Origin of the sequence: Castellaniella sp., from assembly GCF_047971665.1 — a bacterium.
In the GTDB taxonomy this organism is placed as follows: domain Bacteria; phylum Pseudomonadota; class Gammaproteobacteria; order Burkholderiales; family Burkholderiaceae_B; genus Castellaniella.
The window spans coordinates 55,621-107,754 of the sequence record NZ_JBKEAA010000013.1; the positions used below are offsets into that span (position 1 = coordinate 55,621).

Genomic DNA, 52,134 nt, shown 5'->3' on the forward strand with positions numbered 1-52,134 from the left:
ATCAGTACCCTCGCAATGCGTTCCGGGGCACCGGGCACATGTTCGCCACGGATGGTCTGGCCCTTGCCTGTGCCCGGCGTGCGCTCGTCTTTCTGGACCTGATCGATCCCGAGCTGCGGGGCTTCGTCTGCCTGCCGTTCATGCATGCCGAGGATCTGGCGGTTCAGGAGGCGTCCGTCGCCCTGTACACCCGCGAGGTGCCGGGCTCTCTGAGCTGGGCGATCGAGCATCGCGACATTGTGCGGCGATTCGGGCGGTTTCCGCACCGCAACCGCGCGCTCGGCCGTGCGACGACCCCCGAGGAACAGCAGTTCCTGGATGCCGGGGGATTCGCGGGCTAGGCAGTTACACTAGAGAATCTCTGATTTTCCGTGTTCTCATGCCTGATTCACATCCTGCTCCCCTGATCATCGAACCGTCCGCGGGCCCGCCCGCGCAGCTTTTCGTCGTGCTGCACGGCGAGTCCGCCGCGCCGGATCAGGTGCTGGAATTGGTGGCGGCGATTCGCCAGGCTTTTCCCCAGGCATTGATCGTCCAGCCTCACGGGCCGTTCGGCATCGGTGCAGCCCGACGCTGGATTGCGCGTGAGGCCCCGGATGCGGAAACCTATGTGGATCTGGTGGCCGAAGCAGGACTTGTTCTGGCGGGCGAGGTGCGCGCCTTGCAGCGCCGCTATGGCCTGGACGGCCAGCAGACGGCGCTGGCGGGATTTTCCGAAGGCGCCGCCGTGGCGCTGGAGGCTGTCTGCGCGCAGGCGGGGCTGGCGGGCAGGGCGCTGCTGTTTTCCACCCGCTTCGCCACGCTGCCGCTGGTTGCCCCCGCATTGACCACCCTGCATCTGCTGCACGGCGCGGCAGACCGCACGGCTCCGGTCGATCAGGCGCGTCAGGTCCATGGACACCTGGCCGACCTGGGCGGGGATGCCACATTGGACATGGCCTCGAATGTGGGCCATGAGCTCCATGATGCCTTGATCCGTCAGGCCGTCGTACGCTTGCAGACTTATCTGCCGCAGCGCAGCTGGGAGGCCGTGATGGGCTCGCCGGACCTCCGGGTCGATGAATACGATGCCGATGATGGGGCCTCGGACGAGGACGTCGGAGGCGGCGGCACCTTGCACTAGGGCCTGACGGTCGGCCGTCCTTTCTGCCGATGATCTGAGCCGTGCGCCGGCCGGCGCAGACGCGCCTACGCCGATCGGATCAGCCCGCCGCCAGACCAGCGCTGGATCAACGGCCAGAGTTCCGCCGGTGTGCTGGCAAGGGCATCGGCGCCCCAGCGGGTCGGGTCGTCGAGCGAGCAGTAGCCGTAGGCGACGGCCACGGTCGCCATGCCCGCCGCCAGACCGGCCGCGATGTCGCGCGCGTCGTCGCCAATGTAGATGCAGTGTTCGGGGGCGAAGCCGGCCTGGCGGGCGGCATGCCGCAGCGGTTCCGGATGCGGCTTGGTGTGAGGGGTGGTATCGCCGCCCACCGTCACGAGGCAGCGATCCTGCAAGCCCAGATGGCGCACGATGGGCAGCGCCAGCGATTCGATCTTGTTGGTGACGATGCCCCAGCCGTACTTGTGCTCACCCAGCTGGTCCAGCAGTTCAGGAATGCCGGGGAACAGCTTGGTATGCACCAGCATGGCCTGGGCGTAATCGTGCAGGAAACGCTGACGGACGGCCTCGTATTCATCGGACCGGTCATCCAGATCCAGGGCAGCCTTGAGCAGGCCGCGCGCGCCATGGGAGGCATACGGTCGCAAGTTCTCGTAGGGCAGGGGGGGCAGGCCCCGATACAGGCGTTGCTGGTTCGCGGCCGCGGCCAGATCCGGCGCCGTGTCGGCCAGCGTGCCGTCGAAATCGAACAGGACGAGGTGGTGCATCGTGCTCATGCCGGGCGCCGTGCGGCCATCAGGTAATTGACGCCGGTGTCCGGTGTCAGGCTGTAGCGCCGGGTCAGTGGCTGGTAGCCCATGCCGGACAGTCCGACGACCTCCAGTCCGGCAGAGCGCGCAGCGGCCGCCAGCTCGCTGGGGGTGATGAAATGTTCGTAGCTGTGTGTCCCCCGGGGCAGCATGCGCATGAGGTATTCGGCGGCGACGATCGCCAGCAGAAAGGATTTTGGATTGCGATTCAGCGTGGAAAAACACACCAGGCCGCCGGGGCGGACCAGTTGGGCGCAGGCGCTGACGACCGAGGCCGGGTCGGGTACGTGTTCCAGCAGCTCCATGCAGGTGACAAGATCGAATTGCCCCGCCTGCTGCTGCGCGTAGTCCTCGGCGCTGGCGCATTCGTATTGGACCTTGATTCCCGACTCATGACCGTGCAGGCGCGCGATCTGGAGAGATTGCTTGGCCAGGTCGATGCCGGTGACCTGGGCGTCTTCGGCGGCCATGGCCTCGGCCAGCAGGCCGCCGCCGCAGCCGACGTCCAGAGCCTGCAGGCCCTGCAGCGAACCGGCCTGGGCGCGGATCCAGTCCAGGCGCAACGGGTTGATGTCGTGCAGGGTCTTCAGTTCACCCTGGGGATCCCACCAGCTGGAGGCGAATGCGCTGAATTTGTTGAGTTCCGCCGGGTCGGCGTTGTCTGCGTGCATGGGGCGGGCTCCAGATGAAACCAGAAATGAATAGGGCTCCGTTCAACGGAGCCCTATTGTAGCCGCCGCACACGGGGTGCGGCGGCATCGGATGACCTGCAGGATTACTTGCGGGTACCGACGATTTCGATTTCCACGCGACGGTTCTGGGCGCGGCCCTGACGAGTCTTGTTGGACGCGACAGGTTGCAGTTCGCCCTTGCCTTCGGCGTAGATGCGATCGGCGGGAACACCCTTGCTGATCAGGTATTGCTTGACCGTGCTGGCGCGGCGCTCAGACAGCTTTTGGTTGTAAGCCTGGGCACCGATGGAGTCGGTATGGCCGGTTGCGATGACCGTTTCCAGGTTGATCGAACCCGCTTGTTGAGCGACTTGATCCAGCACTTGACGGCCTTCGGGCTTCAGCGTGGCTTTGTCGAAGTCAAAGAAGGTGTCGGCGTTCAGGACGACCTTGCTGGCGGTCGGAGCCACGACAGGGGCTTCGGCAACGGCACCGCAACCTTGGGCAGCAGTGGCGGGCGTCCAGAAGGCATCACGCCAGCAGTTCTGGCCACTTGCGTCTTTCCAGACATGACCGTCCACATTGGTCCAGTTGTCGGAAGCCGAGGCGGTGCCGACGGCAGCCATGGCAGCAATGGCGAGTCCAATAGCGATTTTGGAGGGTTTGTTCATGTTTCTCCTCGTTTGAGCATGATGCTTGAAAGTGACCGCAGCGAACCCCCGCCGCATATAGAAAGAACGCTTCCAGTATAGCAATGTCGAGCTGGAATACTCTGAGTTGCGCTGGGTTTCATGCGTGTTAGGCGAAATCTTAAGGCATTTCCTTCGCCGGGTTAAGCACAAATCCTTTCGTGCGCTTTATGGGCCTGTTTTATAGGGGTCGCTGGGGATTGCTGTCGGCTTTTTGCAACATTCGAGGGGTTTCAGGGGGGTATCCGGGATGTGCGTGGTCCATCGGCGTGTTCCGTCGGGGCGTCAGTCCAGGGATGTAGAGCGAATGATAGAATCACTGATTGGCCTGGGTGTCAGGTAAAACGGGTCATCCTCCTTGGCTGCGCCGGATGTGCGCAGCGGAGCGGGGTGAGGATTTGCGATCCGTCGTGCCGGGCGCCATGCGGTCCAGTCATTCAAGCCTGAAAGGTTTTTTCGGATACGTCATGGATTCTTTCGCTAAAGAGACCCTGCCCATTTCGCTCGAAGACGAAATGCGGCGCAGCTACCTGGATTACGCCATGAGCGTGATCGTGGGGCGCGCACTGCCGGATGTGCGCGACGGCCTCAAGCCCGTGCATCGGCGGGTGCTGTTCGCCATGCACGAGCTGAATAACGACTGGAACCGCGCGTATAAAAAATCAGCGCGTATCGTCGGTGACGTGATCGGTAAATATCACCCCCATGGCGATTCGGCGGTCTACGACACCATCGTGCGCATGGCGCAGGATTTCTCGCTGCGCTACATGCTGGTCGACGGCCAGGGCAATTTCGGCTCGATCGATGGCGACAATGCGGCGGCCATGCGTTATACCGAGGTCCGCCTCTCGAAGATCGCTCACGAACTGCTGGCCGACATCGACCAGGAAACCGTGGATTTCGGGCCCAATTATGACGGCAGCGAACAGGAGCCGCTGCTGCTGCCGTCGCGCCTGCCGAACCTGTTGGTCAACGGCAGCGCCGGGATCGCGGTGGGCATGGCGACCAATATCCCGCCGCACAACCTCTCCGAGGTCGTCGAGGGCTGTCTGTACTGCCTGCGCAATCCCGATTGCACTGTCGACGAATTGATCGAGCGGATCCCCGCGCCGGATTTCCCCACCGGCGGCATCATTTACGGCATGACCGGTGTGCGCGAGGGTTATCGCACCGGACGCGGGCGGGTGGTCATGCGGGCCAAGGTCCATTTCGAGGACATGGAACGCGGCAACCGCCAGGCCATCATCGTTGATGCCATTCCCTATCAGGTGAACAAGAAATCCCTCCAGGAACGCATCGCCGAGCTGGTCAACGAGAAAAAGATCGAGGGCATCTCCGACATCCGCGACGAGTCCGACAAGGACGGCATGCGTCTGGTCATCGAGCTCAAGCGCGGCGAGGTCCCCGAGGTCGTCCTGAACAACCTCTACAAGAACACCCAGCTGCAGGAAACCTTCGGCATGAACATGGTCGCGCTGGTCGATGGCCAGCCGCGCCTGCTGAACCTGAAGCAGATGGTGGAGTATTTCCTGCGGCATCGCCGGGAAGTCGTCACCCGCCGCACCATTTTCCAGCTGCGCAAGGCGCGTGAACGCGGTCATGTGCTCGAAGGCCTGGCCGTGGCGCTGGCCAACATCGATGACTTCATCGCCATCATCAAGGCGGCGCCCACCCCGCCGGTGGCGCGCCAGGCCCTGATGGACCGCAGCTGGGATTCCTCCCTGGTGCGCGAGATGCTCGAACGCGCCGACGCCAACGTCGCCTCGGGCGGGCGGGCGGCCTACCGTCCGGAAGGCCTGGATACGCATTACGGCCTGCAGGCCGACGGCGAGTACCGGCTGTCCGAGGTCCAGGCCCAGGAAATCCTCAACATGCGCCTGCAGCGCCTGACCGGACTGGAGCAGGACAAGATCGTCGGCGAATACCGCGAGATCATGGACACCATCGCCGATCTGCTCGATATCCTGGCCCGCCCGGAGCGAGTCACGGCGATCATCGGTGACGAGTTGCAGGCGATCCGTACCGAGTTTTCCAACGCCAGCAATGACCGGCGCCGCTCGGAAATCGAATACAACGCCACCGAACTCGAGACCGAGGATCTCATCACCCCCATGGACATGGTGGTGACGCTGTCGCGCAGTGGCTACATCAAGAGCCAGCCTTTGTCGGAATATCGCTCACAGAAACGCGGCGGTCGCGGCAAGCAGGCCACGGCCACCAAGGAAGACGACTGGATCGACCAGCTCTTCATCGCCAATACGCACAACTATCTGTTGTGCTTCTCGGACCGGGGTCGCGTCTACTGGCTCAAGGTCTGGGAGGTGCCCCAGGGGTCGCGCAATTCGCGGGGCCGCCCCCTCGTGAACATGTTCCCGCTGGTCGATGGCGAGACCATCACGGTAGTGCTGTCGGTCAAGGCTTTCTCCGACGACCATTACGTCTTCATGGCCACCTCGCGCGGCACGGTCAAGAAGACCCCGCTGTCGGATTTCTCCAATCCCCGCAAGGCCGGGATCATCGCGGTCGGCCTGGACGAGGGCGATTTCCTGATCGGCGCCGAACTGACCGATGGCGAGCATGACGTGATGCTGTTCTCGGATGCGGGCAAGGCGGTGCGTTTCGACGAAAACGACGTGCGCCCGATGGGCCGCACCGCGCGCGGTGTGCGCGGCATGTCGCTGGAAGAAGGCCAGACCGTCATTGCGCTGCTGGTGGCCGAAGACGAGTCCCAGAGCGTGCTGACGGCCACTGAGAACGGCTACGGCAAGCGCACGTCCATCGCCGAGTACACGCGGCATGGCCGCGGGACCAAGGGCATGATCGCCATTCAGACCTCGGCGCGCAATGGCAAGGTCGTCAGCGCCGTGCTGGTGCAGCCCGAGGACGAGATCATGCTGATCACCACCAGCGGGGTGCTGGTGCGCACGCGGGTTTCCGAGATCCGCGAGATGGGCCGCGCCACGCAGGGCGTCACGCTGATCAACGTGGACGAGGACAGCCAGCTGTCCGGCGTGCGCCGTGTCGCTGAAAGCGATGCCGACGAGACCGACGAAGACGCCGCGGCTGGCGAACAGGCTGCGGATGACGGAGCGCCGCCGGCGGATCAGCCGTCCGGCGCGCAACCCGATGCGGAGCGGGAGCCATGAGCCGCCCCTGGAACTTTGCGGCGGGCCCCTCCACGCTGCCGCTCGAGGTCCTGCAGCAGGCCGCCGCCGAAATGTGCGACTGGAACGGCAGCGGCACTTCGGTCATGGAAATGAGCCACCGCGGCAAGCACTACAGCCGCATCCGCGACGAGGCCGAGGCCGACCTGCGCGCGCTGCTTGCCGTGCCGGACGATTTCGAGGTGCTTTTCATGCAGGGCGGCGCTTCGGCGCAGAATGCCATCGTGCCGTTGAATCTGATCGGCCGTGCCGGTCTGGACAGGGCGGACTACATATTGAGTGGTCACTGGGCGCGTAAATCCTGCAACGAGGCGGCGCGGTATGGCGATATCGCCGTGGCTGCCACGGCCGAGTCAGCCATCGACATCGGCGGCCGCCGTTATGACGCCTGGTGCTGGCTGCCCGAGCAAGACCAATGGCGGGTCCGCCGCGATGCCGCCTATCTGCATCTGTGCGCCAACGAGACCATCGGCGGGGTCGAGCAGGCGGTCATGCCCGACATGGCGGCCCTGGGAGCGTCCGACGTGCCGCTGGTGGCCGACATGTCCTCCAACATCCTGACCCGGCCGATCGATTTCTCGCGGCTGGGCATGGTCTATGCCGGGGCGCAAAAGAACGCCGGCCCGGCCGGGGTGACGCTGACTTTCGTGCGCAAGGACCTGATGGGGCATGCGTTGCCGTCTTGTCCTTCCGTATTCGACTACGCCAATGTGGCCGGCGCCCAGTCCATGTTCAATACGCCACCGACCTACGCGATCTATATGGCGGGTCTGGTCTTCAAGTGGCTGTTGCGCCAGGGCGGTGTGGCCGCCATGGATGCGGCCTGCGAACAGAAGTCGCGCGCGCTGTACGATTATCTGGACCGTTCCTCGTTTTACGAGAACCGCATCGCGCCGGACAACCGCTCGCGCGTCAACGTGCCGTTCTTTTTGCGCGACGAATCCCTGAACGCCGCCTTTCTGGCAGAATCCGAGGCTGCGGGGCTGCTGGCCCTGAAGGGCCACAAGGCGGTGGGCGGTATGCGGGCTTCGCTGTACAACGCCATGCCCCTGGAAGGCGTGCGGGCCCTGATCGAGTTCCTCAAGGATTTCGAGGCCCGTCATGGCGGATGACACCCTTCAGTCCCGGCTGGACCCTCTGCGCCAGCGCATCGATGCGCTGGATACGCAGATTCTGGATCTGCTCAATCAGCGCGCCCGCGCGGCGCTCGAGGTCGGCGAGGTCAAGATGGCCTTCGATGCGGCCGGGCCGATTCTCAAGCCCGAGCGTGAGGCCCTGATCATCCGCCGTTTGCAAGCGGACAATGGCGGGCCGATCCCGGAAGAGGCGGTCGCCGCGATCTGGCGTCAGATCATCTCGACCTGTCGCAGCCTGGAAAGCGTGCTGACGGCCGCTTTCCTCGGGCCCCAGGGGTCGTTCTCCGAAGAGGCGGCCTACGAGCATTTCGGTCATGCCATCACCAGCCTGCGCTGCGAGTCCTTCGACGAGGTGTTCCGTGCCGTCGAGGCCGGGCAGGCGGATGTCGGCATGATTCCGGTGGAAAACTCCACCGAGGGCGCCGTCAATCGCAGTCTGGATTTGTTGCTGAATTCCTCCCTCAAGGTGCTGGGCGAGCGCACCATCCGCATCCATCACAATCTGCTCACCCTGACCGGCGGACTCGAGGGTGTCACCCGGGTCCTGGGCCATCCCCAGGCCCTGGCCCAGTGCCAGGCCTGGCTCAGTCGCAACCACCCGGAACTGGAACGCCTGCCGGTGGCCAGCAACGCCCAGGCCGCGCGCATGGCGGCGGAGGACCCAGCCTGCGCGGCGATAGCCGGAGAGGCGGCGGCGGCGGCCTGGGGGCTGAGCACTGTGGCCAGCGGAATTCAGGACGATCCACAGAACCAGACCCGCTTCGTGGCTGTCGGGCCGCGGGATGCCGGGCCGACCGGTCGTGACAAGACAAGCCTGGTGCTGGCCGTGCCGAACCGTGCTGGCGCCGTCTACGACATGCTGGCGCCGTTGTCGCGTCACGGCGTCTCCATGACGCGTTTCGAGTCGCGCCCCGCGCGGACGGGGCAGTGGGAATACTATTTCTACGTTGATCTGCTGGGTCATCGGGATGATGAGCCTGTCGCACTGGCTCTGGCCGAGCTGCGCCAGCAGGTCGCTTTCTTCAAGGTGCTGGGGTCCTATCCCCGGCAATGAGGAGCGTTTCCATGACAGACATTCCCGCCCCCGCCCATATCCGGGCCATCGCGCCCTATCAGGCTGGCAAGCCGATCGAGGAGCTCGCCCGCGAATACGGACTGGACCCGGCAGGCATCGTCAAGCTCGCCTCCAACGAGAATCCGCTCGGATGTTCCGGTCGGGTGCGGGCCGCGCTTGGCGAGGCCGTTGATGCCCTGCATGGTCGCTATCCGGACGCCAACGGGTTCGATCTGAAAGCGAGCCTGGCGATGCGGCATCAGGTGCCGGCCAGCTGGGTCACACTGGGCAACGGCTCCAACGATCTGCTGGAGCTCGCTTCCCTGGCGCTCCTCGATGAAGGCACGTCGGCCGTCTACGCGCAGCATGCGTTCGTGGTCTATCGTCTCAGCACGCAGGCGCGGGGGGCCCGCCACCTGATGGTTCCGGCCCGGGATTACGGTCATGACCTGGACGCCATGCTGGAGGCGATCGCGGACGATACGCGGCTGGTCTTCATCGCCAACCCGAACAATCCCACCGGTACGCATGTGCCCGGCGCGCGCGTGCGGGCCTTCCTGGAGTCCGTCCGGGAACGGCATGCGGACCGTGTGACCGTGTTGCTGGACGAGGCGTATGACGAGTACCTGGATCCCGATGAGCGGGTCGACAGTACGCGGTGGGTGCGTGAGTTTCCCAACCTGATCGTCACCCGCACCTTTTCCAAGGCCTATGGCCTGGCCGGGCTGCGGGTCGGCTACGCACTGGCGCAGCCGGCATTGACCGATCTGCTCAATCGGGTGCGACAGCCCTTCAACGTCAATATCCTGGCCCAGATCGCCGCGCGCGTCGCCCTGGACGATACGGATTTTCTGGCGCAGACCTATGCGCTGAACAAGACCGGCCGCGCGCAACTGCAGGAAGGCTTTGCCGCCCTCGGGCTGGATTACGTCCCCAGTCATACGAATTTCGTGCTGGTGCGCGTGGGCGATGCCGCCCGTGTGAACGATCAACTCCTGCGCCAGGGGGTCATAGTGCGGCCTGTCGCCGGCGACGGCCTGCCCGAACACCTGCGTGTCAGCATCGGGCTGCCCGGGGAAAACACCCGGCTGCTCGATGCCCTGAAATCCGTCTTGCAGGCATGAGCGATCCTGGGGCATCCCTTCCGCCGCCGGGCCGCCCCCAAGGCGAAGGCGCTGCCTGGGGCGCCCCGCTCGTCCCGGTGCTGGCCGTGGTCGGCACCGGACTGATCGGCGGGTCGTTTGCGGCAGCCTTGCGTCGGGTGGGGCAGGCGGGCCGGGTCCTGGGGGTCGGCCGCCATCCGGCTTCGCTGCGCCGTGCGCGCGACCTGGGTCTGATCGACGAGATCGCCGACCTGCACCAGGCGGCGGCCCAGGCCGATCTGATTTTTCTCGCGACGCCGGTGGGTGCCATGGCGCCGATCCTGCGCGACCTCGAGCCCGTCCTGCGGCCGGATACCCTGATGACCGACGCCGGCAGCACCAAGGTCGATGTGGCGCGTCTGGCGCAGGATCTCCTGGGCGACCGGCATGTGCAATTCATCCCTGGCCACCCCATTGCCGGATCGGAAATGACGGGCCCCGAGGCGGCTGATCCCATGCTGTACCACGGCCGCAAGATCGTGCTGACGCCGTTCGAGGATACGCCGGGCCTGCTGCAGCATCGCCTGATCCGGATCTGGGAGGCCTGCGGCGCGCGCATTGCGCTGATGACGCCCGAAGCGCATGACCGGGCACTGGCAGCCGTCAGTCATGTGCCGCATTTTCTGGCGGCCGCCTACATGGCGCAGATCATCCGGGCCGAGGATGCCGATACGCGACTCAGTCTGGCTGGGACCGGATTCCGGGATTTCACCCGGATTGCCGCAGGCTCGGCCGAGGTCTGGCGCGACATCTTTCTTTCCAACCGCGCCGCAGTGCTGCGCGAACTGGATGATTTCGACCAGGTGCTGCGCCAGCTGCGGGCAACGCTCGAGGGCGATGCCGACGCCGCGACACTTGAATCCCTGCTCGATCAGGCCGCACTTGCCCGCCGTTTCTGGGGCGGCAGGAGTCAGATGCAATGAACACGACCCATGCCGACGTGCGTGAATCCTCCCTGTGCCTGACACCCGCTGTATCTGCGCGCGGCACGGTGACGCTGCCGGGCTCCAAAAGCATTTCCAATCGTGTCCTGCTGCTGGCCGCGCTGGCAGGCGGAACGACCGATCTGGAAGGGCTGCTGGATTCCGACGATACGAGGGTCATGCGCGCGGCATTGCAAGCCCTGGGTCTGGATTTGCGCGAGACCGGCGCCGGTCAGGTGCGTCTGGCCGGCGCTACCGACTGGCCGCAAAAGCAGGCTGATCTGTTCCTGGGTAACGCGGGCACCGCCTTCCGGCCGCTGACGGCCGCCCTGGCGGTGATGGGCGGCGAGTACCGCCTGTCGGGCGTACCGCGCATGCATGAGCGGCCCATCGGCGATCTGGTCCAGGCGCTGCGCGGGCTGGGCTGCGAGATCGATTACGAGGGTCAGGACGGATATCCGCCGCTGCGGATCGGCCTGGGCCGCCTGGATGCGCGTCGGGCCGTGCGGGTGCGTGGCGCCGTGTCCAGCCAGTTTCTGACGGCCCTGCTGCTGGCGGCTCCGATCGCGGCGTGTCGGACCGGACATGATGTGGTCCTCGAACTGGATGGCCCGCTGATCTCCAAGCCCTACATTCTGATCACCCTGAACCTGATGGCGCGCTTTGGCGTGCATGTGCGGCGCGAGGGGTGGGCCCGGTTCATCATTCCGGCCGACGCATGCTACCAGAGTCCGGGGCGCTACCGGATTGAGGGCGATGCCTCGTCCGCCTCGTATTTCCTGGGGCTGGGCGCTCTGGCGGGCGGCCCGATCCGCATCGAGGGCGTCGGCGGTGACAGCATCCAGGGCGATGTGGCTTTCGCCGAGGTGGTCGAGGCCATGGGCGCGCAGGTCGAGCGCGAGTCCGATGCCCTGGTGGTGCGGGGCCGCGCGGTGGCCATGGGCGAGCGCTTGAAGGCCTTTGACCGGGACTTCAACCTGATTCCCGACGCCGCCATGACTGCGGCCGTGCTGGCCTTGTATGCCGATGGCCCTTGCCGGCTGCGCAATATCGCCAGCTGGCGGGTCAAGGAAACCGATCGCATCGCCGCCATGCATGCCGAGCTGTCCCGGCTGGGCGCGCGTGTGCAATCCGATGCGGACAGCCTGACCGTGCATCCCTTGCCGGCCGCCGACTGGCGTCCCGCCGAAATCCGGACGTACGACGATCATCGCATGGCGATGTGCTTTTCCCTGGCGGCGTTCGGGCCCGTGCCGGTCACCATCCTGGATCCGGGCTGCGTCAGCAAGACCTATCCCGACTATTTCACGGACTTTCGCCGCCTGCTCGAAACCGATTGAGCGGCCGGCCGTCCAGGCCCCTGAATGGCGGGCCACTCATCGAAGAAAGGAATCCTCCATGCGCGCCGAATTTTCTGGTAATGACGTCTCCTTGCGGTCTGCGCCGGTCATCACCATCGATGGCCCGACGGCCTCGGGCAAGGGAACGATCGCCCAGCGGGTGGCTCAGATCCTGGGGTGGCGCGTGCTGGACAGTGGCGCGCTCTACCGGCTGACCGCGCTGGCTGTCCTGCGGGAAGGCGGGGATGGCACCGATGAGGCGCAGGCGGCCCGCCTGGCCCGGAATCTGGATGTGCGCTTCGAGCCGGAGGCCATCTACATGGATGGCGAGGACGTCGGCCACCTGATCCGCCAGGAGGTCGTCGGCAACCTGGCTTCGCGCGTGGCCGCCTGGCCGGCGGTGCGCGAGGCGTTGATGGCGCGCCAGCGGGATTTCTGCCGCCTCCCCGGTCTGGTGGCGGATGGGCGCGACATGGGGACCGTGGTCTTTCCCGATGCGCCACTGAAAATATTTCTCGATGCGGCTGTCGAAGTGCGTGCGCAACGGCGCTATAAGCAGTTGAAGGACAAGGGTTTTTCTGCTAATCTAGCAAGTCTTTTGCAAGACCTTCGGGATCGCGATGCGCGAGACCGGGGTCGAGCGCATGCGCCGCTTGTCGCGGCGGCGGATGCCATCACCATGGATTCGTCCCGTCAGGGGATCGATGACGTGGTGCGACAAGTGTTGGACCTCTGGTCCGCACGCGGGCCTGCCTGACGAGGCGTCGCTGACGGCGCAGCCTTTGTCGGACAGGATGTTTTTCACTCCGCCGGGCATTTTGTCCGGCGTGTCATGATTGCCCCTCGGGGCGTATGGATCTATCGTTCATGTCCACCCTTACCACTGAAGCCGCCCTGGGCGGTGAAAGCTTTGCCGATCTGTTTGCTGCCAGCATCAAGGATCAGAATATGCGCTCCGGCGAGGTCATCTCCGCCGAAGTCGTGCGCGTCGACCACAATTTCGTGGTGGTCAACGCCGGCCTCAAGTCCGAGGCCTACATTCCTCTCGACGAATTCCTGAATGATCAGGGCGACCTGGAAGTGCAGGGGGGCGATTTCGTCTCCGTGGCCATTGATTCCCTGGAAAACGGCTATGGCGACACCATCCTGTCGCGTGATCGCGCCAAGCGCCTGTCGGCCTGGCTGCAGCTCGAACAGGCACTGGAGTCCGGCGAGCTTGTCAACGGCACCATCACCGGCAAGGTCAAGGGCGGTCTGACGGTCATGACCAATGGCATCCGCGCATTCCTGCCGGGTTCGCTGGTCGACCTGCGTCCCGTCAAGGACACCACCCCCTACGAAGGCAAGACCCTCGAATTCAAGGTCATCAAGCTCGATCGCAAGCGCAACAACGTCGTGCTGTCGCGCCGCGCGGTGCTCGAGGCCAGCATGGGCGAGGAACGCGAAAAGCTGCTCGAAACCCTGCACGAAGGCGCCATCGTCAAGGGCATCGTCAAGAACATCACCGACTACGGTGCGTTCGTGGACCTGGGCGGTATCGACGGTCTGCTGCACATCACCGACATGGCCTGGCGTCGTGTCCGCCACCCGTCCGAAGTGCTGCAGGTGGGTCAGGAAATCGAAGCCAAGGTTCTCAAGTTCGATCAGGAAAAATCCCGCGTCTCACTGGGCGTCAAGCAACTGGGCGAAGATCCCTGGATCGGCCTGGGCCGCCGCTACCCGCAAGGCACCCGCCTGTTCGGCAAGGTCACCAACCTGACCGACTACGGTGCGTTCGTGGAAGTCGAAGCCGGCATCGAGGGTCTGGTGCACGTCTCCGAAATGGACTGGACCAACAAGAACGTCGATCCGCGCAAGGTCGTCACCCTGGGTGAGGAAGTCGAGGTCATGGTCCTGGAAATCGACGAGGACCGTCGCCGCATCTCGCTGGGCATGAAGCAATGCCGCCCGAATCCCTGGGAGGATTTCGCTTCCAACTTCAAGCGTGGTGACAAGGTCCACGGCGCCATCAAGTCGATCACCGATTTCGGTGTGTTCGTCGGCCTGCCCGGCGGCATCGACGGTCTGGTGCACCTGTCCGACATCTCCTGGTCCGAAACCGGCGAAGAGGCAGTGCGCAACTTCAAGAAGGGCGACGAGATCGACGCCGTGGTGCTGGGTATCGACACCGAGAAGGAACGCATTTCCCTGGGCATCAAACAGCTCGAAGGCGATCCGTTCAACAATTTCGTGTCCACCTACGACAAGGGCGCCGTCCTGTCGGGTACCGTGAAATCCGTTGAACCCAAGGGCGCCGTCGTGACGCTGTCCGTGGACGTCGAAGGCTACCTGCGCGCCTCGGAAATCTCCGCTGGCCGTGTCGAGGATGCCACCACGGTGCTGCATGCCGGCGATCAGGTCGAAGCCATGATCATCAACATCGATCGCAAGGCGCGTTCGATCCAGCTGTCGATCAAGGCGCGTGACAACGCAGAAACGGCCGAAACCATTCAGCGCATGACAGAAGCCAGCGCCTCCTCGGGCACCACCAACCTGGGTGCCCTGCTGAAGGCCAAGCTCGACCAGCAGCGCGACGAGTGATGCCTGGCCTGACCAAGTCCGAGCTCATCGCCGTGCTGGCGGGCCGTTACCCTCAGTTGGCGGCCCGTGACATGGATATTGCAGTCAAGACCGTCCTGGACGCGATGGCTGATGCGCTGGCCCAGGGTCAGCGCATCGAAATCCGCGGCTTCGGCAGCTTTTCCCTTTCGCGACGTCAGCCGCGTGTGGGGCGCAATCCCAAGTCGGGTGAAAAAGTGCATGTGCCAGCCAAGCTGGTGCCGCATTTCAAGCCAGGCAAAGAACTGCGCGAGCGCGTCGACCAGGGGCCTGGCGGCACAGATGTGGATGAGCCCGCTACCGTGGCCGATCTGTATCATGCCCGGATGATGTAGCGATTCAGGCATGGACCGTTCATGAACAGTCCATGCGGGCCGCGCGATCCGGTCAATGGAACGGGTGATGCCTCGCAAGAGGCACCGCCCGTTTTTCTTGGGTTTTTTTGACCCTTCCTCTTTGCGTTTACAATAGCGCGATTGTCCTGAGGAGCTTGTCGCATGCGCTATCTGGTCTGGATTCTGCGGCTGGTGATTTTCATCATCGTGCTGCTTTTCGCCCTGAAGAACACTGCGCCGGTGGATGTCGGCTTGTTCGCAGATCGCGTGTTCAGCCAGATCCCGCTGATCGTCGTGATGCTCGCGGCTTTTGTGCTGGGCGCAATCTTCGGCTTGCTCATGGCCGCGACCTCCATGCTGCGCCGCCGGCGTGAAATCAACCGGCTGCGCCGCGAGCTTGCCCGCGCCCAGGAGGCCCTGGGCCGTCCCCAGTCCGCGTCCGCGCCGGTGATCCCCGAAACCGTGGCGCCGTTGGCGCCTTTGTGAATTCCGAGGGCGGGTCGTGGATTTTGAGCCCTGGTGGCTGATTAGCATTCCCGTGCTGTTTGGCCTGGGGTGGCTGGCCGCGCGTTTTGACTTTCGCCAGATGCTCTCGGAGACCAGGGCACTGCCGGATTCCTATTTCAAAGGGCTGAATTTCCTGCTCAATGAGCAGCCCGATCGCGCCATCGACGCCTTTGTCGAGGTGGCCAAGCTGGACCCCGAGACCACCGAACTGCATTTTGCCTTGGGCAGCCTGTTTCGCCGCCGCGGCGAAATCGAGCGCGCCATCCGTGTGCACCAGAGCCTGCTTTCGCGTGGAGATCTGCCCCTGCCGGATCGCGAGAACGCCCAATTGGCGCTGGCCCAGGATTTTCTCAAGGCCGGCATGCTGGATCGCGCCGAGCAGGGCTTCGAGGCTGTGCTGCAGACCCGTCATGTCCTGGAGGCCTTGCGCGCCCTGATCCGCATCCATGAGTCCGAGCATGACTGGGACAAGGCGATCGATACGGTCCAGCAATTGCGCGGCCGCACCGATGAGGCCATCCCGCAACTGGCGCATTACCACTGCGAGCGGGCTCAGACGCTGATGGAATCCAAGACGCCCGATTTCGAGGCGGCCGCCCTGGCGCTGGATGCCGCCGAGCATGCCGCGCGCCAGAACGGCTCCACATCGGCGTCCGAGACGCGGGTGCGCATGCTGCGCGCCCGCTGGGCGGCGCTGCACAATGACCTGGAGTCTCAGCGCGCGTATCTGCAGGATGTGCTGTCCTCCGCGCCGGAATACGCCGGCCTGGTGGCCCAGCCCTTGCTGGATAGCCACGTAGCGCTGGGTCGCGCCGCCGAAGGCCTGGCACTGCTGCGCGCGCAGTACGACCGGCTGCCGACGCTCGACCTGTTCAATGTGATTTTTCGTGCCTTGCGGGCCGCAGAGGGCGCGACGCCGGCCTGGACCTTTGCCCGTCAGGCGTTGCGCGCGCATCCTTCGCTGCTGGGCCTCGATCGGCTGCTGGAGGTCGAACTCGCCCAGAGCGATGAGATCGCCCCCGCGGATCCTCTGGTGCCCGGGGCCGATCTGGGCTTGCTGCGCAGCATGATCCACAAACATACACAGCGCCTGGATCGGTACGCCTGCACACAGTGCGGCTTCGAGGCGCGACGCTATTACTGGCAGTGTCCGGGCTGCAATACTTGGGAAACCTATCAGCCCCGCCGTCTGGAGGAAATTCGATGACCACGCACCAGAGCGCAGGCCGTGCCGGCCACGGCGAGGCTGAGCGGGGCGGTTCCCCTCTGGAGTCCAAGGCCCCCCTGAGTCGTGGCGGCGGCACGCCGGCCCGTGCGCCGGCGTCCGTCACGCCATTTCCGGCCCGTGCGGCGGCGGCCGCCCGGATTCTCGTGGTCGGAGACATCATGCTGGACCGCTACTGGTTCGGCGAAGTCGATCGTATTTCGCCCGAGGCCCCTGTGCCCGTGGTGAGGGTGGCCCGCCGGGAAGACCGCCTGGGCGGCGCCGCGAATGTGGCCCGCAACATCGTGGCGCTGGGCGCCCAGGTCGGGTTGCTGGGCGTGGTCGGCGCCGATGAGGCCGGTCATCGGATCCGCACCCTGACGCGTGATGCGGGTGTGCGCGACCATCTGGTCGAGGACGTCGAAGGCATGGACACGACGCTGAAAATGCGCGTGCTGGGGCGCCAGCAGCAGTTGCTGCGGGTCGATTTTGAACAGGGGCCGGGCGGACGGGCGTTGGACATCCTGGGCGCCTGCCTGGCGGATATCCTGGCGGATTATGATCTGCTGGTGTTGTCGGATTATGCTAAAGGTGCACTGACCCAGGTCGAGCGCATGATCGAGGTGGCCCATGCCCGCGGCATTCCGGTTCTGGTCGATCCCAAGGGGCACCGCTATCTGCGCTATCGGGGCGCCACGCTGGTGACCCCCAATCGCAGCGAAATGCAGGACGCCGTTGGCCGCTGGGATTCCGAGGACGACCTGACGCATCGCGCCCAGACCCTGCGTCAGGAGCTGGCGCTCGAGGCGCTGCTGGTCACCCGTTCCGAACAGGGCATGACCCTGTACACCGCTGAAGGCCGTCAGCACGTGGACGCCCAGGCGCATGAGGTTTTCGATGTGTCCGGTGCGGGCGACACCGTGCTGGCCACCCTGGCGGTGGCCCGGGCTGCCGGCCTGGACTGGTTCGAGGCCATGGCATGGGCCAACCGCGCCGGCGGTATTGTCGTCGGCAAGCTGGGCACTTCCATCGTCACCGCAGAGGAATTGACATCATGATCGTGGTCACCGGCGCCGCCGGTTTCATTGGCAGTAATCTGGTTCGCGGCTTGAATGCGCGTGGCATCACGGATATTTTGGCGGTCGACGACCTGACCGACGGCGACAAGTTCCGCAATCTGGTCGATCTGGAGATCGCCGATTATCAGCACAAGGACGAGTTCCGTCGTCGGGTTCTGACGGGCGAACTGCCGCGTCCCGATGCCGTCTTTCATCAAGGCGCCTGCTCCGACACGACGGAGCGCGACGGCCGTTTCATGATGGACAACAATTTCCGCGTGACGCTGGAGCTGTTCGAATACTGCCAGGCCCGTGAAGTCCCTTTTCTGTATGCGTCGTCGGCAGCCGTGTATGGGGCTGGTCCGCGCTACATCGAGGAGCCGGCCTGTGAGTCGCCGCTGAACGTCTATGGCTATTCCAAGCTGCTCTTCGATCAGGTGCTGCGCCGGCGGATGGATCGGCTCACGGCCCAGGTGGTGGGCCTTCGTTATTTCAACGTCTATGGCCCGCGCGAGCAGCACAAGGGCCGGATGGCGTCGGTGGCCTTTCACAACATGAACCAATATGCCAGCGAAGGCCATGTGCGGCTGTTCGGCGGTTGGGATGGCTATCCGGATGGCGGGCAGCAGCGCGACTTCATTTTTGTCGATGACGTGGTCAGGGTGAACCTGTATTTCCTGGATCATCCGGAGGTCTCCGGCATCTTCAATTGCGGCACCGGACGCGCCCAGCCGTTCAATGATGTGGCCCAGACCGTGGTCAACAGCCTGCGCGTGCATCAGGGGCAACTGGCCTTGCCGTTGTCGGAACTGGCGGCGGGCGGGCAACTGCGCTACATCCCGTTCCCGGATGATCTGAAGGGCCGCTACCAGAGCCATACCCAGGCAGATCTGACGCAGTTGCGCGCCGCCGGGTATACCGGCGCCTTCTGCGATGTGCAGACAGGGGTGAACGCCTACATCGGTCAATTGCTCGAGTCGGGGCGGCTGGCGGTCGACTGAGCTGGACGGCTACGCGCCGTGGCGCGCTCGCGCGTGTTTTTCCGGATGGATGTTCCGGATCAAGTATCGCGCCATTGGCCCGCCACGCCGGGCATCATGACCTGACGCTCACACCACAGGAGTCGGTCATGAATCCTTTTCTGTACGATACAGCCCGCCGCTCGCGCGGCAGCGCTGCCCATCCCCGCGCATGCCGCGATACTGTGAATGCCCGCGCCTCGGACCATGCGGCCGAGGCGCTTGATGCGCGCTCGGACGGCGCAGCGGTCCGGCGTCCGGGGCGGCCACGGCCGCACAGACTGTCGCATCTGCTGGCGACGGCGGGCATCGCCGCGCTGGCCTGGGCAGGCACCGCGGGCGCGGTGGATTTGAACACGGCCACGCTGGATCAGCTGCAAAGTGTCCGCGGCATTGGCCCCAAGACGGCCCGGATCATTATCGAAGAGCGCACACGCGCGGGACATTACCGGTCGTTTACCGATCTGTCGGACCGGGTGCGGGGGATCGGACCGCGCCGGGCCCGTTCCCTGCAAGCGGCCGGCCTGACCCTCGATGGCGGCGGGCGGCTGTCCGGACAGGGGCAGGCGGCGCGTCCGACGGCCGATCAGGTCGGGTCCATCCGGCGGGCGGGTCCGGCCAAGTCCTCGCCGACAGGCCGGCGCTGAGCCTGCTGCGGCCGCCTCCAGGCGCGCGATAGGCCGTTTTGTCATAAGCATATTCCGGCCCGGGGGCGGGGGGGCGTGACGACGGGTGGGCAGGTGTATGATTTCGTCCATGAAAAGTTATCCCACCATCGAAGACATCATTGGCGCCACCCCGCTGGTGCGCCTGCAACGGCTGCCGGGCGATGTCGGCGAGTCGCGCGGCAACGTGATTCTGGCCAAACTGGAAGGTCACAACCCGGCGGGTTCGGTCAAGGACCGCGCCGCGCTGAGCATGATCCGCCAGGCCGAGTCGCGTGGCGACATCCGTCCCGGCGATACCCTCATCGAGGCGACCAGCGGCAATACGGGCATTGCGCTGGCCATGGCCGCCGCCGTGCGCGGCTACCGCATGATCCTGATCATGCCGGACAATTCCTCGCAGGAGCGTTGCGCCGCCATGACGGCATACGGGGCCGAACTCATCCTGACGCCTGCCCAGGGCGGGGGCATGGAATACGCCCGCGATCTGGCCTTGCAGATGCAATCCGAAGGCAAGGGCAAGGTGCTGGATCAATTTTCCAATGCGGACAATCCCCGCGCCCATTACGAAACCACCGGCCCCGAAATCTGGGCGCAGACCGATGGGCGGATCACGCACTTCGTCAGCGCCATGGGCACGACCGGGACCATCATGGGTGTGGGCGCGTACTTGCGCGAGCGCAACCCGGCCGTGCGCATCATCGGGGCCCAGCCCGCAGAAGGCGCCCACATTCCTGGGATCCGCAAGTGGCCCGAGGCCTACCAACCCAGCATCTATGATCCGGCCGGTGTGGATGCTTTCGAGCCCATCACTCAGGAGCAGGCCGAAGCCATGGCCCGGCGTCTGGCCGCCGAAGAGGGCATCTTCGGCGGGATCTCCTCGGCTGGCGCCGCCGTCGCGGCCTTGCGTGTGGCAGCCACGGTGCGCGATGCCACGCTCGTCTTCATCGTGTGCGATCGGGGCGACCGCTATCTGTCGACAGGGGTCTTTGGCTGATGGCCCCGATGAACCCCCGACAAGTCCCCGAGGGGCATCGAGGGCTTTTCTCGCCGATCCCCGGTGTCCCCGGGGATGTCCGTCCCGTCAGGTGAGGGCTTCGTCCAGCTTGTTGGGATCGCCATAGCCGATGCGGTCGGCAATCTCATGCGCCAGATCGGCGACTGATGCCGCGTAGAAATAGCTGCGGTTGTAGTAGGTGATGGCAAAGAAATTGGGCGTGGCGCAGCGCATATCGTGCGTGTTGCGGGCCTCATCCTGCAGGTCGATCACCCCCAGCGCCTGGGTTTGCCAGGCTGAACCGCCGCCCGGCAGCGCGCGCAAGCCCGAGGCGCGCAGCGTATTCCAGTTGCTTTCAGGTTTCAGCCCTTCCTGGGCCAGTTGTATCGCATTGGCGGGCAGGGCCACGGGGGCAAAGACCGGCACGTTGCGCACCCAGCCGTGCGCCTGCAGATAGGCGGCGACCGAGGCGATTGCATCATCCGTATTGGAGACCAGATCGATGCGGCCGTCGCCGTCGCCGTCGACCGCGTAGCGAATCAGGCTGCCGGGCATGAATTGCGGCAAGCCGATGGCGCCTGCGAACGAGCCTTCCACGACCCGCGCATTCAGTTCTTTGCGTTGATCCAGGACGATCAGGTCGGCCAGTTGCTCGCGAAACATTGTCTGGCGTTCCGGCCGTTTGGGATCTGGGTAGCGAAAGCCCAGTGTGGCCAGGGTGTCCAGTACCCGGTGATTGCCGGTGTATTGACCATAGACGGTTTCGATGCCGATGATGGCGACGATGATCGAGGGCGGGACGCCTGTGCGGGCGCTGGCCCGGTCGATCGCGGCCCGGTGCGCCTGCCAGAATTCGACGCCTTTGCGGATTCGCACCGCATCGACGTGGCGTCGCCGATAGCTGGTCCAGGCACGGCGGATCCGGCCGGATCGCGTCGGCGGCGTCATCAGCTTGACGGCGGTCGCGTTGTAGCGCGCTTCGGCCAGGAGGGCTTCGACGTTTGCCAGGGGCAGGGCCTTGGCCTGCGCGGTTTCGCGGGCGAAGGCCCGTACTTCGGGGAGCAGGCTGCCATCGGGACCGAGAAAGTCGCCACGCGTCGGCGCAGGTTTCGCGGCAGGAGGTGTTCTGCTAGAATCAATACGATCGTTTGAAACGATCGTTTGATTTTTGGTGCCTGAAATGGTCGTGTCGGCCGGTTCGGAACCGCTGTGACTGCTGGCGCAGCCAGAAATAAAAAGCGACGCTACGGCAACTTGCAAAATACGGGTTGGTCTGAACATAATCGCCCTTATGGAGACACTCTATATTACTCATCCGGCCTGCCGTTTGCATGAAATGGGGGCCTGGCATCCGGAATCGCCTCAGCGCCTGGATGCTGTGGCCGATCAACTGGCCGCCAGCGGCCTGATGGACTTCCTGTCTCACCGCACGGCGCGTCCGGCCGAGCCTGAACATGTGCTGCGTGTGCATACGCCGGAATACCTGGCGTTCTTGCGCCAGCACGCGCCCGCGCACGGCTATTTTCCGCTGGATCCGGACACGATCATGAGTCCGGATACGCTGCAGGCCGCCTGGGCGGCGGCAGGCGCGGGCGTGACGGCGCTGGACGAGATTTTCGCGGGCCGGGCACAGACGGCATTCTGCGCCGTTCGCCCGCCGGGCCATCATGCGCGCCCCGGGCAGGCGCTGGGATTCTGCTTTTTCAACAACATCGCCGTCGCGGCTCGTCATGCGCTGGATCATTACGGTCTGTCGCGCGTGGCCATCGTGGATTTTGATGTCCATCACGGCAATGGCACCGAGGAATCCCTGGCGGGCGATGACCGGGTCATGATGTGCAGCTTCTACCAATACCCGTTGTTCCCGGATACTCGCCAGGAGAATCCGGGGCCGAACATGATCAATGTGCCTGTCGATGCCTATTCGGCCGGCGATGTGATTCGTCCCATCGTGTCGGAGCGCTGGCAGCCGGCGCTGCGTGGTTTCCGGCCCGAGCTGATCCTGGTGTCGGCGGGCTTCGATGCGCATCGCGAAGACGAGATGGGCAACCTGAAACTGGTCGAGGCGGATTACGCCTGGATCACCAAACGTCTGGTCGAGATCGCGGCCGAATCCGCCCAGGGGCGGATCGTCAGCTTTCTCGAAGGCGGTTACGACCTGTCCGCCCTGGGGCGCAGCGCTGTGGCGCATGTGCGGGCGCTGGGCGGTTACTGATGAGGCTGTGCAGGGCGCGATCCGTCGCTGCCGTGTGCGGCCATCCTGTTTTCTTTTCATTCTGGAGTATGCTCGATGAAGGTCCTGGTACCGGTCAAGCGCGTGGTTGACTACAACGTCAAGGTACGCGTCAAATCCGATCACACTGGCGTGGATATCGCCAACGTCAAGATGTCCATGAATCCGTTCGACGAAATTGCGGTCGAGGAGGCCACCCGCCTGAAGGAAAAGGGCGCTGCCGCCGAGATCGTGGCGGTGTCGTGCGGCGTGGCGCAATGCCAGGAAACGCTGCGCACGGCCATGGCGATCGGGGCCGACCGGGGCATTCTGGTGCAGACCGATGCCGAATTGCAGCCGCTGGCCGTGGCCAAGCTGCTCAAGGCCCTGGTGGACAAGGAGCAGCCCGGCCTGGTGGTTCTGGGCAAGCAGGCGATCGACGATGACGCCAATCAGACCGGCCAGATGCTGGCCGCGCTGCTGGATTGGCCGCAGGCGACCAATGCCAGCAAGGTCGAGGTTCAGGGCGATCGGGTGCAAGTGACCCGCGAAGTCGATGGCGGTCTGGAGACCCTCAGCCTGGCGCTGCCGGCCATCATCACCACCGACCTGCGTCTGAACGAGCCGCGCTACGTGACGTTGCCCAACATCATGAAAGCCAAGAAAAAACCCCTGGAAACCATGGCGCCCGACGCCCTGGGCGTGGATGTCGCGCCGCGGCTGAAGACACTCAAGGTCACCGAGCCGCCCAGCCGTTCGGCCGGCGTGATCGTGCCCGATGTGGCGACTCTGGTGGACAAACTCAAGAACGAAGCGAAGGTGGTGTAAATGAGCATTCTGGTTATTGCTGAACATGACAACGCCCAGTTGGGCGCCGCAACCCGCAACGCGGTGGCTGCGGCGGCCGCCATCGGAGGCGAGGTGCACGTGCTGGTGGCGGGCGCCGACGCGCAGGCCGTTGCCGATCAGGCCGCTCGGGTGGCTTCGGTGAACAAGGTGTTGCTGGCCGATGGCCCGGCCCTGGCCGATGGTCTGGCCGAGAATCTGGCCGCGCAGGTGCTGGCCGTGGCCGGCAGTTACGGTCACATTCTGTTCGCGGCGACGGTCTCGGGCAAGAATGTCGCTCCGCGTGTCGCGGCCAAGCTCGATGTTGCGCAAATTTCCGATATCGTGGCCGTCGAGTCGGCCGATACGTTCGTGCGGCCGATCTACGCGGGCAACGCTCTGGCGACAGTCCAGTCGGCCGATGCCAAGAAGGTCGTCACCGTGCGGACCACGGCGTTCGATCCGGTGGCCGCCACGGGCGGTTCGGCCGCGGTCGAGAAGATCGATGCCGTGGCTGATTCGGGCAAGTCGTCGTTCGTGGGCCGTGAGCTCGCCAAGAGCGACCGCCCCGAGTTGACCGCCGCTTCGGTGGTGGTGTCGGGCGGCCGCGGGCTGGGAAGCGCCGAGAATTTCAAGATCCTGGACCCGTTGGCCGACAAGCTGGGCGCGGCGCTGGGCGCTTCGCGCGCGGCCGTGGATGCCGGTTATGCGCCCAATGACTGGCAGGTCGGGCAGACCGGCAAGATCGTGGCGCCGCAACTGTACGTGGCCATCGGGATTTCAGGCGCGATCCAGCATCTGGCGGGGATGAAGGACTCGAAGGTGATCGTGGCGATCAACAAGGACGCCGAGGCGCCGATTTTCGGTGTCGCCGATTACGGCCTGGTGGCCGACCTGTTCCAGGCCGTGCCCGAGCTGGTTCAGGCGCTCTAGGCCAGCCAGTCACGCGCTCTCCCGCAGGAGAGCGCGTCGTTTCATGCGGGAGCCCGCGCTCCTGCGCACCACAGGAATTGTCATGACATACCAGGTTCCCACTCAGGATATCCGTTTCATTTTGCACGAACTGGCCGATCTGCCGGGCGTGCTGGCACTGCCGGGTTTCGAAGAGGTCTCCGCCGACCTTGTCGATGCCGTATTGGAGGAAAATGCGCGTTTCGTCGAGCAGGAAATCGCGCCGCTGAATCGTGCGGGCGACACCGAGCCGGCGCGCTGGAGCGAGACGGGAGTGAGCACCACGCCTGGTTTCAAGGCGGCGTTCCAGGCCTTTGCGCAAGGCGGCTGGCAGGGGCTGCCGCACGAGGCGGAATTCGGCGGCCAGGGCCTGCCCAGGATCGTCTCGGCGCCGGTCACCGAGAGCCTCAACGCGGGCAACCTGGCCTTTTCGTTGTGTCCGCTGCTGACCGATGGCGTGATCGAGGCCCTGTCCATGGTGGGATCGGACACGCAAAAGGCCCGCTTCATCCCGCCCATGCTGGAGGGCCGCTGGACGGGGACCATGAATCTGACCGAGCCGCAGGCCGGTTCCGACCTGGCCTTGCTCAAGACCCGCGCGGTGCAGCAGGCTGACGGCAGCTACCGCATTTCCGGCCAGAAGATCTTCATCACCTATGGAGATCACGACATGGCCGAAAACATCATCCACCTGGTGCTGGCGCGCACCCCGGATGCGCCCAAGGGCGTCAAGGGCATTTCCCTGTTCATCGTGCCCAAATTCCTCGTCAAGGAAGACGGCAGCCCGGGCGCCCGCAACGATGTGGTGTGCGCCTCTCTGGAGCACAAGCTCGGGATTCACGGCAGCCCGACGGCCGTGCTGCTGTACGGCTCCGGCCAGGGCGAGGCTGGCGAGGGCGGGGCGGTCGGCTATTTGATCGGTGAGGAAAACCGCGGCCTGGAATACATGTTCATCATGATGAATGCCGCGCGCTATGCGGTGGGGTTGCAGGGCATCGCGGTGTCCGAGCGCGCGTTGCAGCATGCGGCGGCCTACGCGGCCGAACGGATCCAGGGCAACGCCCTGGAAGGCTCTGCGGGGCCGGTCCCGATCGTCCGCCATCCCGACGTGTCGCGCATGCTCGGGATCATGCGCGGCCTGACCGAGGGCGCGCGTGCCATGGCCTATGTGGCCGCCGGCTATCGGGACAAGGCGTCCCGTCTGACCGATGAGGCGCAGCGGGCCCGCTGCAAGGCGACGTATGAATATTTCGTCCCGATCGTCAAGGGATTCTCCACGGAATCGGCCGTCGAGGTGGCTTCTCTGGGGGTGCAGGTGCATGGCGGCATGGGTTTCATCGAGGAAACCGGTGCGGCCCAGTATTACCGGGACGCACGCATTCTGCCCATCTATGAGGGCACCACGGCGATCCAGGCCAATGATTTCATCGGCCGCAAGCTGGTGCGCGACGGCGGCGCCGTCGCGCGCGAACAGATCGCCGGAATGCGCGATACGGCTGCGGCGCTGCGCGCGGCCGGTGGGGTGCATGCCGAAGCGCTGGGCATGATCGGTCAACGTCTGGAAACCGCGGCCGGAGCCTATGAGACGGCGCTGGCGTTCGTCCTCGAGCACATCCGGGAGGACATCCGGGGGGTTTTCACGGGCAGTGTCTCGTGCCTGATGCTGGCGGGGACGGTTCATGCCGGGTGGCAATTGGGGCGTTCCGCGCTGGCCGCCGCGACCGCCATCGGCGAGGGTTCCACCGATGTCTTCCATTCGAACAAGATTGCCACCGCGGTACAGTACGCGGCGCATGTGCTGCCGCGCGCGCTGTCGCTGCAGTCCGCCATCGGAGATGGCGGACTGGCGGATCGTTATGTGCGCCAGACGCAGCAATAACACGCGGTGTCGATCTGTCGCGGGATGCGGATATATAAATAACTATCTGGTATTTCAATGTGATTCTTTATTCTGCAAGAATCTTAAGTGTCTAAACTAATTTGCCGCCCGGATCATCCGGGCGGCAGACACTTGAAACAGGAGTTATTCATGGCCACGCTGCGTCTGGGCGATACCGCCCCTGATTTTGAACAGGACTCTTCCCAGGGGAGGATCAAGTTCCACGAGTTTCTGGGGGACGGCTGGGGCGTCCTGTTTTCCCATCCGGCCGATTTCACACCGGTCTGCACCACCGAGCTGGGCTACACCGCTGTGCTCTCGGGTGAGTTCGCCAAGCGCGGCGCCAAGGTGATTGCCTTGTCCGTCGATGGCAAGCAGTCCCATCTGGACTGGATCAAGGACATCAACGACACCCAGAAGACCGAGGTCAATTATCCGATCCTGGCCGATGAGGACCGCAAGGTCGCGACCCTCTACGACATGATCCACCCGAATGCCAGCGCCACTGCGACGGTGCGTTCGGTGTTCGTCATCGATCCGAACAAGAAGATCCGCCTGATCCTGACCTATCCGGCCAGCACGGGGCGCAATTTCGACGAGATCCTGCGCGCGTTGGATTCCCTGCAATTGACCGACAACTACAGTGTGGCGACACCGGTGAACTGGAAGCAGGGCGAGGACGTCATCATCGTGCCGACACTCAAGGATCCGGCGGTGCTGAAGGAAAAATTCCCCAAGGGCTATACCGAAATCCGTCCCTACCTGCGCACGACGCCGCAGCCGGATCGCTGATCAACGGCGGGAATGCCGCCTCGCGGGTCGGATAACCTCTCATTCATGAACCGCACAAGCACACGCGAATGGCTGCGCCGGCTGGTTGCTTTCGATACGACCAGCCGGCATTCCAATCTCGCGATGATCGAGACGATCCGCGACGCGCTGGCCGCGCATGGCATCGCGTCCGAGCTGACCTACGCGCCGGCGGGCAACAAAGCCAATCTGTTCGCCACGCTTCCCGCGCAGGACGGCGCGACGCAGGGCGGAATCGTGCTCTCGGGGCATACCGATGTCGTGCCGGTGGATGGCCAGGATTGGCGTTCGGATCCCTTTGCGCTCACCGAAAGAGATGGCCGGCTGTATGGCCGCGGCACGGCGGACATGAAGGGCTTCATCGCGGCCTCGCTGGCCCTGGTGCCTCATTTTCTGTCCCTTGAGCGTCGCAAATCCTTGCATCTGGCCTTTTCCTACGATGAGGAGGTCGGCTGTCTGGGCGCCCCTGTCATGCTCGAGGCGCTCAGGCGGCGCGGTGTGCGCGCCGAGGGCTGTGTGGTGGGCGAACCCACCGGGATGCGCGTGGTGGTGGCGCACAAAGGCATGAATCTGTACCGCTGCCGGGTGCACGGAAAAGCCGCGCATTCCTCGCTGACACCGCATGGCTGCAATGCCGTCGAATATGCGGCCCGCCTGATCTGCCGGATACGGGATCTGGCCGATCAGCTCCGGTCCGAGGGACCCTACGACGAGGCGTTCGATGTGCCTTTCACCACGATGGGCACCAACCTGATCGCCGGCGGCATCGCGGTCAACACCATTCCGGATTCGTGCGAGTTCAGCTACGAGTTCCGCAATCTTCCCGGCCTGTCACCGGACGATATCCAGGACAGGATCGATGCCTGCATCCAGACGGAGTTGCTGCCTCGCATGCGTCAGGAATATGACGCGGCCCGCGTCGAAATCGACGCCTTGCCCGTGGTGGTTCCCTCGCTTGAGACCGCCGAACATGAGGCCATCACCCGGCTGGCGCGCGCCTTGACCGGTGACAACGCGATCAGCAAGGTGAGTTACGGGACAGAGGCGGGACAATTCCAGAATGCCGGCATCCCTGCGGTCATCTGTGGCCCGGGGCACATCGAGCAGGCGCATCGGGCCGACGAGTTCATCGACATCGCGCAACTGGATGCTTGCGAGGGGTTTCTGCGCAAGCTGGCGGATTCGTTGGTGGACAGACCCTAGGGAAACGCCAGTCTTCATCCTTGCAGAATCCGGCGCCCTTGCGGCGTGTCGATGTGCGCGATCAGGCGCGCCGCAGCATCGGGCCCGGCCGGGCGCACGGCAACCGGCGCGTCCAGTGCCAACGATGCCAGCAGGCAGCGGACACGCTCCGGGTCCGGGTGCAGGATCTCGAGTTGAACGAGCGTACATCCCTTGTCGTCCATCCGGGAGGCCGGATGGACGTCGTCCTGCCACTGGATGAGGGCAGGCGCAATGCCGTCCAAGGGCACCGAATTGTCGACGGACAGGGTGATGCGCCAGTCGAGCGTACCCCGGCTCATGGATTCTATGTTTCCCAGCGGCTCCAGGGCCGCCGCCGCCGTGGTGGTGATATCGGTGCTGCGCACGACCCATGTGGAGAGCGACGGCGCGGACCGGGGGTGCAGTTGGTCGAGGCCGAACCAGCGGGGCCGGTCGGGGGGGCGGGCCGCCGGATTGGGGGCGATCACCTCCAGGTACATAGTGTCGCCGAGACGAAGCAACTGATTATGGGTGCCCATGCGCGGGTGTTCGCCACCGGCCTGCGGCGCCACGCCCAGGGTCTGAGTCACGAATGTGGCGCCGGCCTCCAGTGAGAATGCCGTGATGACGATGTGGTCGAGAAAAGCAGGCGGCATGCGATGTCCTCCAGAGAAAAAACACTGTACGCCGTTTATCGCCATGCCGGCAGAAGTTCGCCGGGCGCCGGCGAGCCAGCAGGCCGGGAGGCGGGGAGGTCAGGCAAGGGGACTTGTGCCGGACACTGTTTTTTTGTACAGTACCCACAAGCACTGTACAAAACCACAGTTTCGGCAATTCTGGTGCCGAGCGCATTCGGGAGATTCGACATGGCTGGATCGATGACTGGAAACGGGGCCTTGACCTGGGCGATTGCGGGGGCCGCCTGGCGCCGGCCGCAGCGAGACATGACGCATGCCGCGCATGCAAAAACATCAGGTATGTTGCAGGGCCCCTGGGTATCGGGCGGCTCGTGGGGCGGACGTCCCGCGGGACGCGTGGCTCGCCGGGCGCATGCGATGCCTGTGCGGCAGACGGTCCGGGCGCATCGGCCTCGTGCCGGGCGGCGGTTCGGCTGGCGCCGCATGGTGGCATTGACGGGGGATGTGCTCATGGTGCTGACTTGGGCGGCCATGATTCCGGGCATCTTGTGGTTGGGTACAGTGGCCGGCTTCTGATATAATCTCTGGTTTGCATCCTCTGGTCCGGTATTCCCATATATCCACGCCCGGTGTCCACGATGCCTTGGAGCCTGTCTTGAACCTGATCGAAACCCTCGAAAAAGAAGAAATCGCGCGCCTGACCGAAGGCCGCACCATTCCTGAATTCGGCCCTGGCGACACGGTCATCGTGAGCGTCAACGTGGTCGAAGGTTCGCGCAAGCGGACCCAGGCCTACGAAGGCGTGGTCATTGCCCGCCGCAACCGTGGCCTGAATTCCGCCTTTACCGTGCGCAAGATCTCGTCGGGCGAAGCCGTCGAACGGACCTTCCAGCTGTATTCGCCGCAGATCGCCTCGATCGAGGTCAAGCGTCGCGGCGATGTCCGCCGTGCTAAACTGTATTATCTGCGCAACCTGACGGGCAAGGCCGCTCGCATCAAGGAAAAGCTGGTTCGCAAGGCCGTCTGATCACGGCACCGCGGATCATCCCAGGGCACCCGTTCGGGTGCCCTTGTTTTTCCTGCGTGTTCGAGCCGCGCGGAACTTTACTGTCGGGATTCCATGTCGTATCGGATGCCGGGATCGAGCGAGGCGCGCGTCGCCGGCTTCGATCCTCAGGTTCAGCCTGTTCTGCCTACCACGCCGTTGCCGCCGCTGTCGCCGGCCTGTCTCCGGCTCGATGTCATTCGCCAGGCATTCCGGCATCCGGCCGACTGGCAGGTCGAACCCCTGTTTGCTCAATCCTTCATCCCGGGCGGAGACTCATATGTCCGCGCGCGCCAGGCCGCTGTCCTGATGCCGCTGGTTCAGCGCGAGGCGGGACTGTACATGTTGTTCACCCGCCGCGCCGAACACTTGCACGACCATGCAGGGCAGATCAGTTTTCCCGGAGGGCGAATCGAATCCTCGGACAGCGGGCCGGTCGCGGCCGCCATCCGCGAGACTCGTGAAGAAATCGGCGTCGAGTCACGCTTCATCGATATTTTCGGCACACAACCGACATTGCTGACCACGACGCAATTCCTGATGACGCCTGTGGTTGGCGAGCTGTTGCCGGGTTTCCGGATCCGGCCGGATGAAGCGGAGGTCGCCGAGGTCTTCGAGGTGCCGCTGGCCTTCCTGATGGACCCCGGCAGGCATGCGTTGCACCGAATGGAGTCTTCGCTGGGGCATGGGCGATGTTATTTCGCTATCCGCTGGCAGTCTCATTTCATCTGGGGCGCGACGGCGATCCTGATCCGCAACCTGTACTATTTCCTGGCTGCGTCGCAAGGGATGGCGGTTCCGGGGACGGCGGCCGCCGGCAATCGCGGGACCTGATTCACAGACACACTCGCAGGGCAGGCTGTTGAGGCCAGGTCGCGGAGGAATCCATTTTTCAGGCGGTGCGAACTTTGCTAATACCGCCTCGCCGCCTCGTTTTCTTCCAGGATGCGCATGTAGAGGGCGTGACGTTCTGTGCTGATGTCGCCCCGCTGGATGGCTGCCAGCACACCGCAGCCCGGTTCGTGGCGGTGCGTGCAGTTGTAAAAGCGGCACTCGGTGATCGGCGCGGCAAATTCCGGGAATCCTTGTTCGATGTCGTGAGCGGTCAGGTGCTGCAGGCCAAATGCCTGGAAACCGGGCGAGTCGATCAGGCCGCCGCCGCCTGGAAGAGGGTAGAGTTGCGTGCGTGTCGTGGTGTGACGGCCCGTGCCCAGTGCCTCGGAGTGCGCTTGGGTCGCCGCCAGTGCGTCGGGGACCAGTGCGTTGAGCAGGGTGGATTTGCCCATGCCGCTCTGGCCCAGCAGCAGGGTGAGGCGATCCTTCAGCCGGGGCGCCAGCCGGGTCTGGATCTGGTCGTTATCCAGAGCGCTGAGCATGAGGACCGGCGTGCCCAGCACCTCGATCGTTGCCAGCCGCGCGCGGGCGGCGGCTGCGCCGGGCAGGTCGGCCTTGTTCAGGATGATGAGCGCCGGGACCTCCGCGCCGGCGGCCGCCACCAGGGCGCGGCCGGTGAGGTCGTCGGAGAATTCAGGCTCGGGGGCCAGCACCAGGAGCAGCAGGTCGATGTTGGCGGCGAACTGCTTGCTGCGCTGAGCGTCGGATCGGTAGAACAGGTTGCGGCGCGGCAGGATGTCGAGGATGACCCCCTCCTGGCGGCTCTCGGGGCGCACGCGCACCTGGTCGCCCACGGCCGGGCCGGCCTTCTTTCCGCGCGTGTAGCACTGACGCTGGCCGCCCCCTTCGATTTCGACATCGTAGTGGCGTCCGTGGGCGGCGACGACGCGACCCCGCAGCGCGGCAGGTTCAGCCATCATGCAGATGCGCGATGCGCACAGGAGCTGGCGGATGGCTGTCGTACCAGGCGGAATGGATCGGATCGGGTGTCAGGGTGGCGGCGTTGTCGTCGTAGAGCTTGACCAGCGCGCTGGACAGCGGCGCTGCGCCGCATTGTTGTACCGCATAGCGGTCGGCCTGGAATTCGTCGCGGCGTGACAGCAGGCTGACGATGGGCGCGGACCAGAATGTCAGGACCGGCAGCGCCAGCATGAACAGGACCAGCGCCAGTCCGTCGTTGGGGCGGCCCAGTTGCGGAATGACGCCCAGGCCGGTGTAGAACCAGAGTTGTGTGGACAGCCAGGCCAGCAGGTGCAACAGCACACCGGCCGTCACGAAACTGACGATGATGCGCTTGAGAATATGACGGTGGGCGAAATGCCCCAGTTCGTGAGCCAGGACGGCTTCGACCTCATCGGTGTTCAGGTGTGCCAGCAGCGTATCGAAGAACACGATGCGGCGATGGCGGCCAAAGCCGGTGAAATAGGCGTTGCCGTGGGCGGACCGCCGCGACCCGTCCATGACGAACAGCCCCGACAGGCCGAAATGGCAGCGTCTGGCCAGGGCGTGGATGCGTTGGCCAAGCTCGGGATCGTCCAGTGGGGTGAAGCGGTTGAACAGCGGTGCGATGAAGCTGGGATACAGCCACAGGACCAGCAGGTTGAAGCCGACCCAGACGCCCCAGGCCCACCAGGCCCAGTCGGTGCCGGCCGATTGCATGATCCACAGGATGGCGGCCAGCAGCGGAACTCCCAGCACCAGGGTGACGGCCAGCATCTTGAGTGCGTCGGTGATGAACAGGCGGGGCGTCATGCGGTTGAAGCCGAAACGGGCTTCCAGACGGAAAGTGCGCCAGGCAGAAAAGACCAGCCCGACCGCGCCCAGCAGGGCCAGCACAGCGCCCACCAGTGCCACCTGACGCCAGAGATCGGATTCAATGAGCCGACCCAGGGTCAGATCCAGGATCTGCAGGCCGCCCAGCAGTGTCAGGCCCAGCAGTACGCCGGCTTCGACGATGCGCTCGATCATCGACAGCTGGCATCGGGCCACGGTGTAGTCTGCCGCGCGTTGGTGACTGTGCAGGCCGATCCGGTCGGCAAAGACAGCGGGGACCGCGTCGCGGTGCGCGAGCACATGGTTGATCTGGCGGCGTGCCAGCCAGTAGCGCAGGAGCAGATCGCCCACCAGGCAAATGAGAAACAGGAGGGTCAGCATGTCTGTCCGGCCAATGTGCGAAAATCGGGTCTTTGGAACCTGAGGATTATAGGATATGGCCGCGAATGACCAGCGTCTGATCTGGCTGGACATGGAAATGTCGGGCCTGGACCCCGAAAAGGAACGCGTCCTGGAAATCGCCATGATCGTCACCGAGTCCGACCTGACTCCCGTGGCGCAGGCGCCGGTGCTGGTGATCCGTCAGGATGACGCCGTGCTCGATGGCATGGACAAATGGAATCGGTCCACCCATGGCAAGAGCGGCTTGATCGACAAGGTCAAGGCGTCAACGCTGACCGAATCGCAGGCCGAGGATATCCTGCTGGAATTCCTGGCGCCGCTGGTGCCGCCCGGCAAGTCGCCGATGTGCGGCAACACCATCGGACAGGACCGCCGCTTCATGGTGAAATACATGCCGCGGCTGGAGGCCTACTTCCATTACCGCAATCTGGATGTCAGCACCCTCAAGGAACTGTCCCTGCGCTGGCGACCCGAAGTCTATCGCAGCTTTGTGAAAGCCAGCAAGCACGAGGCCCTGGCCGACATCCAGGAATCGATCGACGAGCTCAAGCACTATCGGGAACATTTCATCCGGCTGTGAACCGCGCCGGGCCGCTCGGGGAGACCCGGACGTCGTGTCATCCCCGTTTCTTCGGAGCCTTTCCGTGTTGTCCAATGGAGCCATCGCCGGTATCGGCACCGACCTGTTGCGGGTCGATCGCATCGAACGGATCTACGCGCGCCACGGCGAGCGCCTCGTGCATCGCATTCTGGGGCCTGACGAGCAGCTCGTGCATCGTCGCCGCCAGACCCGCGACCCGCAGCGGGGCATTCGCTATCTGGCGACCCGGTTTGCAGCCAAGGAGGCTTTCTCCAAGGCTATCGGACTGGGCATCCACATGCCCATGACCTGGTCTCGGGTGCAGATTCTGAACCAGCCCGGCGGGGCGCCTGAAATCCATCTGTCGGGCCCGCTGTCCGACTGGTACGTCACCCGTTTCGGTCGGGCGCATGTGTCCATGACCGATGAGGCCGACATGGTGGCGGCCTTCGTCCTCATCGAAACGCTGCCTGCCGGCCCGCATTCCAAGGAAAATACAGCATGACCACACAACAGAACACGCACGCCGAGGCGTGCGCCGCCATGCCGCCCGGCCCTGTCATGGTGGATGTCGCCGGCCTGGAGCTGACGCAGGCCGAGCGTGCGCGACTGCGTCATCCGCAGGTGGGTGGCGTGATTCTGTTCACGCGCAATTTTTCCGATCGCACCCAGCTTGCCGCGCTGTGCGCCGCGATTCACGATGCGCGCGATGAACCCTTGCTGATTGCCGTGGACCACGAGGGTGGCCGGGTGCAGCGTTTCCGCGCCGATGGCTTTACGCCGCTGCCGGCGATGCGGGTCTTCGGCCAGTGGTACGACCGGGATCCTCAGGCGGCCTTACACGCGGCCACCGAGACCGGTTTCGTGCTGGCCAGCGAACTGCGGGCCTGCGGGGTGGATTTCAGCTTTACGCCGGTGCTGGATCTGGATTACGGCGTCAGCCAGGTGATCGGCAACCGGGCCTTGCATGAGGATCCGGCCATCGTGGCACTGCTGGCCCGCGCGCTGGTTCAGGGCCTGTCACAGGCCGGCATGGCGGCCTGTGGCAAACACTTTCCCGGCCATGGCGCGGTGGCGGCCGATTCCCATCTTGCGATTCCCGTGGACGGGCGCGCGCTCAATGAGATCATGGACGCCGATGCGGCACCCTACCGCTGGCTGGGCGATCTGACGTTGCCGGCCGTCATGCCGGCCCATGTCATTTATCCCCAGGTGGCGCCCGAGCCGGCGGGATTCTCACGCCGCTGGGTGACCGACATCCTGCGCGGCCAGCTGGCCTACGACGGCGTCGTGTTCTCGGATGATCTCACCATGGAAGGCGCGAGCGTGGCCGGCGACATCCGGGCCAGGGCCCGGGCCGCGCTGGCGGCTGGCTGCGACATGGTGCTGGTCTGCAACCGTCCCGATCTGGCCGATGAACTGCTGATGGCGCTGGCGGATCGTCCGTTGGATCCGGAGGCGGTACGCCGCATTCGCCGCCTGATGCCCGCACGCCCCGCGCCCGACTGGTCGCGGCTGTTGTCCGATCCGAGGTATCTCCGTGCCCGAAGCCTTCGATCTGAAAGCCTTTCTGTCTGACCTGCCACACCTGCCGGGGGTCTATCGGCATCTCGACGCTCAGGGTGAAGTCCTGTACGTCGGCAAGGCGCGCGACCTGAAGCGCCGCGTCAGCTCTTATTTCCAGAAAGCCGGGCATGGTCCGCGCATCGAGCACATGCTGGCGCGAGTTGTGCGGACCGAGATCACGGTCACGCGCACAGAGGCCGAGGCGCTGATCCTGGAAAACAATCTGATCAAGCGCCTCAAACCCCGCTACAACATTCTTTTCAGAGACGACAAGTCCTACCCCTACCTGCATCTGACGGCGCACGAGGCCGCGCGCATCGTGTATTACCGGGGCAGCACGCATGGTCCGGGCCGGTTCTTCGGGCCTTATCCCAACTCCTGGGCGGTGCGCGAGACCATCCAGATCCTGCAGCGGGTCTTTCGCCTGCGCACCTGTGAGGACAGCGTCTACGCGCATCGCACGCGTCCGTGCCTGCTCCACCAGATCGGCCGCTGCTCGGCGCCCTGCGTCAATCTGATCTCGCCCGAGGACTACCGGGCCGATGTCGAACGCGCCATCCGTTTTCTGGAAGGCCGGGCCAGCGAGATGCTGGAAGAGATCGAGCGGCGCATGACCGCCGCCGCCGGGCGCCAGGATTTCGAGCAGGCCGCCGCGTTGCGCGACCAGATGCGCGCGCTGGCAAAGGTCCTGCAGCAGCAGACCATGGAGCAGGTGGGCGACGACAGTGCCGACATCATCGCGGTGGAACTGGCTGGCGGGCGCGTCTGCGTCAATCTGGCGATGGTGCGCGCTGGCCGCCACCTGGGCGACAAGCCGCTGTTTCCCACCCAGGCGCAGGATGAATCCGCCGAGGAGGTGCTGAGCGCCTTCGTGGCGCAGCACTATGCCGACAATCCCGCGCCGCCCGTGCTGGTGTGTTCGCACCCCCTGTCCGATCCCGATCTGGCCGTGCTGCTGGCCGAGCAGCACGGCCATCGCATCCGCGTCCTGACCCGGCCGCAGGGGGCGCGGCGCGCCTGGCTGGCCCAGGCGCAGCGCAACGCCCAGATGGCGCTGGCGCAGCGCCTGTCCGAATCCAGTGCGCGCGAGGCGCGTACGCGGGCCCTGGCCGTCGAGCTGGACCTGGATACGGATGATGATGTGCTCGACGCGCTGCATATCGAATGTTTCGACATCAGCCACACGGCAGGCGAGGCGACCCAGGCATCCTGTGTGGTCTATCGGCATCATGCCATGCAGTCGTCGCTGTATCGGCGCTTCAATATCGCGGGCATCGAGCCGGGTGACGACTATGCGGCCATGCGTCAGGCATTGACGCGGCGCTATGCCCGGGTGGCCGACGGCGAGGCCGAGATGCCCGATGTGGTGCTCATCGATGGAGGCGAGGGCCAGGTCGGGGTCGCGCATCAGGTCTTTGTCGAACTGGGCCTGGACGTCAGCCGTATCGTCGGGGTCAAGAAGGGCGACCACCGCAAGATCGGCCTCGAGACCCTGGTGTTTGTCGATGGACGGCCCCCGGTGGCCCTGGGCGTCGAGTCTGCGGCGCTGATGCTGGTCGCGCAGATCCGCGACGAGGCTCACCGTTTTGCCATCACCGGCATGCGCGCCAAGCGGGCCAAGGCGCGCAATGTCTCGCGGCTGGAGGACATCGAAGGCGTGGGACGGCAGCGGCGCCGGAACCTGCTGGCCCGCTTCGGCGGCTTCAGTGGCGTCGTGGATGCCAGCATCGATGAATTGCGTGGCGTCGAGGGCATTTCCGAGGCGCTGGCCGAGCGCATCTATCATGCGCTGCGGTGACCTGCGCGGCGGGTGACGATCCGCCGCCCGGACGGCGGACGATTCCTTAGGGTAGTATTACGCCTATCATGCCGTTCAACGTCCCCATCGCTCTGACCTGGCTGCGCATTGCCATGATCCCCCTGGTCGTGGGGCTGTACTATCTGCCGTCCGAGTGGACGGGATCGGGCTGGCGCGATACGGCCGCGGCACTGGCCTTCATTGTGGCTGCGGTCACGGACTGGCTGGATGGCTGGCTGGCGCGGCGCTGGAATCAGACGTCGGCCTTCGGGGCGTTCCTGGATCCGGTGGCCGACAAACTGATGGTCTGCGCGGCGCTGCTGATCCTGCTGAATCTGGGCCGTGTCGACTCGCTGATCGCGCTGGTGATCATCGGCCGCGAAATCACCATTTCCGCCTTGCGCGAATGGATGGCAAAGATCGGCGCCAGCAGCAGCGTGGCCGTCCACTGGCTGGGTAAATTCAAGACCGCGGCACAGATGATCGCCATCCCGTGCCTGTTGTACTGGCATCCCCTCGAAGGGATATCCACCCGCATCGTCGGTCAGGTCCTGATCGTGATCGCCGCCGTGCTGACGGTCTGGTCCATGTGCTACTACCTGAAAAAGGCCTGGCCGGAAATCCGTGACCGGGCCTGATCGACACACGCGCCGATGTCTGCTGCCTATTGCCGCAGGGTGCGCGATTTGCTGATGTCGGTGGGCTGGTGGCTGGCGCGCCAGGGATTGATGTCCAGTCCGCCGCGCCGGGTATAGCGCGCATAGACCAGCAGTTCCTCGGGCGCGCAGCGCTGCATGATTTCCCCGTAGATCTTTTCCACGCACAGCTCGTGGAATTCCTGGTGATGGCGCAGCGATACGATGTAGCGCAGCAGCCCGGCGTGATCGATGCGCGGGCCGGCATAGCGGATCTGCAGACTGGCCCAGTCCGGCTGTCCGGTGACCGGGCAATTGGATTTCAGCAACTCGGAGACCAGGATTTCGCGCACGAAGGGGGCGGGTTCCGACAGCACCAGATGGTCGGGTCGGGGGCTCCGGTCAGGCTCGAAATCCAGGTCCTGATCGTCGATGGAGGTGCCGCGCAACGGCACGCAGCTGAGCTCGAAGGCGGGCCGCACCGAAAGCATCTCGACATGCACGGGTTTGCCGCAGACGCGGGACAGATCGGTGTGCAGGCGCTGACGGATGATGTCGGCGTGTTCGAAGCGTTCTTCGTTGTAGCTGTTCAGATAGAGTTTGAATGATTTGGACTCGATCAGGTTGTCGCTGTCCATCGGGATGGTGAAACGGCCGATCGCTACGATCGGCTTGCCCTTGTCATTCAGCCAGGACAGCTCATAGGCGTTCCAGATATCGGCGCCATGGACGGCCAGGGGCAGTGTCCGCCCGGCGCGGGTGTCGGCTCGGGCGATCGGGAACAGCAGAGTCGGATCGTAGTGTGTCGGTCCCGGGGTGGCGCGCCCCAGCGGACTGGCGGAAAGAGAATCTGGATGCATGTCGTCTTGCGTGTAACGGTCTGATGCGCCCTGGAATGCAGGCGGGCTTTCTCATTCTACCGGTTTGGTCATTTTCTTCCGTTTTTTCACATGATGATATTTTCTTTTCATGATATGAAAATTAAATGCTGCGCTGCGTCTTTTTGATTTTCATTTTAAGAAATGTATTTTCATAACATGGAATATAAATTTTATATCTTTGATTTATAAGGTAGAAATTTTATATCTTATATAAGATAGAAGTGCTGTGTGCGGCGCATCAACGGCGTAGACTGTATTCCATCGACGAAACGGTTTTCTTCTCTCTTAGGAGCCTCATCATGACCATTCGTGAAACCGAAGTGCGCAACCTCCAACGTAGCTGGGCCGAAGACGCCCGCTGGCAAGGCATCAAACGAGGCTATGGTGCCGATGAAGTGGTGCGGCTGCGAGGCTCGGTGGTGGTGGAGCACACGCTGGCGCGGCGCGGTGCGGAGCGCCTCTGGGACTTGCTGCACACCGAGGACTTCGTCAATGCGCTGGGGGCGCTGACCGGCAATCAGGCCATGCAGCAGGTCAAGGCAGGCCTCAAGGCAATCTATCTGTCCGGCTGGCAGGTGGCGGGGGACGCCAACATTGCTGGTGAGATGTATCCGGATCAGTCGCTGTACCCGGCCAATTCCGTCCCCAGCGTGGTCAAGCGCATCAATAACTCGCTGACGCGCTGTGATCAGATCCAATGGATGGAGGGCAAGAATCCGGGAGACGAAGGCTACATCGATTATTTCGCCCCGATCGTGGCGGATGCCGAGGCCGGGTTCGGCGGGGTGCTCAACGCCTTCGAACTGATGAAAGCCATGATCGAGGCGGGCGCCGCCGGCGTGCACTTCGAGGATCAGCTGGCCTCCGTCAAGAAATGCGGCCACATGGGTGGCAAGGTGCTGGTGCCCACCCGCGAGGCCGTGGCCAAGCTGGTGTCCGCCCGTCTGGCCGCCGACGTGCTGAATGTGCCGACGCTGCTGGTGGCGCGGACGGATGCCGAGGCCGCTGACCTGCTGACCAGCAACATCGACGAGAATGATGCGCCTTTCGTCACGGGTGAACGTACGGTCGAAGGCTTTTACCGCACCCGCGCCGGGCTGGATCAGGCGATTTCCCGGGGCCTGGCCTACGCACCCTACGCGGATCTGATCTGGTGCGAGACCTCCACGCCCAACCTGGAATATGCGCGCAAGTTCGCCGAAGCCATCCACCGCCAGTTTCCGGGCAAGATGCTGGCCTACAACTGCTCGCCCTCGTTCAACTGGAAGAAAAATCTGGATGACGCGACGATCGCCAAGTTCCAGCGCGAGCTGGGCGCCATGGGCTACAAGTTCCAGTTCATCACGCTGGCCGGCTTCCACGCCCTGAACTACGGCATGTTCGAGCTGGCCCACGGCTATGCCCGCACCCAGATGAGCGCCTTCGTGGAGCTGCAACAGAAGGAATTCACTGCGGCGGACAAAGGCTTCACGGCCGTCAAGCATCAGCGCGAAGTCGGGGTGGGCTACTTCGACGCCGTGACCCAGACCATCGAGGGCGGCCAATCGTCCACGACGGCGCTGACCGGCTCGACCGAGGAAGCCCAGTTCGATCAGGCGGGCGAAAAGCAGGTGGCCTGATCACGACGATTTGAGAGAGGACGGGTGACGGGAGAATCCAGGCGCTCTCCATGAGCGGCCTGGAGGAGAGGCGTCACTCGTGATGTGCTTTCGGGAAGGCCTGTGCCTTCCCGTTTTTTTATCATCGGCGGCTGTTTTGCGACAGAGGCCGCCTGTTGTTGTCCGTCTTTCCCGGGAAAATCGCCGGAGATCTCCGCCAGTGTTGTAAAAATGTTTAATCTTCAATAGATTCTCTGCCGGCAAGCCGGCGGCCCGGTGCGCGTTGTTGATATACATCAAGGTTCACGCCTGGCCGGCTGACTATAGTTCCTTTATGCGTACACCTTCTCTTTTCACTCCCCCGCCGGACATGTCGGACGCCATGCGTCATGAGCGGCGGCACATGCTGGCCCGGACCGGGCTGGCCTGGCTGGTGATGATGCAGGTCATGATGCTGGCTTTTCCTGGCTACCTGCGCCATGGCGTGCGCGCCCCCGATGCCCAGCAGTCCCTGGAACAGGCCATCGTGCTGATGAACTGGCTCAGCCTGATCCTGTGCGTTCCGCTGGTCCTGTATTGCGCCTGGCCGGTCTGGCGTGGCGCCTGGCGCACGTTGTCGCAGCGCCGCATCGGCATGGATGTGCCGGTGGCGCTGGGCATCCTTGCTGCTTTCGTGCCCAGCGCCGTGGCCACCTGGCATGACGCCGGAGAGGTCTATTTTGATTCGGTGTCCATGTTCGTCGCCTTTCTGCTGACGGCGCGGTTCCTGGAAACCTGTGCCCGCCAGGCCGTCAGTGGCCTGCCTCATGCGGGCCGGGACGCCGACTTGCTGCGCTCGGCCGATCGTCTGGCTTTCTGGTTCGTCTGTGTGCAGATTGCTCTGGCCGCGCTGGTGGGCCTGTATTGGTGGCACACGCAGCCCGGTCAGGCGCTTGCCGTGACGGTCGCGCTGCTGGTCATGAGCTGTCCCTGTGCGCTGTCGATGTCGGTTCCCGCCGCGCTGGCGGCCCGTCATGCGGTGCGCCTGCGCGCGGGGGGGGGGGCGGACGACGGCGCCGATTCTGCCGTGCTGGATCAGGCCATGCGGCGCGTCGCGCGCCAGAATCTCGGCGGGTCGCTGGCCTGGCATTTGCTGATGGTACCCCTGGCGGCCTGTGGCTGGGTACAGCCCTGGGTGGCTGCCATCACCATGTTGTTGTCGTCTTTGGCGGTTGCGGCCAATGCCTGGCGTCTGACGCGTCCAGCCGTCAGCGCGATGGCCCGGCGGCGGACGGCTGCCCAGCCGGTGTGACCATGGATGCCTTGTTCCTGCTGCTGCCGATTTCACTGCTGTTCGTTCTGGGAATCGGCGTGGCGTTCTGGTGGGCGATCTTTGCCGGCCAGTTCGATGATACCCGGGATGCGGCCAATGCCGTTCTGGACGATGATGATCGCACCCACACTGAAACGCCTTGACTTAAATCAAAGATGTTTCGGGGCAGGTAAGACATTATTCTTCTTTTCAAAAATTCATAACTTAACCTTGTTCTGAGGGGAACGCTTATGGGCACGACCGGCCACGCCGGGACACCGGCCGAAACCTTCAATTACGGTGTCGTCAGACAGTTCACCATCGCCACGATCTTCTGGGGCGTGGTGGGGATGGCTGTCGGGGTCTTGATCGCATCACAGCTGATCTGGCCGGAGTTGAACTTCAACACGCCGTGGCTCAGCTACGGGCGGCTGCGGCCGTTGCACACCAACGGGGTGATCTTCGCCTTCGGTGGCAGCGCCTTGTTCGCCACGTCCTACTATGTCGTGCAGCGGACCTGTCAGGTGCGGCTGTTTTCCGACAAATTGGCTGCCTTTACCTTCTGGGGCTGGCAGGCCGTGCTGGTCGGTGCCGTGATCACGCTGCCCCTGGGGTATACCTCGACCAAGGAATACGCCGAGCTCGAATGGCCTCTGGACATCCTGATCACGCTGGTCTGGGTTGCGTACGCCATCGTGTTCTTCGGCACCATCGTCAAGCGTCGCGTCAAGCATATCTATGTGGCGAACTGGTTCTTCGGATCCTACATCCTGACGATCGCCATCCTGCACATCTTCAACAACGTCGAGATTCCGGTGTCGATGTGGAAGTCCTATTCCGCCTACAGCGGGGTGCAGGACGCCATGGTGCAGTGGTGGTACGGGCATAATGCGGTGGGCTTTTTCCTGACCACCAGCTTCCTGGGCATGATGTATTACTTCGTGCCCAAGCAGGCCGGTCGCCCGATCTATTCCTATCGCCTGTCGATCGTGCACTTCTGGGCCCTGGCCTTTACCTATATGTGGGCCGGGCCGCACCATCTGCTGTACACCTCGCTGCCGGACTGGACCCAGTCGCTGGGGATGGCGTTCTCGCTGATTCTGCTGGCCCCGTCGTGGGGGGGCATGATCAACGGCATCATGACCGTCTCGGGCGCCTGGCACAAGCTGCGCACCGATCCCATCCTGAAATTCCTGGTGGTGGCGCTGTCCTTCTACGGCATGGCGACCTTTGAAGGCTCGATGATGTCGATCCGCACCGTCAATGCCCTGTCCCATTACACCGACTGGACGATCGGCCACGTGCATGCCGGCGCCCTGGGCTGGGTGGCCATGATCACCTTCGGCTCGCTGTACTACCTGATCCCGCGCCTGTATGGCCGCGAGAGCATGGCCCGCCCCGAATTGATCAACCTGCATTTCTGGCTGGCAACGCTGGGTGTGGTGCTGTACATCGCCTCGATGTGGATTGCGGGCGTGATGCAGGGCCTGATGTGGCGCGCCACCGGCGCGGACGGGATGCTGACCTACAGCTTCGTCGAGGTCGTGAAGTCCACCTATCCGTTCTACATCATCCGCATGCTGGGTGGCCTGTTCTTCCTGACGGGCATGAGTCTGATGGCCTGGAATACCTGGCTGACGGTGCGCGGTCAGCCCCGGGTGAATCCGGTGGTGCCTCTGGAAAATCCGGACGCCCGCGCCATCCCCCTATCCACCGTGCCGGCATCGGCCTGAGGAGTTGACCATGTCGGGTACTAAAAAACGCTTCTCCCATGAAATGCTGGAGCGCAACGTCGGCCTGCTGATCATCTTCAGCATTCTGGTGGTGTCATTCTCTGGCCTGGTGCAGATCATTCCGCTGTTCTTTCAGCACTCCACCACCACGGCGGTCGAGGGGGTCAAGCCCTACGAGGCCCTGCGGCTGGTGGGGCGTGACGTCTACATCCGCGAAGGCTGCGTGGGCTGCCATTCTCAGCAGATCCGCAAGCTGCAGTCCGAGGTTCAGCGCTACGGCCCTTATTCGATCGCCGCCGAATCAGTCTATGACCATCCCTTCCTTTGGGGCTCCAAGCGCACCGGTCCGGACCTGGCTCGCGTCGGCCAGCGCTACTCCGATGAATGGCATCGCATCCACCTGCGCAATCCGCGCAATGTGGTCAAGGAATCCAACATGCCGGCTTATCCCTGGTTGCAGCGCAACTCGGTCGAAGGCGCCGATGTCCAGGAGCGCATGAAGGCGCTGCGCGTGCTGGGAGTTCCCTACACGGACGAGGAAATCGCCGCCGCGCCCGAGCAGCTCGAGGGCAAGACCGAGGAAGACGCCGTCGTGGCCTATCTTCAGGGCCTGGGCGTGGGCGGTCGTGCTGCCGCGCAGCAGTCCATGATCAACGGGGGGCGCTGACATGCTTGGCCTCATCAACGGGATCGTGACCGTGCTGGCGATGGTCACATTCTTCGGCATCGCATGGTGGGCCTGGTCGACGCACCGCGTCGAGGCCAACCGCAGGGCGGCGATGCTGCCCTTCGCCTTGCCCGAGGAGTATCAGAACGACAAAAATACCGGGGAACCACATGAGTGATTTCGTCAGCAGTTTCTGGAGCTACTACATCGCGGTCATTGCCCTGGGCGGGATCGCCTGGTGCGTCTACCTGCTGTTTTCTCAGCGCGCCTGGCTCAAGCGCGATGTCGAGCAGGTCGAGAACACCGGCCATGTCTGGGACGGCGACCTGACCGAACTGAACAACCCCGTGCCGCGCTGGTGGACGGTGATGTATCTGGCCCTGTGCATTTTCGCGCTGGGCTACCTGGTGCTTTTTCCGGGACTGGGCAGCTGGAAAGGCATGCTCGGCTTCACGGCGGGTCAGCAGGTGCTGGAGCAGCAGGCGGCGTTCAATGAGCGCATCCAGCCTGTCTACGAGCGCTTTCGTGACATGCCTGTCCAGGATATCGCCAAAGATACCCAGGCCCAGGACATCGGACAGCGCCTGTTCTTGAACAACTGTGCCCAATGTCACGGCTCGGATGCCAGGGGCGGGCGTGGCTTCCCCAATCTGACCGACGGCGACTGGCTGTATGGCGGATCGCCGGAACAGATCCAGCAGACCATCACGGAAGGCCGACACGGGATGATGCCTGCCTGGAGCGCGTCCATCAAGCCCGACGAGGCCTCGGCCATCGCCCAGTATGTCCGTTCCATGTCGGGACTGGCACATGATCCGGTGCGCATCAATGCCGGCAAGCGCGGGTTCGAGACTTTCTGCGTGGCCTGCCACGGCATCGAGGGCAAGGGCAATCAGGCGCTGGGGGCGCCGAACCTGTCCGACGATGTCTGGCTGTATGGCAGTTCCGAAGCCACGATCGTCGAGACCATCCTGAACGGGCGCAGCAATCAGATGCCCGCTCAGAAACAGAACCTGACACCCGAACAGATCCGTTTGTTGACGGCCTGGGTCTGGAGCCAATCCAACCGCTAGCCATCCGGTCGGCCCCCTTCGGGGCCTGCTGACATCCATTCGATTCACCCGGGCCTGTCATTCAGATCAGCCATCCACGGACAGAGGACACCATGCAACAGGATCCCTCCCAGCAGTCTGAAGCTCGGACGCCGAGTGATGCCCCGGCCTGGCAACCCGCCCGCAGAATACGCAAGGGCTCGGGGGGAGGGACGTCTCCTCAGGTCGAAAAAGCGCTGGCCGAGGTCCGCTCGAAAATCTATCCCCGGTCCGTCCAGGGGAATTTCGCGCGCATCCGCGTGCTGATGGTGTTCCTGACTCAGTTGATCTTCTACGGTCTGCCCTGGCTCCAATGGAATGGCCGCCAGGCGGTGCTGTTCGATCTGGGCGCGCGCAAGTTCTATCTGTTCGGCATGGTCCTGTGGCCCCAGGACGTGATCTATCTGGCGGTGCTGCTGGTGCTGTCGGCTTTTGCGCTGTTTCTGTTCACCGCCATGGCCGGGCGTCTGTTCTGTGGCTACGCCTGTCCGCAGACGGTCTATACCGAACTGTTCATGTGGATCGAGACCAAGGTCGAGGGTGACCGCCTGGCCCGTATCCGTCTCGACGAGCAGCCCTGGAATGCCCGCAAGCTGCGCCTCAAGGCCATCAAGCATTTTCTGTGGATCGTTCTGGCCCTGTGGACGGGTTATACCTTCATTGGTTACTTTGCCCCGATCCGCGAGCTGGGCGCGCATCTGATGGCCTTCGAGTTCGGCGCCTGGCAATGGTTCTGGATGCTGTTCTATGCCTTTGCCACCTGGGGCAATGCCGGGTTCATGCGCGAGGCGGTCTGCAAGTACATGTGTCCCTACGCACGGTTCCAGAGCGTGATGGTGGACGATGACACGTTCGTCGTGACCTACGATCATGTGCGTGGCGAGCCGCGTGGTGGCCGTTCGCGCAAGATCGATCACAAAGAAGCCGGCATGGGTGACTGTGTGGACTGCAGCCTGTGCGTGCAGGTCTGTCCGACCGGGATCGACATCCGTGACGGCCTGCAATACATGTGTATCGGCTGTGGCGCCTGTGTCGATGCCTGTGACACGGTGATGGACAAGATGGGCTATGATCGCGGCCTGATTCGCTACACCTCCGGCAATGCCATCACGCAACGCCTGACCCAGCCCCAGGTGCGTCGCCGCATGCTGCGCCCCCGCGTGCTGGCCTATTCGGCGCTGCTGGGAGCCATTGCGATCGCCTTCGTGTTTTCACTGGCCACGCGTACCACCTTGCGGGTGGACGTGATCCGTGACCGGGGCGCTCTGGGCCGAGAGGTCGCCGGCGGCCTGATCGAGAACGTCTACCGGTTGCAGATCATCAACTCGGGCGAGAGCCCGGTCAATCTGGATCTGCGTGCCACGGGCGTGCCGGGCCTGGTGCTGCAGACGGCCGATCAGGGCGCGGCGCAGGTCCGGGTGGACGGATCGGCCAACCGGTTGGTGCCGGTGGTCCTGAGGGCGCCGGCCGACGGGCTCAAGCCCGGCCTGTACGATATCCAGTTCGAAACGACCGGCACACGCGAGTCCGGCGAGACCGCCTCGGTGATCGAGCAATCCAGTTTCTATGTGCCGAATTGAAAGCTGAAAGGAAAGCGTCATGGCATCGAATACGTCGAAAACGGAAGGACTGTCCGAGGGTCGCCCCTGGTGGTGCCATCGCTGGCCCTGGTTGTTGATCCTGGGCCCTGCCGTCTCTGTCATTGGATGTATCATTACCATTGTGCTGGCATTCCAGTCTTACGGTGATCAGGATATTATGGACGGCGGGACCCGGCAGGGTCTGGTCATCAGCGCGCCGTCGTCGCCGCCCGCACAGCGCTGAGTTCACTATCTACCTCTGGGAGACAGGCATTGCATGCACGCGATCTGATGTGGATTCTGTGGCCGTCCTTCCTCATGGCAGGGGTCGCAAGCGCCGTCGTGTTTGCTTTGGTTGATCCCCTGGATATCGTGTTCATGGGGTACCTGCAGGCCAGCCGTCTGACGGTCTATACCGTGGGTTTTTTCTTTTTCTGGATCATGGCGGCGCTGTCCAGCGCGCTGACGCTGCGCATCGCCCCGCGCGGGGTCCAGTTCGATGAGTTCGGCGACCCGATGGAGTAGGGCTGGCCCGTCCGGAGAGGGTCCGGCTCAGCTGCAGTCGGTGCCCGACAGGGCCTGCAGGCCGGATCTGTCCAGAATGTGGACCTCGCGCTGCTGGACCCGGATCAGCCCCTCGCGGGCAAAGCGCGAGAACAGCCGGCTGACGGTCTCCAGGGTCAGGCCCAGAAAATTACCGATCTCTTCGCGGCTCATCCGCAGAATGAATTCGTAGGGCGAATAGCCCAGCAACTGGAGCCGTTGGGACAGGTTCAGCAGGAAAGCCGCCAGGCGCTGCTCCGAGCGCAGGCTGCCCAGGGCCAGCAGCAGCTGATGGGAACGGCTGATTTCCTTGCTCATCAGGCGGCGCAGTTGAGACTGCAGCGAGGGCAGTCGAGTCGTCAGCCGGTCCATTTCGTCCAGCCGGATGATGCAGACCTCGGAGTCTTCCAGGGCGATGGCGTGTGACACCTGTTGTTCTCCCATGAGTCCATCCAGTCCCAGGACCTCGCCGGGCAGCAGGAATCCGGTGATCTGAACCTGGCCGTTCGCATCTTCGATCTGGGTCTTGACCGATCCCGAGCGGACGCCGTAAATGGCATCTGCGGCATCGCCCTGACGGTACAGCGTCCCGCCTTTGGAGAGGCGGAAGCGTTCCTTGACCAGTTCGTCCATCTTGGCCACATCCTGCTGCGTCATACCGAGCGGCAGGCAGATGGCGTTCAGCATGCACGTAGAGCACCGCGTCGATTCGGGTGCTACAGGGATGCGTCTTGGACCATTGGTTCTGCGAGTGGGGCCGGAGGAAGGGGGATCAGCCAACAAAATATAAAGCCTACCAAAAAAAAGGTTGAGGGGAAAGATCCCCCTGACCTGTAAAGGGATTATAAGTTCTTTGTCAGGATATTTGGGATGTGCACTATTCTTTTAGTCGGGTATAGTGGAAAATCCATCCGATATTTGAAATATCAAATAATAATTTTCATTGGCAGAATGCACCATACGGCGGATTGATATAAAAAAATTTTCCTGCATTGTCTTGATAAAAAATATTTCTATGTCAAATAGGCAAAGGGGAAACCATGACATTTATCGGGCGATTGTGGACAAGCGTGCTGCTCTGCGCGGCGAGTCTTGGTCCGGCCGGCCCGGCCTGGGCCGAGCATCCTGGCGCGCCGGAGGGCGCAGAACAGACGGTGACCTATAAACCGGATGTCACCTTCACGTTGCGCACCTCGATTTCTGGCGGCAAGCTGGTATTCGTCGGTGATCGCGGCGCAATCGAGGGCGTCGTCAATCCGGACCTGAAGGTGCCCGAAGGGGCGGTGGTGCAGATCAATCTGGTCAATGGCGACGGCGCCACACACGACATCGCCGTGCCGGAATTCAGTGCGCGGTCGGACCAGATTTCGGGCAAGCGTGCCGCTACGGCCATCGTGTTCCGCGCTGCCAAGAACGGGACGTTCGAATATCTGTGCACGTTGCCGGGACACAAGGCGGCGGGGATGGTGGGCAAAATCATCGTCGGTGAACCATCCACGGAAGTCAAGGTCCAGGCGCCGCAGATCGCGAACGATCCGACCCGCGTCGGTACGCCGGTCGGGAATCGCGGTCCCCGGCAGATCACAGTGGATCTGCTGACCACGGAAATCGAAGGCCGCCTGGGAGACAACAGTACCTATCGGTTCTGGACCTTCAACAATAAGGTGCCGGGGCCGTTCGTCCGGGTACGGGTCGGCGACAGGGTGACCTTCAATCTGTCCAATGCCAAGGAAAGCACGCACATTCACTCGATCGATCTGCATGCGGTCACGGGACCGGGCGGTGGCGCTGCGGTGACCCAGGTGCCGCCGGGGCAGACAAAATCCTTTTCCTTCACGGCGCGGCACGCCGGTCTGTTTGTCTATCATTGCGCCACTCCGATGGTGGCCCAGCACGTCACCAACGGCATGTATGGCCTGATCCTGGTCGAGCCCGAGGGCGGCCTGCCCAAGGTCGATCGTGAGTTCTATGTCATGCAGGGTGAGCTCTACACAGCCCGGACGCATGGCAGCAGCGGTCTGCAGGAGTTCTCGCTGGAGAAACTGCTGGCGGAGAATCCCGAGCACATGATGTTCAACGGCTCGCTGGATGCGCTGACCAAGATCTATCAAATGGAGTCCCAGGTCGGAGATACGGTGCGGATCTTCTTCGGTGTTGGCGGGCCGAACCTGACGTCGAGCTTTCATGTCATCGGTGAGGTCTTCGATCGCGTCTACGACCAGGCCTCGCTGACCAGCAAGCCGCTGACCGATGTGCAGACCACCCTGGTGCCGCCGGGCGGGGCCACGATGGTGGAGTTCAAGACGGACTACCCGGGCCGCTATTTGCTGGTGGATCACGCCCTGTCGCGGATGGAAAAGGGCTTGAGCGGCTTCCTGACCGTCAAGGGCAAGGCTGATGACACGATCTTCCACAGTGATGAGCCGATCGACCCGCATTCAGGGCATTGATCCGGCATGGGCCGGATTCTCCCGGGCCTGATCCTCTCCCGGGCCTGCCGTCATGAAAACGCCTCCGGCAGCGTGAACCGGCCTTTTGAGGCGCAGTTTCACGCTGCCGGAGGCGTTCTGGTCCTTGACCGACATGATTCATGGGCTTATCATTTCAATAGAAATTAGTTGATGCCCATCGAGTTCTCCCTTTCCCATGAATCCCCAGACGGATGCGTCCAGGACGGACGTGCAGCAGGCCTACGACCTGAGAATCCTGCGGGCCTTGCGCCGCATCACCCGCGGCGTGGCATTGCACTCCCGTCAGTTGTCGTCGTGCAGCCACATCACCGGTCCTCAACTGGTCTGCCTGCGGACCGCGATCGAAAAAGGTCCGATGACGGCGACGGCCATCAGCCGGGAGGTGCACGTCAGCGCCAGCACCGTCGTTGGTATTCTGGACCGGCTGGAGGACAAGGGGCTGATCGCCCGTGAACGAGGGCGCGAAGATCGCCGCATCGTGTTCGTCAGCGCCACCGACGCTGGTCGGGATCTGGCGCGGGATACCCCGTTGCCTTTGCAGCAAAAGCTGGCCGAGGCATTGCAGGCGCTGCCGGAACAGGAACAGGCGGCCATGACCCTGTCGCTCGAGCGCGTGGTCGACCTGATCGAGGCCGGCTCTGGACTGATGCCGGCGGCTGATCCCCAATCCTCCATGCTGGACGTTCCGGCGGGCGGGGTCGCACCTGAGTCCGGGTTGGTGGTTTGACGGCTGCCCTGTCCGCGAATGGTCTGGCGCGAGTGCGCCCCTCGGCCGCATGAACCCTGTCAGCGAAGCATCCAGGGACTGGAACGTCTTCGACCGGATGGCGTCGGAGGTCGGCGATTGCGCCGAGGCGTTTCCGGTCACGTTCAGCAAGGCCCGGGGATCGACGCTGTATGACGGGACGGGGCGCTGCTATCTCGATTTTTGCAGTGGCGCGGGCACGTTGAACTATGGCCACAACAATCCAGTCTTGCGTGAGCGCATGCGGGCGTACCTGGCGCGCGACGGCGTGGCGCATGACCTGGACGTGAACGCTCGCGCCAAGCACGATGTCCATGCCAGGAATGATTTTGCGCAGAGCCTGGGTCGGCTGGTGCTCGAACCGCGCCGCCTGGATTACATCCTGCGGTTTCCTGGCCCCTCGGAGACCAACGCGATCGAGGCGGCGCTGAAACTCGCGCGTCGGGCCACGGGGCGGCAGAATGTGATTTCCTTCGCCCACGGTTTTCATGGGATGTCTGGCGGTTCGCTGGCGGCCACGACCGACCGGAGTCTGCATGAGGCGGCCGGTGCGACACTGGGCAACATCAGCTTCATGCCCTATGACGGATATTTTGGCCCCGACGTCAATACCATGGCCTACCTGGAGCGCATGCTGGACGACCCCGACAGCGGCCTGGATCATCCCGCAGCGGTGATTGTCGAGACGGTCCAGGGAGAGGATGGGGTGAACGTGGCCTCGCAATGCTGGCTGCGCGAGCTGGAGCGCTTGTGCCGGCGCCATGACATGCTGCTCATCGTCGACGACATCCAGGTCGGCTGCGGGCGCGCCGGCGGGTTCTTCAGCTTCGAGGCGGCGGGCATTTCTCCCGATATCGTCATTCTGTCGAAATCGCTGTCGGGCTTTGGCCTGCCCTTGTCCCTGTTGCTGTTGCGGCCGGCGCTGGGCGCCTGGTGGACTGGAACGGACAGCCGCACAGAGGGCAATGATCTGGCGTTCGTCGCGGCGACCCAGGTCCTCGAGACCTACTGGGCCGACGGGACCTTGAGCCGCAAGATCGAGGCCAAGGAACGCCTGGTGCGCGACTGGCTGGAGAATCTGGCGCACAGTTGCCAGGATGCGGGCCTGGGAGTGCGGGGGCGCGGACTGATCCAGGCGCTGGTGGTCCCGGTGGGCGACGACCTGGCCGGTCAGATTGCGCGCCGGGCTTTCGAGCAGGGCGTGGTGATCGAGACGGCGGGCGCGCACGATGAGGTGCTGAAGGTGTTGCCGGCGCTGACGATTCCGGATGAACAGTTGCAGCGGGGGCTTGAAATCATCGAGCGCAGTGTCGACGATATCCTGGCGTGCCAGGGACGCCGGCCCCGGCCGGGTCCAGGCCCCGGATTGCCATGAAAAACATGGATCGCCAGGTGGTCAGCGAAGCGAGAGGCTGCTGGAATGCCGGATTCAGTCTTTTCCAAAACACAGATGAGTCTGAACTTGCGGAGAACTGGCGGTTCAGGCGGCCTTGTCGGCGGATCGTCGATGGATGGTTGCAAACAGCGCCGAGCGGGCCTTTTGCAGCTGCTCGGCGGCTTCATTATCACTCATGGCCCGCGCCTCGATGAGCAGGCTCTGTAGGGTGATACCGGGCTTGAGCCCCCGGGCGCGCGCCGGCAGGCTGTGCAGCTTCTCCGGCGGAGTTCGCACGAGCGCTTGAGGGTAGGTGGTGCGGATCTTGCCTTTGGCATCGATCGTCTGCTCGGGAAACAGGCAGGGGCGGAGCAGGTTCAGGTAGGGCACGAGGTGCTGCTCACAGAACGCGTTGATGGGCCGGGCATGCTTTTGCGGGATGTGGGCGTAGCCGAAGGTGCGCCGGATGACCACGCCGTTCTTGGCCTCGACCAGAGCATTGTCGTTACTGTGGCGGGGCCTGGACCTGGTGAAC

51 protein-coding genes and 1 pseudogene (1 of these 52 only partly in view) are annotated in these 52,134 nt (G+C 63.9%); 42 read left to right on the forward strand and 10 right to left on the reverse strand.

The window, feature by feature from the left end; all coding sequences use genetic code 11:
• On the forward strand, positions 1-341 hold the 3' portion of the coding sequence (locus tag ACK5JE_RS04400) for a DUF924 family protein (protein WP_416800484.1). It extends 226 nt beyond the left edge of the window; only the last 341 of its 567 coding nucleotides appear in the window; the start codon falls outside the window, past its left edge; the stop codon is at positions 339-341.
• 38 nt (positions 342-379) lie between these two features.
• A complete protein-coding gene (gene ypfH, locus ACK5JE_RS04405) occupies positions 380-1,123 on the forward strand; it encodes an esterase (protein WP_416800485.1) in 744 nt (247 codons plus the stop codon).
• Positions 1,124-1,188: 65 nt separating this feature from the next.
• Here the strand turns inward: ypfH and ACK5JE_RS04410 are convergent, their stop codons facing one another.
• The 3 genes from ACK5JE_RS04410 to ompA all read right to left on the reverse strand — a co-directional run bounded on the left by ACK5JE_RS04410 (position 1,189) and on the right by ompA (position 3,253).
• A complete protein-coding gene (locus tag ACK5JE_RS04410) occupies positions 1,189-1,869 on the reverse strand; it encodes an HAD family hydrolase (protein ID WP_416800535.1) in 681 nt (226 codons plus the stop codon).
• A 5-nt stretch (positions 1,870-1,874) separates the two neighbouring features.
• On the reverse strand, positions 1,875-2,582 hold the full coding sequence (gene ubiG / locus ACK5JE_RS04415) for a bifunctional 2-polyprenyl-6-hydroxyphenol methylase/3-demethylubiquinol 3-O-methyltransferase UbiG (protein ID WP_416800486.1): 708 nt from the start codon (positions 2,580-2,582) through the stop codon (positions 1,875-1,877).
• Positions 2,583-2,686: 104 nt separating this feature from the next.
• Complete coding sequence (ompA, locus tag ACK5JE_RS04420) at positions 2,687-3,253, reverse strand: outer membrane protein OmpA (RefSeq protein ID WP_416800487.1); 567 nt, start codon at positions 3,251-3,253, stop codon at positions 2,687-2,689.
• A 485-nt stretch (positions 3,254-3,738) separates the two neighbouring features.
• On the opposite strand from ompA, the gene gyrA reads away from it, so the two are divergent.
• The 15 genes from gyrA to cysM all read left to right on the forward strand — a co-directional run bounded on the left by gyrA (position 3,739) and on the right by cysM (position 20,413).
• Positions 3,739-6,417 (forward strand): DNA gyrase subunit A, encoded by a 2,679-nt coding sequence (gene gyrA, locus ACK5JE_RS04425; RefSeq protein WP_416800488.1) that lies wholly within the window; start codon positions 3,739-3,741, stop codon positions 6,415-6,417.
• The gene (serC, locus tag ACK5JE_RS04430) at positions 6,414-7,547 is read left to right on the forward strand and encodes a 3-phosphoserine/phosphohydroxythreonine transaminase (RefSeq protein WP_416800489.1); all 1,134 of its coding nucleotides are present in this window, start codon (positions 6,414-6,416) and stop codon (positions 7,545-7,547) included. Before gyrA ends, serC begins: the two co-directional genes overlap by 4 nt.
• Positions 7,537-8,625, forward strand: a complete 1,089-nt coding sequence (gene pheA, locus ACK5JE_RS04435; RefSeq protein WP_416800490.1) for a prephenate dehydratase — start codon at positions 7,537-7,539, stop codon at positions 8,623-8,625. Before serC ends, pheA begins: the two co-directional genes overlap by 11 nt.
• 11 nt (positions 8,626-8,636) lie before the next feature.
• Positions 8,637-9,749, forward strand: a complete 1,113-nt coding sequence (hisC, locus tag ACK5JE_RS04440; RefSeq protein ID WP_416800491.1) for a histidinol-phosphate transaminase — start codon at positions 8,637-8,639, stop codon at positions 9,747-9,749.
• Positions 9,746-10,690, forward strand: a complete 945-nt coding sequence (locus tag ACK5JE_RS04445; protein ID WP_416800492.1) for a prephenate dehydrogenase — start codon at positions 9,746-9,748, stop codon at positions 10,688-10,690. The genes hisC and ACK5JE_RS04445 overlap by 4 nt, the downstream gene beginning before the upstream one ends.
• On the forward strand, positions 10,687-12,030 hold the full coding sequence (gene aroA, locus ACK5JE_RS04450) for a 3-phosphoshikimate 1-carboxyvinyltransferase (RefSeq protein ID WP_416800493.1): 1,344 nt from the start codon (positions 10,687-10,689) through the stop codon (positions 12,028-12,030). Before ACK5JE_RS04445 ends, aroA begins: the two co-directional genes overlap by 4 nt.
• Positions 12,031-12,088: 58 nt before the next feature.
• Positions 12,089-12,787, forward strand: a complete 699-nt coding sequence (gene cmk / locus ACK5JE_RS04455) for a (d)CMP kinase (RefSeq protein ID WP_416800494.1) — start codon at positions 12,089-12,091, stop codon at positions 12,785-12,787.
• Positions 12,788-12,897: 110 nt separating this feature from the next.
• A complete protein-coding gene (gene rpsA, locus ACK5JE_RS04460; RefSeq protein ID WP_416800495.1) occupies positions 12,898-14,610 on the forward strand; it encodes a 30S ribosomal protein S1 in 1,713 nt (570 codons plus the stop codon).
• Positions 14,611-14,618: 8 nt separating this feature from the next.
• Positions 14,619-14,963 (forward strand): integration host factor subunit beta, encoded by a 345-nt coding sequence (locus tag ACK5JE_RS04465; protein WP_416800536.1) that lies wholly within the window; start codon positions 14,619-14,621, stop codon positions 14,961-14,963.
• A 162-nt stretch (positions 14,964-15,125) separates the two neighbouring features.
• Positions 15,126-15,449, forward strand: coding sequence for a LapA family protein (locus ACK5JE_RS04470; protein WP_416800496.1), 324 nt, complete (start codon positions 15,126-15,128; stop codon positions 15,447-15,449).
• Between the two features lie 16 nt (positions 15,450-15,465).
• On the forward strand, positions 15,466-16,677 hold the full coding sequence (gene lapB, locus ACK5JE_RS04475; RefSeq protein WP_416800497.1) for a lipopolysaccharide assembly protein LapB: 1,212 nt from the start codon (positions 15,466-15,468) through the stop codon (positions 16,675-16,677).
• Entirely contained in the window at positions 16,674-17,732 is a 1,059-nt protein-coding gene (gene rfaE1, locus ACK5JE_RS04480; RefSeq protein WP_416800498.1) for a D-glycero-beta-D-manno-heptose-7-phosphate kinase, read from the forward strand. Before lapB ends, rfaE1 begins: the two co-directional genes overlap by 4 nt.
• On the forward strand, positions 17,729-18,733 hold the full coding sequence (gene rfaD, locus ACK5JE_RS04485) for an ADP-glyceromanno-heptose 6-epimerase (protein WP_416800499.1): 1,005 nt from the start codon (positions 17,729-17,731) through the stop codon (positions 18,731-18,733). The genes rfaE1 and rfaD overlap by 4 nt, the downstream gene beginning before the upstream one ends.
• 128 nt (positions 18,734-18,861) lie before the next feature.
• The gene (locus ACK5JE_RS04490; RefSeq protein ID WP_416800500.1) at positions 18,862-19,398 is read left to right on the forward strand and encodes a ComEA family DNA-binding protein; all 537 of its coding nucleotides are present in this window, start codon (positions 18,862-18,864) and stop codon (positions 19,396-19,398) included.
• 109 nt (positions 19,399-19,507) lie between these two features.
• On the forward strand, positions 19,508-20,413 hold the full coding sequence (gene cysM / locus ACK5JE_RS04495) for a cysteine synthase CysM (RefSeq protein WP_416800501.1): 906 nt from the start codon (positions 19,508-19,510) through the stop codon (positions 20,411-20,413).
• 87 nt (positions 20,414-20,500) lie between these two features.
• Here cysM and mltB read toward each other — a convergent pair whose 3' ends face one another.
• Positions 20,501-21,694, reverse strand: a complete 1,194-nt coding sequence (mltB, locus tag ACK5JE_RS04500; protein ID WP_416800502.1) for a lytic murein transglycosylase B — start codon at positions 21,692-21,694, stop codon at positions 20,501-20,503.
• Positions 21,695-21,704: 10 nt separating this feature from the next.
• Here mltB and ACK5JE_RS04505 point away from each other — a divergent pair, with 10 nt between their 5' ends.
• The 6 genes from ACK5JE_RS04505 (at position 21,705) to argE (ending at position 28,293) form a co-directional block, all read left to right on the forward strand.
• The gene (locus ACK5JE_RS04505) at positions 21,705-22,628 is read left to right on the forward strand and encodes a histone deacetylase family protein (protein WP_416800503.1); all 924 of its coding nucleotides are present in this window, start codon (positions 21,705-21,707) and stop codon (positions 22,626-22,628) included.
• A gap of 75 nt (positions 22,629-22,703) precedes the next feature.
• A complete protein-coding gene (locus ACK5JE_RS04510) occupies positions 22,704-23,453 on the forward strand; it encodes an electron transfer flavoprotein subunit beta/FixA family protein (RefSeq protein WP_416800504.1) in 750 nt (249 codons plus the stop codon).
• Positions 23,454-24,383 (forward strand): electron transfer flavoprotein subunit alpha/FixB family protein, encoded by a 930-nt coding sequence (locus ACK5JE_RS04515; RefSeq protein WP_416800505.1) that lies wholly within the window; start codon positions 23,454-23,456, stop codon positions 24,381-24,383.
• Positions 24,384-24,465: 82 nt separating this feature from the next.
• A complete protein-coding gene (locus tag ACK5JE_RS04520) occupies positions 24,466-26,280 on the forward strand; it encodes an acyl-CoA dehydrogenase (RefSeq protein WP_416800506.1) in 1,815 nt (604 codons plus the stop codon).
• A gap of 150 nt (positions 26,281-26,430) precedes the next feature.
• A complete protein-coding gene (locus ACK5JE_RS04525) occupies positions 26,431-27,072 on the forward strand; it encodes a peroxiredoxin (RefSeq protein ID WP_416800507.1) in 642 nt (213 codons plus the stop codon).
• A gap of 45 nt (positions 27,073-27,117) precedes the next feature.
• The gene (gene argE, locus ACK5JE_RS04530; RefSeq protein WP_416800508.1) at positions 27,118-28,293 is read left to right on the forward strand and encodes an acetylornithine deacetylase; all 1,176 of its coding nucleotides are present in this window, start codon (positions 27,118-27,120) and stop codon (positions 28,291-28,293) included.
• Between the two features lie 14 nt (positions 28,294-28,307).
• Here argE and ACK5JE_RS04535 read toward each other — a convergent pair whose 3' ends face one another.
• Positions 28,308-28,949, reverse strand: a complete 642-nt coding sequence (locus tag ACK5JE_RS04535) for a VOC family protein (RefSeq protein WP_416800509.1) — start codon at positions 28,947-28,949, stop codon at positions 28,308-28,310.
• A gap of 637 nt (positions 28,950-29,586) precedes the next feature.
• Here ACK5JE_RS04535 and rplS point away from each other — a divergent pair.
• Complete coding sequence (gene rplS, locus ACK5JE_RS04540) at positions 29,587-29,958, forward strand: 50S ribosomal protein L19 (RefSeq protein ID WP_416800510.1); 372 nt, start codon at positions 29,587-29,589, stop codon at positions 29,956-29,958.
• A 93-nt stretch (positions 29,959-30,051) separates the two neighbouring features.
• The gene (locus ACK5JE_RS04545; protein ID WP_416800511.1) at positions 30,052-30,810 is read left to right on the forward strand and encodes a CoA pyrophosphatase; all 759 of its coding nucleotides are present in this window, start codon (positions 30,052-30,054) and stop codon (positions 30,808-30,810) included.
• Positions 30,811-30,887: 77 nt separating this feature from the next.
• Here ACK5JE_RS04545 and rsgA read toward each other — a convergent pair whose 3' ends face one another.
• Both rsgA and ACK5JE_RS04555 read right to left on the reverse strand, forming a co-directional pair.
• Complete coding sequence (gene rsgA, locus ACK5JE_RS04550; RefSeq protein ID WP_416800512.1) at positions 30,888-31,790, reverse strand: ribosome small subunit-dependent GTPase A; 903 nt, start codon at positions 31,788-31,790, stop codon at positions 30,888-30,890.
• Positions 31,780-33,024: a M48 family metallopeptidase gene (locus ACK5JE_RS04555; RefSeq protein WP_416800513.1), complete on the reverse strand. Its 1,245-nt coding sequence runs from the start codon at positions 33,022-33,024 to the stop codon at positions 31,780-31,782. Before ACK5JE_RS04555 ends, rsgA begins: the two co-directional genes overlap by 11 nt.
• Before the next feature lie 55 nt (positions 33,025-33,079).
• Here ACK5JE_RS04555 and orn point away from each other — a divergent pair, with 55 nt between their 5' ends.
• From orn to pgsA, 5 genes are all read left to right on the forward strand, one after another.
• Positions 33,080-33,625, forward strand: a complete 546-nt coding sequence (gene orn / locus ACK5JE_RS04560; protein ID WP_416800514.1) for an oligoribonuclease — start codon at positions 33,080-33,082, stop codon at positions 33,623-33,625.
• A gap of 64 nt (positions 33,626-33,689) precedes the next feature.
• Positions 33,690-34,130: a holo-ACP synthase gene (acpS, locus tag ACK5JE_RS04565; RefSeq protein ID WP_416800515.1), complete on the forward strand. Its 441-nt coding sequence runs from the start codon at positions 33,690-33,692 to the stop codon at positions 34,128-34,130.
• Complete coding sequence (nagZ, locus tag ACK5JE_RS04570; protein WP_416800516.1) at positions 34,127-35,203, forward strand: beta-N-acetylhexosaminidase; 1,077 nt, start codon at positions 34,127-34,129, stop codon at positions 35,201-35,203. The genes acpS and nagZ overlap by 4 nt, the downstream gene beginning before the upstream one ends.
• A complete protein-coding gene (uvrC, locus tag ACK5JE_RS04575; RefSeq protein ID WP_416800517.1) occupies positions 35,166-36,989 on the forward strand; it encodes an excinuclease ABC subunit UvrC in 1,824 nt (607 codons plus the stop codon). The genes nagZ and uvrC overlap by 38 nt, the downstream gene beginning before the upstream one ends.
• Before the next feature lie 68 nt (positions 36,990-37,057).
• The gene (pgsA, locus tag ACK5JE_RS04580) at positions 37,058-37,627 is read left to right on the forward strand and encodes a CDP-diacylglycerol--glycerol-3-phosphate 3-phosphatidyltransferase (RefSeq protein WP_416800518.1); all 570 of its coding nucleotides are present in this window, start codon (positions 37,058-37,060) and stop codon (positions 37,625-37,627) included.
• A 26-nt stretch (positions 37,628-37,653) separates the two neighbouring features.
• Here the strand turns inward: pgsA and queF are convergent, their stop codons facing one another.
• Positions 37,654-38,484 (reverse strand): NADPH-dependent 7-cyano-7-deazaguanine reductase QueF, encoded by an 831-nt coding sequence (gene queF, locus ACK5JE_RS04585; RefSeq protein ID WP_416800519.1) that lies wholly within the window; start codon positions 38,482-38,484, stop codon positions 37,654-37,656.
• 320 nt (positions 38,485-38,804) lie between these two features.
• On the opposite strand from queF, the gene aceA reads away from it, so the two are divergent.
• The 9 genes from aceA (at position 38,805) to ACK5JE_RS04630 (ending at position 46,990) form a co-directional block, all read left to right on the forward strand.
• Positions 38,805-40,124, forward strand: a complete 1,320-nt coding sequence (gene aceA / locus ACK5JE_RS04590) for an isocitrate lyase (protein ID WP_416800520.1) — start codon at positions 38,805-38,807, stop codon at positions 40,122-40,124.
• A 313-nt stretch (positions 40,125-40,437) separates the two neighbouring features.
• The gene (locus tag ACK5JE_RS04595) at positions 40,438-41,394 is read left to right on the forward strand and encodes a hypothetical protein (RefSeq protein WP_416800521.1); all 957 of its coding nucleotides are present in this window, start codon (positions 40,438-40,440) and stop codon (positions 41,392-41,394) included.
• A 2-nt stretch (positions 41,395-41,396) separates the two neighbouring features.
• Complete coding sequence (ccoS, locus tag ACK5JE_RS04600) at positions 41,397-41,558, forward strand: cbb3-type cytochrome oxidase assembly protein CcoS (RefSeq protein ID WP_416800522.1); 162 nt, start codon at positions 41,397-41,399, stop codon at positions 41,556-41,558.
• An 87-nt stretch (positions 41,559-41,645) separates the two neighbouring features.
• Positions 41,646-43,127 (forward strand): cytochrome-c oxidase, cbb3-type subunit I, encoded by a 1,482-nt coding sequence (gene ccoN, locus ACK5JE_RS04605; protein WP_416800523.1) that lies wholly within the window; start codon positions 41,646-41,648, stop codon positions 43,125-43,127.
• 10 nt (positions 43,128-43,137) lie between these two features.
• Positions 43,138-43,794, forward strand: coding sequence for a cytochrome-c oxidase, cbb3-type subunit II (gene ccoO / locus ACK5JE_RS04610; RefSeq protein WP_416800524.1), 657 nt, complete (start codon positions 43,138-43,140; stop codon positions 43,792-43,794).
• 1 nt (position 43,795) lies between these two features.
• Positions 43,796-43,972, forward strand: coding sequence for a cbb3-type cytochrome oxidase subunit 3 (locus ACK5JE_RS04615; RefSeq protein WP_416800525.1), 177 nt, complete (start codon positions 43,796-43,798; stop codon positions 43,970-43,972).
• Positions 43,965-44,867 carry a cytochrome-c oxidase, cbb3-type subunit III gene (gene ccoP, locus ACK5JE_RS04620; RefSeq protein WP_416800526.1) on the forward strand — a complete coding sequence of 301 codons (903 nt, stop codon included), beginning with the start codon at positions 43,965-43,967 and terminating at the stop codon, positions 44,865-44,867. Before ACK5JE_RS04615 ends, ccoP begins: the two co-directional genes overlap by 8 nt.
• A gap of 92 nt (positions 44,868-44,959) precedes the next feature.
• Positions 44,960-46,465 carry a cytochrome c oxidase accessory protein CcoG gene (gene ccoG / locus ACK5JE_RS04625; protein WP_416800527.1) on the forward strand — a complete coding sequence of 502 codons (1,506 nt, stop codon included), beginning with the start codon at positions 44,960-44,962 and terminating at the stop codon, positions 46,463-46,465.
• A 291-nt stretch (positions 46,466-46,756) separates the two neighbouring features.
• On the forward strand, positions 46,757-46,990 hold the full coding sequence (locus ACK5JE_RS04630; RefSeq protein WP_416800537.1) for a hypothetical protein: 234 nt from the start codon (positions 46,757-46,759) through the stop codon (positions 46,988-46,990).
• A 27-nt stretch (positions 46,991-47,017) separates the two neighbouring features.
• Here the strand turns inward: ACK5JE_RS04630 and ACK5JE_RS04635 are convergent, their stop codons facing one another.
• Positions 47,018-47,695, reverse strand: a complete 678-nt coding sequence (locus ACK5JE_RS04635; protein WP_416800528.1) for a helix-turn-helix domain-containing protein — start codon at positions 47,693-47,695, stop codon at positions 47,018-47,020.
• 353 nt (positions 47,696-48,048) lie between these two features.
• Here ACK5JE_RS04635 and nirK point away from each other — a divergent pair, with 353 nt between their 5' ends.
• The 3 genes from nirK to ACK5JE_RS04650 all read left to right on the forward strand — a co-directional run bounded on the left by nirK (position 48,049) and on the right by ACK5JE_RS04650 (position 51,599).
• Positions 48,049-49,458, forward strand: coding sequence for a copper-containing nitrite reductase (nirK, locus tag ACK5JE_RS04640; RefSeq protein ID WP_416800529.1), 1,410 nt, complete (start codon positions 48,049-48,051; stop codon positions 49,456-49,458).
• Between the two features lie 196 nt (positions 49,459-49,654).
• On the forward strand, positions 49,655-50,206 hold the full coding sequence (locus ACK5JE_RS04645; protein WP_416800530.1) for a MarR family winged helix-turn-helix transcriptional regulator: 552 nt from the start codon (positions 49,655-49,657) through the stop codon (positions 50,204-50,206).
• Between the two features lie 49 nt (positions 50,207-50,255).
• Complete coding sequence (locus tag ACK5JE_RS04650; protein ID WP_416800531.1) at positions 50,256-51,599, forward strand: diaminobutyrate--2-oxoglutarate transaminase; 1,344 nt, start codon at positions 50,256-50,258, stop codon at positions 51,597-51,599.
• A gap of 105 nt (positions 51,600-51,704) precedes the next feature.
• Here ACK5JE_RS04650 and ACK5JE_RS04655 read toward each other — a convergent pair.
• Positions 51,705-52,134 (reverse strand): annotated as a pseudogene (locus ACK5JE_RS04655) (integrase); the annotation flags it as partial.

What these genes read in the sequence shown, in the direction of transcription:
- nagZ (WP_416800516.1), top strand. Translation starts at nt 34,127, where the DNA reads ATGACCACACAACAGAACACGCACGCCGAGGCGTGCGCCGCCATGCCG.
- ACK5JE_RS04545 (WP_416800511.1), top strand. Translation starts at nt 30,052, where the DNA reads ATGTCGTATCGGATGCCGGGATCGAGCGAGGCGCGCGTCGCCGGCTTC.
- ACK5JE_RS04445 (WP_416800492.1), top strand. Translation starts at nt 9,746, where the DNA reads ATGAGCGATCCTGGGGCATCCCTTCCGCCGCCGGGCCGCCCCCAAGGC.
- ACK5JE_RS04470 (WP_416800496.1), top strand. Translation starts at nt 15,126, where the DNA reads ATGCGCTATCTGGTCTGGATTCTGCGGCTGGTGATTTTCATCATCGTG.
- hisC (WP_416800491.1), top strand. Translation starts at nt 8,637, where the DNA reads ATGACAGACATTCCCGCCCCCGCCCATATCCGGGCCATCGCGCCCTAT.
- ccoP (WP_416800526.1), top strand. Translation starts at nt 43,965, where the DNA reads ATGAGTGATTTCGTCAGCAGTTTCTGGAGCTACTACATCGCGGTCATT.
- nirK (WP_416800529.1), top strand. Translation starts at nt 48,049, where the DNA reads ATGACATTTATCGGGCGATTGTGGACAAGCGTGCTGCTCTGCGCGGCG.
- ACK5JE_RS04630 (WP_416800537.1), top strand. Translation starts at nt 46,757, where the DNA reads ATGTGGATTCTGTGGCCGTCCTTCCTCATGGCAGGGGTCGCAAGCGCC.
- ccoS (WP_416800522.1), top strand. Translation starts at nt 41,397, where the DNA reads ATGGATGCCTTGTTCCTGCTGCTGCCGATTTCACTGCTGTTCGTTCTG.
- rfaD (WP_416800499.1), top strand. Translation starts at nt 17,729, where the DNA reads ATGATCGTGGTCACCGGCGCCGCCGGTTTCATTGGCAGTAATCTGGTT.
- ccoO (WP_416800524.1), top strand. Translation starts at nt 43,138, where the DNA reads ATGTCGGGTACTAAAAAACGCTTCTCCCATGAAATGCTGGAGCGCAAC.
- ACK5JE_RS04615 (WP_416800525.1), top strand. Translation starts at nt 43,796, where the DNA reads ATGCTTGGCCTCATCAACGGGATCGTGACCGTGCTGGCGATGGTCACA.
- argE (WP_416800508.1), top strand. Translation starts at nt 27,118, where the DNA reads ATGAACCGCACAAGCACACGCGAATGGCTGCGCCGGCTGGTTGCTTTC.
- ACK5JE_RS04635 (WP_416800528.1), bottom strand. Translation starts at nt 47,695, where the DNA reads ATGCTGAACGCCATCTGCCTGCCGCTCGGTATGACGCAGCAGGATGTG.
- ACK5JE_RS04535 (WP_416800509.1), bottom strand. Translation starts at nt 28,949, where the DNA reads ATGCCGCCTGCTTTTCTCGACCACATCGTCATCACGGCATTCTCACTG.
- ubiG (WP_416800486.1), bottom strand. Translation starts at nt 2,582, where the DNA reads ATGCACGCAGACAACGCCGACCCGGCGGAACTCAACAAATTCAGCGCA.
- ACK5JE_RS04410 (WP_416800535.1), bottom strand. Translation starts at nt 1,869, where the DNA reads ATGCACCACCTCGTCCTGTTCGATTTCGACGGCACGCTGGCCGACACG.
- pgsA (WP_416800518.1), top strand. Translation starts at nt 37,058, where the DNA reads ATGCCGTTCAACGTCCCCATCGCTCTGACCTGGCTGCGCATTGCCATG.
- cmk (WP_416800494.1), top strand. Translation starts at nt 12,089, where the DNA reads ATGCGCGCCGAATTTTCTGGTAATGACGTCTCCTTGCGGTCTGCGCCG.
- rsgA (WP_416800512.1), bottom strand. Translation starts at nt 31,790, where the DNA reads ATGATGGCTGAACCTGCCGCGCTGCGGGGTCGCGTCGTCGCCGCCCAC.
- ACK5JE_RS04515 (WP_416800505.1), top strand. Translation starts at nt 23,454, where the DNA reads ATGAGCATTCTGGTTATTGCTGAACATGACAACGCCCAGTTGGGCGCC.
- ACK5JE_RS04525 (WP_416800507.1), top strand. Translation starts at nt 26,431, where the DNA reads ATGGCCACGCTGCGTCTGGGCGATACCGCCCCTGATTTTGAACAGGAC.
- serC (WP_416800489.1), top strand. Translation starts at nt 6,414, where the DNA reads ATGAGCCGCCCCTGGAACTTTGCGGCGGGCCCCTCCACGCTGCCGCTC.
- gyrA (WP_416800488.1), top strand. Translation starts at nt 3,739, where the DNA reads ATGGATTCTTTCGCTAAAGAGACCCTGCCCATTTCGCTCGAAGACGAA.
- queF (WP_416800519.1), bottom strand. Translation starts at nt 38,484, where the DNA reads ATGCATCCAGATTCTCTTTCCGCCAGTCCGCTGGGGCGCGCCACCCCG.
- ccoG (WP_416800527.1), top strand. Translation starts at nt 44,960, where the DNA reads ATGCAACAGGATCCCTCCCAGCAGTCTGAAGCTCGGACGCCGAGTGAT.
- aroA (WP_416800493.1), top strand. Translation starts at nt 10,687, where the DNA reads ATGAACACGACCCATGCCGACGTGCGTGAATCCTCCCTGTGCCTGACA.
- rpsA (WP_416800495.1), top strand. Translation starts at nt 12,898, where the DNA reads ATGTCCACCCTTACCACTGAAGCCGCCCTGGGCGGTGAAAGCTTTGCC.
- ompA (WP_416800487.1), bottom strand. Translation starts at nt 3,253, where the DNA reads ATGAACAAACCCTCCAAAATCGCTATTGGACTCGCCATTGCTGCCATG.
- ACK5JE_RS04510 (WP_416800504.1), top strand. Translation starts at nt 22,704, where the DNA reads ATGAAGGTCCTGGTACCGGTCAAGCGCGTGGTTGACTACAACGTCAAG.
- ACK5JE_RS04520 (WP_416800506.1), top strand. Translation starts at nt 24,466, where the DNA reads ATGACATACCAGGTTCCCACTCAGGATATCCGTTTCATTTTGCACGAA.
- ccoN (WP_416800523.1), top strand. Translation starts at nt 41,646, where the DNA reads ATGGGCACGACCGGCCACGCCGGGACACCGGCCGAAACCTTCAATTAC.
- aceA (WP_416800520.1), top strand. Translation starts at nt 38,805, where the DNA reads ATGACCATTCGTGAAACCGAAGTGCGCAACCTCCAACGTAGCTGGGCC.
- ypfH (WP_416800485.1), top strand. Translation starts at nt 380, where the DNA reads ATGCCTGATTCACATCCTGCTCCCCTGATCATCGAACCGTCCGCGGGC.
- ACK5JE_RS04505 (WP_416800503.1), top strand. Translation starts at nt 21,705, where the DNA reads ATGGAGACACTCTATATTACTCATCCGGCCTGCCGTTTGCATGAAATG.
- ACK5JE_RS04645 (WP_416800530.1), top strand. Translation starts at nt 49,655, where the DNA reads ATGAATCCCCAGACGGATGCGTCCAGGACGGACGTGCAGCAGGCCTAC.
- ACK5JE_RS04490 (WP_416800500.1), top strand. Translation starts at nt 18,862, where the DNA reads ATGAATCCTTTTCTGTACGATACAGCCCGCCGCTCGCGCGGCAGCGCT.
- cysM (WP_416800501.1), top strand. Translation starts at nt 19,508, where the DNA reads ATGAAAAGTTATCCCACCATCGAAGACATCATTGGCGCCACCCCGCTG.
- mltB (WP_416800502.1), bottom strand. Translation starts at nt 21,694, where the DNA reads ATGTTCAGACCAACCCGTATTTTGCAAGTTGCCGTAGCGTCGCTTTTT.
- ACK5JE_RS04595 (WP_416800521.1), top strand. Translation starts at nt 40,438, where the DNA reads ATGCGTACACCTTCTCTTTTCACTCCCCCGCCGGACATGTCGGACGCC.
- rfaE1 (WP_416800498.1), top strand. Translation starts at nt 16,674, where the DNA reads ATGACCACGCACCAGAGCGCAGGCCGTGCCGGCCACGGCGAGGCTGAG.
- ACK5JE_RS04650 (WP_416800531.1), top strand. Translation starts at nt 50,256, where the DNA reads ATGAACCCTGTCAGCGAAGCATCCAGGGACTGGAACGTCTTCGACCGG.
- ACK5JE_RS04555 (WP_416800513.1), bottom strand. Translation starts at nt 33,024, where the DNA reads ATGCTGACCCTCCTGTTTCTCATTTGCCTGGTGGGCGATCTGCTCCTG.
- pheA (WP_416800490.1), top strand. Translation starts at nt 7,537, where the DNA reads ATGGCGGATGACACCCTTCAGTCCCGGCTGGACCCTCTGCGCCAGCGC.
- orn (WP_416800514.1), top strand. Translation starts at nt 33,080, where the DNA reads ATGGCCGCGAATGACCAGCGTCTGATCTGGCTGGACATGGAAATGTCG.